Genomic DNA, 48,317 nt, shown 5'->3' on the forward strand with positions numbered 1-48,317 from the left:
GTCCCACAGTGTGACCGACCAGTTCTACACGGCACAGGCCCGTGGGCAGATCGTTCCGCTCAGTCAGCGCCAGCGCGGCGACATCATCTTCTGGTACGACGGCGGCTTCTACCATGACGCGATCTACCTGGGGAACAACCAGATCATCGCGGCGCGCGACTATGGTGAGCCTCTCGCCGTGCAGGGCCTGTGGGGCTCGCCGTACCCGTACGTGGCGCGCCCGTCGGCGTAGGCATCCTCAGCGCAGAGCGGCGACGACGTCCTTCGTGACTGTCGCGATGAGGTCGTCGTTCGAGGTGGCATCCGCGGTGCTGCGCGTGGTGTAAACGGCGAGCACGATCGGCTCGCCCTGCGGCGGATAGAGCACGGCGATGTCGTTGCGCGACCCGTAACCACCGTTGCCGGTCTTGTCGGCGACGCGCCACGACACCGGGACGCCGGCACGGATGTACGTGCCGCCCGTCGTGTTGCCCAGCATCGTCTGTACCAAGAAATCGCGACGCTTCGCCGGCAGCGTGCTTCCGAGCAGGATGCTCTTCAGGTCGGTCGCGACCTGCTCGGGCGTCGAGGTGTCCCGCGGATCGCCCGGCACCGCCGAGTTGAGATCGGGCTCCGTGCGGTCGAGGTTCGTCACGGCGTCACCCCACGAGCGAACGCGCTCCTGCGCGGATGCCGGCCCGCCCAGCTGCTCGTACAGCAGGTTCGCGGCGGTGTTGTCGCTGTACTGCAGCGCGGCAGCGATCACATCCGAGAGCGGCATGCCGTCATCCACGTGCTGCGACGTGATGGGCGAATACGACTGCAGGTCGGAGGCGTCATAGTGGATGATCGCGGCGAGCTGGGCGTCCGTCGCGTGCTGCAGCACAGCGGCAGACGTGAACAGCTTGCTCGTCGAGTCGAGAGCGAAGCGCTCGGAGTCTCGGTAGCCGTACGACTGGCCGGTGCCCGTGTCGAGCATCCGGATGCCGACTCGTGCGCCGTACTGCTGCTCGAGCGCCGCGAGTTCGTCGTTCAGTGCGCCCGTGTCGAGCGCGGACCGCGACGGCGATGGCGTCGAGGTCGCCGTCGGCGGGGGTGATGCGGCGTCGTGCTCCGCGGCGCATCCGCTCAGCAGGAGCGCAACGGCTACCGCTGCCACAATCCCGGCCGGTCGACGTGGAGAAGCGCGGCGATCCGTTCGAGGCGGATCGGCCGCCCCTGCAGCGCGACCCGGGATCAGTGCCCCTGCTCGGCGAGCCGCGCGATGGCCTCCTGCACGAGCCGGTCGGCGTCGGCGGAGGAGCCCCAGGCATCCACCTTGACCCACTTGCCCGGCTCGAGGTCCTTGTAGTGCTCGAAGAAGTGCTGGATCTCCTTCTTCGTGTACTCGGGGATGTCGTCGACGTCCTGGATGTGCGTCCACCGCGGATCCTTGTACTGCACGGCGATGATCTTGTCGTCGCCGCCTGCCTCGTCGCTCATGTGCAGAACGCCGACGGGTCGCACCTTGACTCCGACGCCCGGGAACAGCGGGTAGTCCAGCAGCACGAGCACATCGAGCGGGTCGCCGTCTTCGCCGAGCGTGTTCTCGAAGAACCCGTAGTCGGTCGGGTAGCTGAAGTTCGTGAAGAGAACGCGGTCCAGGTACACGCGACCGGTCTCGTGGTCGACCTCGTACTTGTTGCGGCTGCCGCGCGGAATCTCGATGACGGCGTCGTAGTCGGCCATGGTGCTCCATTCGTGGGGTGCCAGGATGCCCGCGGCCGGCGATCTTTGACGCCACGCCCGCAGACACGCGCGTACCAATCTACCGGGCTAGCGCGAGCCGTCCCGTTTCCCCCCGGTTCATAACTCCTGCAGGAAGGAACCCGTCGCTGCCCAACGCTTCGAGGAGTCGCGGGCCGGGCGGGCGGTCGCGTGCGGCGAGCAGGAGTTACGGACGGCGGGCACGCCGCATAGCGTGGAGGCGTGACCGAAACCCGCCGCCCGCGCCTCACCCCGCCCATCGCCGACGTGCGCCGCGCGGTGCGGGAGGCCCTGGCATCCACGGTGCAGCCCGGCGGGCTCGTGCTCGTAGGTCTTTCCGGCGGCGCCGACTCGCTCGCGCTGGCGGCGGGAGCGGCGTTCGAGGGGCCGCGTGCGGGCATCCGGGTGGGCGCCGTCGTCGTGGATCACGGGCTGCAGGATGCCTCGGCCGAGACCGCCGACCGCGCACGCGAGCAGGCGCTGGCCCTCGGGCTCGACCCTGTGCTCGTGAAGCGCGTGGAGGTGGGAACGACGGGCGGACCGGAAGCCGCAGCACGCGAGGCGCGACACGAAGCGTTCGCCGAGGCGCTGGGGGAGACGGATGCCTCGCACGTGCTGCTCGCGCACACGCTCGACGATCAGGCGGAGACCGTGCTGCTCGGGCTGGCACGCGGTTCGGGGGCAGCGAGCCTGCAAGGGATGGCGCCGGCATCCGGAACCGTGCTTCGCCCGTTGCTAGGAATCCGCCGCGAGGCGACGCGGCAGGCGTGCCTCGATGCGGGGCTCACGCCGTGGGACGACCCGCACAACCTCGACCCCTCTTATACGCGCGTGCGCGTGAGGCGCGACGTGCTGCCGGTGCTCGAACGCGAACTGGGTCCCGGTGTCGCGGAGGCGCTCGCACGCACGGCCGAGCAACTGCGGGAAGACGCCGAAGCGTTCGACGAGATGATCGAGGAGGTCATCGAAGACATCTGCGAGCCGGCCGAAGCCGGCATCGCGGTGTCGGTGCGGGCACTCGAGGCGAACCCGACGGCTGTGCGCAACCGCATCCTCCGGTTCGTCGTGCACAGCGAGTTCGGCGTCGCACTGGAGCGTGTGCACGTTCTCGCCGTCGCGCGACTGGTGACCGACTGGCGCGGTCAGAAGCCGCTGGATCTTCCGGGGGGCATCCGTGCCGCTCGCTCCGGCGGCCACATCGTGTTCTCCACGACGGGGTCGACGGAGGTGCTGCCGCACGACCACTGACCCTCCGCCATGATGCGAGGATGGTCTGCATGCTGCCAGAAGACATCGAGGGCGACCTCACGACCGTGCTCGTGACCGAGGAGCAGATCCACGAGCGCCTGAACGAGCTGGCGGCGCAGATCGACACGGACTACGCGGGCAAGGATGTGCTCCTGGTCGGCGTGCTGAAGGGCGCCGTGATGGTGATGGCCGACCTGGCTCGGGCGCTCAGCATCCCGATCAACATGGACTGGATGGCCGTGAGCTCGTACGGCGCGAGCACGAAGTCGAGCGGTGTCGTGCGCATCCTGAAAGACCTCGACTCGGAGCTCGCCGATCGGCACGTGCTCATCGTCGAGGACATCATCGACTCCGGCGTGACCCTCTCCTGGCTGCGCGAGAACCTGATGTCGCGTGGGCCGGCATCCGTCGAGATCTGCGCGCTGCTGCGCAAGCCGGATGCCGCCAAGGTCGCGGTAGACGTCAAGTACGTGGGATTCGACATCCCGAACGACTTCGTGGTGGGGTACGGGCTCGACTTCGCGGAGCGCTACCGCAACCTGCGCTCGGTCGGCATCCTCGCCCCGCACGTCTACGAGTAAGGCGGATTCGGTCGGCCGCAACGCAAGACGCTCCACGTTTCGGCGGCTTCGCCGGCGAAACAAACGCAACCACGCGAAAGGCCAACTGCGGTGCGCCGGGCGGGGACCGGCGCACAAATGAAACACTGCGAACGCCGTCGGCGAACACGCAGACGGCCCTCAGCGCGGTGGCGGTACCCTGACAGCACCATGAACCTCAAGAAGATCTTCCGTGGCCCCATTCTGTGGATCGTGCTCGCGGTCATCATCGTGTGGATCGGTTCGAGCCTGATCACGATGAACGGTTACAAGTCCGTCAGCACCGAGCACGGCCTCGAGTTGCTCAAGGACGGCAAGGTCAGCGAGGCGACGATCGTGGACACCGATCAGCGCGTGGACATGACGTTGAAGAAGGCGGACGGCAACAACGGCACCGCCGTGCAGTTCTACTACGTGGCTCCGCGTGGTGCAGCGGTGGTGAACGCGGTGGACAACGCCGATCTGCCGAAGGGCTACAACGACCAGGTCCCGCAGCCCAGCTGGTGGCTGTCGGCATTGAGCATCCTGCTGCCGGTCGTGCTCATCGGAGCGTTCTTCTGGCTCATGCTCTCCGGCATGCAAGGCGGCGGCAACAAGGTCATGCAGTTCGGCAAGTCGCGCGCGAAACTGGTCTCGAAGGAGAGCCCGAAGGTCACGTTCGACGACGTCGCCGGCAGCGACGAGGCGATCGAAGAGCTGCAGGAGATCAAGGACTTCCTCAAGGAGCCGGCCAAGTTCCAGGCGGTGGGCGCACGCATCCCCAAGGGCGTGCTGCTGTACGGCCCTCCCGGAACGGGCAAGACGCTGCTCGCACGCGCCGTCGCCGGCGAGGCGGGCGTGCCGTTCTACTCCATCTCGGGTTCCGACTTCGTCGAGATGTTCGTCGGCGTCGGCGCAAGCCGTGTGCGCGACCTGTTCGACCAGGCCAAGCAGAACGCGCCGGCCATCATCTTCGTCGATGAGATCGACGCAGTCGGCCGCCACCGTGGTGCCGGTCTCGGCGGCGGGCACGACGAGCGCGAGCAGACGCTGAATCAGCTGCTTGTGGAGATGGACGGCTTCGACGTCAAGACCAACGTCATCCTGATCGCGGCGACGAACCGGCCAGACATTCTCGACCCGGCACTGCTGCGTCCCGGCCGCTTCGACCGTCAGATCGGCGTGGATGCGCCCGACCTTCTGGGCCGCAAGAAGATCCTCGAGGTGCACGGACGAGGCAAGCCGCTGGCATCCGGAGTCGACCTCGAGGTCGTCGCCCGCAAGACACCGGGCTTCACAGGTGCCGACCTGGCCAACGTGCTCAACGAGGCTGCACTGCTCACCGCGCGGTCGAACGCGCAGTTGATCGACAACCGCGCGCTTGATGAGGCAATCGATCGCGTGATCGCCGGTCCGCAGCGCCGCACCCGGATCATGAAGGACCAGGAGAAGCTGATCACCGCGTACCACGAGGGCGGCCACGCGCTCGCGGCGGCCGCGATGCGGCACACCGACCCGGTGACGAAGATCACGATCCTGCCGCGCGGTCGCGCCCTCGGTTACACGATGGTTCTCCCGCTCGAAGACAAATACTCGGTGACCCGCAACGAGCTGCTCGACCAGCTCGCGTACGCCATGGGCGGCCGTGTCGCTGAGGAAACCGTGTTCAAGGACCCGACCACGGGTGCATCCAACGACATCGAGAAGGCGACCGGGATCGCCCGCAAGATGGTCACCGAGTACGGCATGAGTGCCGACATCGGTTCCGTGAAGCTCGGCCAGTCGTCAGGTGAGATGTTCCTCGGTCGCGACATGGGCCACCAGCGCGACTACTCGGAGCGCATCGCCGAGCGGGTGGATGCCGAGGTGCGCGCGCTGATCGAGAAGGCGCACGACGAGGCGTGGCAGGTCATCAACGACAACCGCGACATCCTCGACCACCTGGCGCGCGAGCTGCTCGAGAAGGAGACGCTCGACCACCACCAGATCGCCGAGATCTTCAAGAACGTGAAGAAGCTGCCGGAGCGTCCGGAGTGGGTGTCGGCCGACAACCGCGTCTCCCCGAACATCCCGCCGATCGCGTTCCCCGAGCCCGAGACCGCTCCGATCGACCCGGGCGTGGTGGACGGCGACGTCGACTCCACCCCGGGCAAGCCGAAGCGTTCGCGTCAGATCAAGCCGCGCCCGGCGACGGCGTAGCGTGCAGGGCCCTCACGTCAGTGGGGGCCCGCGCACGCTCGACCACGACGTTCTTCCACCACGACCCGTTCCGAGAGAGGCGCGATGGGCATCGACCGTGAACGGATCGAAGCGGCCGTGGTCGAACTACTCGCCGCCATCGGTGAGGATGTCACCCGCCCGGGTCTGAAGCAGACGCCGTCACGGGTCGCGGACTCCTACCAGGAGTACTTCGGCGGTCTTGCGCTCGACCCGATCGAGCCTCTCCGCGAGACGGTACCGCTCGGGGACAGCGACGCGGAGACCGTGCTGCTGCGGGACATCCGCTTCCGTTCGATGTGCGAGCACCACCTGCTGCCGTTCATGGGCGTCGCCCACCTCGCCTACCTGCCGAGGGATCGTGTTGTCGGCCTCGGACGGCTGCCGAAGGTGGTCGAGATCCTCGCTGCACGCCCTCAACTGCAGGAGCGACTGACCGAGGAGATCGCCGACACGTTCGTGGAGGGCCTCGACCCGCGCGGCGTGCTCGTCGTGCTGGATGCGACCCACGCCTGCGTCACGACACGGGGCGCCAGGCAGGTGAACGCCTCCACCGTGACCATCGCGAGCCGTGGCGAGCTGAGCGATCCCGTCGTGCGTGCCGAACTCATCGCGTTGATCGGCCGGGGAGTCGCGTGACGCGCATCATGGGCGTGCTCAATGTCACGCCGGATTCCTTCAGCGATGGCGGCCGCTGGGCGTCGACGGATGCCGCCATCGCGCATGGTGTGGAGCTCGCCGAGCAGGGCGCCGACATCGTCGACGTTGGCGGGGAGTCCACGCGTCCCGGCGCCGAACGGGTGCCCGTTCCGGCCGAGCTGGGGCGGGTGCTGCCGGTGGTGCGCGAGCTGGCCGGGCGGGGCATCCGCGTCAGCATCGACACCATGAACAGCGAGACGGCCACGGCGGCGGTGGATGCCGGAGCGCAGATCGTGAACGACGTCTCCGGCGGCCTGGCCGACCCGGCGATGGGCCCGTTCGTGGCCGAACGCGGAGTCGACTATGTGGTGATGCACTGGCGCGGTCACAGCCGCAGCATGAACGACCTCGCCACCTACACGCATGCCGCGCGCGAGATCCGCGAGGAGCTGTTCCGTCGCGTGGACGTTCTGGAGGCACAGGGCGTTGCGGCACAGCGCATCATCGTCGATCCGGGCCTGGGATTCGCCAAGAACTCGGAGCACAACTGGGATGTGCTGCGTCACCTTCGGGAGTTCGAGTCCGCCGGACTGCCCGTGCTGCTCGGGGCATCCCGCAAGCGCTTCCTGGCCGACCTGATGTGGGAGGGCGCGACTCCACAGGACCGCGACCTGCCCAGCGCCGTCATCGCCGCACTGGCCGCGCGCGACGGCGTGTGGGGCGTGCGGGTGCACGACGTGGTCTCCACCCGCATCGCGCTCGACGTGGTGCGCTCCTGGGCGGGTGACGAGCCCGGCGACGAGGCCGCACCGTCTTCGGATGGCGGGAGGATGGGGTCATGAGCGACCGCATCACACTGACCGGCATCCGGGTGCGCGCCCATCACGGCGTCTTCGACTTCGAGCGCGCCGAGGGCCAGGAGTTCGTGATCGACGTGATCGCCTGGCTCGATCTCGGACCTGCTGCGCGCGGCGATGAACTCGCCGCCACCGTGCACTACGGCGAGCTGGCGGAGGCCGTGGCAGCGTCGGTGGCATCGGATCCGGTGGACCTCATCGAGACCGTCGCGGAGCGCGTCGCACGGGTCGTGCTGTCGTTCCCGGTGCAGCGCACCGAGGTCACCGTGCACAAGCCGAACGCGCCGATCGCGGTGCCGTTCGCAGATGTCGCCGTCACGGTGGTGCGCGACCGCGCATGGGCGGATGCTGCTGGCCCGGCGGATGCGGTCCGTTCGGCCGGCTCTGCCGGCACGGCAGAGGGAGCGTTGTCGTGATCGCGAAGCCGCAGCGGATGCGCCCGCTGGAGCCCGCGGTGATCGCATTCGGCAGCAACCTGGGCGACCGGGAGGCGACCATCCGGGCCGCGCTCGATGACCTCGCACAGACGCCGGGCGTGCGGCTGGATGCCGTCTCTCCCTTCCTCGAGACCGCCGCGGTTCGCCTGGACGGCGTCGATGCGCACGCGCAGCGCTACCTCAACGGTGTGGCGCTCGTCTCGACGGCGCTCGACCCGCACGCGCTGCTCGACGAACTGCACCGGGTCGAGGATGCCCACGGCCGCGTACGCGTGGAGCGCTGGGGCGACCGCACGCTCGACCTCGACCTCATCGCGATGGGCGGAAGACAGGTGAACGACGAGCGGCTGACGCTGCCGCACCCGCGGGCATCCGAGCGGGAGTTCGTGCTCGCGCCCTGGCTCGACGTCGACCCCGATGCCGAGCTGCCTGGACTCGGACGGGTGGATGTTCTGCTCGCCGAGCTGCGGGCATCCGCGAGTCCCGCGGGTGGCGTCGCGGACGGAGGCGCATCGTGAGGCGCACCGGACCCGCCGCGCTGATCGCGCTCGGCCTGATCGGCGTCGGCATCGGCTACCTTCTCGAGATCGCGCTCGTCGCGGCGGGAGCGGCCATGCTCATTCCGCCGATCTCGTTGTCGATCACCCTCGTCGCGATCGGCGTGATCGTGGTGCTGCTGGCGATCCCGATCCGCAGGGCGGTGCGCAGCAAGGTGAAGGTGCACGTCGACCCGTTCCGGGCGATGCGCATCGCCGTGCTCGCCAAGGCGTGCAGCCTCGTCGGTGGCCTGCTCACCGGCACCGGGATCGGCGTCGTCGTCTACGTGCTGACGCGGCCGGTGCCGCCCACGTCGGACTCCGTCTGGCTCAGCGTCGTGGCCGCGGTGAGCGCGATCATCCTGCTGGTCGGCGGACTCATCGCCGAGTACTTCTGCACGCTTCCGCCGCCCAAGGACGAGAAGGCGGAGCACGCCGAGCACGCCCCCGTTTAGAGGCGCGGTCTACTGCGGCACACTGGAGTCGTGGGAATCGACCTGGACGAGCTGCGGCGGCTGCGCAAGGCGCGCGACCGCATGGACCGCGAATTCGCGCAGCCGCTCGACGTGCCGGCACTCGCGGCGACGGCCCTCATGTCGCCCGCGCACTTCAGCCGGCGGTTCCGCGACGAGTACTCCGAGACGCCGTACTCCTACCTCATGACGCGTCGCATCGAGCGTGCGAAGGCACTGCTGCGTCGCGGCGATCTCAGCGTGACGGATGTCTGCTTCGCTGTCGGATGTACGAGCCTCGGCTCCTTCTCGTCGCGCTTCACCGAGCTGGTCGGGGAGACGCCGTCCGCGTACCGCGTACGCAGCCACGACGAGCTGGACGCGTTCGCCTCGTGCCAGACCATGGTGCTGACCAGGCCGCGGCGGGCCGACGGACGCGCGCACCTCGAGGAGAGCAGTTTCGGAGAAGCCTCGGCGCAGGCATCCGCCTAGCGTTGAGGCCATGACAGTAGCCATCAGCGGCGTGCACGTGCTGGTCGATGACCCGCAGGCAGCCCTTCCCTTCTACCGTGACATTCTCGGAATGACCGTCAAGAACACCGTCGAGAACGGCGGGTTCACGTGGATCACCCTCACCACTGCGAGCCAGCCGGAGATCGAGATCGTGCTCGAACAGCCGCACGCCGGCCGTTCGCAAGAGAACGGCGACGCGGTCGCCGCCCTTCTCGCCAAGGGCGAGCTGCAGATGCTGCAGCTGCGCACCGATGATCTTGCAGCCACCTTCGACAAGCTCGCCGGAGCGCCGGGCGTCGAGGTGCTGCAGGAACCGACCGACCAGTTCTGGGGCGTTCGGGATGCCGCGGTGCGCGACCCCAGCGGCAACATGATCCGCATCGCGCAGGCCTGAATCGCACGCCCTCCCCGACACGAGGGTCCGCGCTCTCCGGCTGAAACCATGCCGAACCAGCATGGTTTCAGCCGGATGTCATGTCGAGGCGGGGATGAGCGTCAGTTGCGGCGGTCGATGCGGCGCACCAGCATCCACGCGAACGGCAGCAGCGCCGCGGCGATCGCCCACTTGACGATGCCGCCCACGATGAACGGTGTGAACCCGGCGGCCATGACAGCGGCGAAGCTGTGCGGAAGTCCGAGGTTCGCGAGCACCACCGCGAGGTAGGGCAGGCCGAACAGGAACGGCACGAGGCTCGCCGCGAAGAAGCCGGCGGCGGCGAGCACCGGGCGACGATCCCAGGCGCGTTCGGACAGCCATCCGATCAGCGCGGCAGCGGGGATGAACCCGATGATGAAGCCGAAACTCGGCAGAAGCACCGATGCCGGCCCGCCCGTGAAGTCGGCGAAGATGGGCAGGCCCGCCATGCCCAGCAGCATGTAGAGGCCCAGGGATGCAGCGCCCCGCCACGCGCCCAGGCTCGCGCCCACGAGCAGAACGGCCAGGGTCTGACCCGTGACCGGGACGGGCCACAGCGGCACGGAGATCTGCGCCGAGATCGCCACGATCGCGGTGCCGGCGACGATCAGGAGCGCGTTCGCGACGGCGCCGCGTGGCACCACACGATCGGCGAGCGTGGGGACGAGGCGTGGGGCCGAGGTTGCTGAGGACACGTGGGTCTCCTTGCATCGAACGAGGGGGTTGCTCCCCGCGAAGGCGGGGAGCGCTTCCCGCTGAGGATCAGGGGAACGCTCCCCACCCTAAGCGGGCAGTTGCCGTCGGACGAGCCGAGGGTTTGAACATCCGTTCCGGGCATTCTTTGGGCAATGTTGACAAGAGACTGCTGGCGCCCCCGCGAAGGCGTGTGGTCGTTAGCATGGACTGCACGATCGCCGACGGCGATCGGAGCCGCGTGGGGTCGACAACCCGACCGCCGGAACGAGGAGCCACTGTGTCGCAACGACTGGACGCCGCTGCGCTCGACAAGGCGCAGTGGCGGCGGGTCTCGTCGAAGTACGTCGTGGTCGTGATCGTCGGGTCGCTGATCGGCGGAATCGTCGCGGCGGCCATCGCGGTGTTCGCCTGGCTCGTGCTGCACTGGTGGTGGGCGTGGATCGCGTTGGTGATCATCGCCGTCATCACCATCGTGCAGCTCATCATCGCGCCTCGTCGGGCGCGTGCGATCCGCTACTTCCTGCGCGACGACGACCTGCTGATCAGGCGCGGCATCATGTTCCAGCGGTTCGTCGCGGTGCCGTACGGACGCATGCAGCTGCTCGACATCGAGCGCGGCCCGATCGATCGGATGCTCGGGCTCGCCGAACTCCGGTTCGTGACGGCTGCGGCATCCAGCCGGGTGTCGATCCCAGGCCTGGTCGACTCGGATGCCGCCTGGCTGCGCGACCGGCTCGTCGAGCTCGCCGAGTCGCGCAGGTCCGGTCTGTGACTCGCACCGTGAGCCAGGCGTACACGGAGGCGACGGGTCTCGCCGACGGCGAATGGCACCGGATGCACAAGGCGACGCCGCTGCTGCGCGGCGGGATCGCCATCGTCTTCGTCGCAGGCATCATCATCGCCAACCTGCGCGAGCGCATCATCAACCTCTTCCTCGGAACACCGGACTACCCCTCCGGAGACCCGATCGACGCGATCGTTCGGCACAACTTCGTGTGGCCCGCGATCGGCATCGCGGTCGTGGTCATCGCCGCGTGCGTCGGTGTCTTCGCGCTGTCGTGGCGGGTGCAGACCTTCCGGGTGACGCACCAGGCGGTGGAGCTGCGCAGCGGCATCCTTCGCAGGCAGGAGCGCAAGGCGCGGCTCGACCGCATCCAGGGCATCAACGTGCAGCGTCCGGTGTTCGCGCGCATCTTCGGTGCTGCGAAGCTCGAGATCGTCGTCGCGGGCCACGACGCGAACCTGTATCTGAGCTACCTGCCGTCGAAGGTGACCGAGACGCTACGGCGCGAGATCCTGCGGCTCGCGTCGGGAGTGCGGGCATCCGATCAAGCGGAAGTCGGGCAAGCCGCCGTGCCGGGCGGGGCGCCCGCCCAGCGGCAGTCGTCGACACTGGGCATCCTTTCCGACCGGGTCGACGAATTCGTCTCGCCCGCCGACCTCGACCCGGATGCCGCGCCACAGGCATCCATCGTGCGAATGCACCCGGGCAGGCTCGCCGGTTCGCTGCTGCTGAGCGTGCCCACTCTGGTCATGTTCGCCGTGCTGATCGCAATGATCGCCGGTGCATCGACGGGACGCCTCTGGCTGATCATCGTCATCTTCCCCATGGTGCTGAGCCTCGGTGGCCTGTTCATCCGCCGGTTCAGCAAGGCGCTGCGCTACAACATCGCCGGCAGTGACCAGGGCGTGCGCATCGGCTTCGGCCTGCTCACCACGAGCAGCGAGACCATTCCGCCGCGTCGCATCCACGCCGTCGAGCTGGTGCAGCCGCTGGCCTGGCGTCCGTTCGGCTGGTGGCAGATGCGCATGAACACCGCCGGTCACACCCGCGGCAAGAACTCGGCGGGGGAGGCGCGCACCACGACCCTGCCGGTGGGGAGCATCCGCGATGTGCAGCGCGTGCTGCCGCTCCTGCTGCCCGGAATGAACGACACGCTGAGGGATGCCATCGCGCACGCCGGCATGGACGCCCACGCCGACCAGTCCGTGTTCTCGTCGGCACCGCGCCGAGGTGCTTGGCTGCGCCCGTTCTCGTGGCGCAAGACCGGCTACACGATCGCGGACGGCGTCATCGTGCTGCGGCACGGAGCCGTATGGAGGCGCATCGTGTTCGTTCCGCTGGCGCGCATGCAGAGCGTTGAGGTGGAGCAGGGACCCGCGCGGCGCATCCTTGACCTATCCTCCGCCGACGTCCACCTCATCGACGGACCCGTGCACGCGAAGGTTCCGGTGATGGATACCCGTGCCGCCGAGGAACTCTTCGCCCTGGTCAGCGCCGGGGCGATCGCCTGGGCGGACGCCGAGACGCCTCATCGCCCCGACGAGCGAGGAGAGTCCTGATGCCCGCACGATCGGGGCGCCTGGGCGTCGGAATCGTGGGTGCCGGCCACGTGGGTCCGGTGCTCGGTGCGGCGCTGGCCGGTGCCGGCCACGCCGTCGTGGGCATTGCGACGGCGAGCGATCGCAACCGGGAGCGGGCGGAGGCGCTGCTTCCCGGGGTGCCCGTGTTGAGCATCCCGGATCTCATCGAAAGGTCCGAGCTCGTACTGCTGGCCGTGCCGGGCGCGGAGCTGCCGGAGCTGGTCAACGGGCTCGCGCTCGCCGGCACCTGGCAGGCCGGGCAACTCGTCGTGCACACCTCGCCGGAGCACGGCACGGGCGTGCTGACGCCGGCGTTGCAGCGCGGCGCGATCCCGCTCGCCATCCATCCCGCGATGGTGTTCAGCGGAACGAGCCTCGATCTTGCCCGGCTCGCCGAGAGCTACTTCGCGGTCACCGCGCCCGGCCCTGTGCAGCCCATCGGGCAGGCACTCGTCGTCGAGATGGGCGGCGAACCGGTGATCGTCGAAGAGGAGAACCGCCCCGCCTACGCGGAGGCGATCGCCACCGCCACCACGTTCTCGCGCTCGATCGTGGAGCAGGCATCCGGAATCCTGACCAAGGCCGGCATCGAGAACGCCGGCGCGTTCCTGTCGTCGCTGGTGCGCTCATCCGTCGACGAGGCGCTGCGCCGCGCCGGTGCTCCCACCGAACTCGATGCGCTCGACATGCCCGGGCTGCTGGAGGCCTCGTCTCCGTTTCCCGAGCCGCCCGACCCGTACGATCCCGACCATCCCACGAACTGACGGAGACCTATGTCTGATCAGTCCATGCCCGACCTGCGTGCTCGTTCGCACGAAAGCTCCCGGAGCTCCGGTGACCTTCGTCAGAACCGGCCCCCGGTCGCGACGACGATCGCGGGCATCCGCAGCATTGTGAAGGATGCCCGAGCCCACGGCGCCCGCGTCGCCCTCGCGCCCACGATGGGAGCCCTGCACGACGGCCACCTCGCTCTGGTGCGCCGTGCGTGCGAGCTCGCCGACCTCGTCGTCGTCTCGATCTTCGTGAACCCGCTGCAGTTCGGTCCGAACGAGGACTTCGACCGCTATCCGCGCACCTGGGACGCCGACCTCGACGCACTTGCTGCGGTGGCCGCGGGCATCCCTGACGACGGGTTCTCTGCGGAGGGCGCGCCGCGTCGCCTCGTCGTGTTCGCCCCAGGGGTCGACGAGATGTATCCGGACGGCCCGACGCAGACGCGGATCACGGGCGGCGAGGTGGCCACGCTGTTCGAGGGGGCGTCCCGGCCGGGCCACTTCGACGGCATGCTCACGGTCGTGGCGAAGCTGCTGAACTCGGTGCAACCGGATGCCGCGATGTTCGGACAGAAGGACGCGCAGCAGGCATTCCTCGTGCGCCGCATGGTCACCGACCTGAACCTCCCGGTCACCATCGAGGCCGTCCCTACTGTGCGCGAGCCGGACGGCCTCGCCCTCTCCAGCCGCAACCGCTACCTGAGCGAGACGGCGAGACGCGAAGCGGTCACGCTCTCCGCGGCGCTCGGCGAGGTCGCCGCCGCCGCGTCGCAGGGTGCCGCCGTGGCGCTCGAGGCGGGACGCGCGCGCGCCCAGGCATCCGCGGCGGTTAAGCTGGACTACCTGGCCATCGTCGACCCGCAGACGTTCCGTTCCGTCGACGAACGATACCGCGGCCCAGCCCTCGCGCTGATCGCAGCGCAAGTGGATGGAACGCGGCTGATCGACAACGCAGGCATCGTGCTCGCGCCGGCGAGCCCGTCCGTCGAAACCGCACCAAGGCCTTCGGTCCCGTAGCGGCCGAGGGCCAGAGCCCCACCACCGATTGAGTCAGGCCCGTCCTGAGCTTGCCGCAGGATCGAAACCGCACCCGCACACACGAAGAGGACCCATGGCGACCGACCAGCCCGGTGCTGAACTGACAGCCGACTTGACCGCTGACGAGATCAGCGAGCAGAAGGCCGTGCGGCTCGCCAAGCGGGAGCGGCTGATCGCCGAGGCGGATGCCGCGGGCGGCGCCTATCCGGTCGGCGTGCCGATCACGGCCACCATCCCTGAGCTTCGCGAGAAGTACGGCGAACTGCCGGCGGATGCCACCACCGGCGAGTTCGTCGGCATCGCAGGCCGGGTGGTGCACCTGCGCAACACCGGCAAGCTCTGTTTCGCCGTGCTGCAGTCGGGCGATGGATCGCGCATCCAGGCGATGGTGTCACTGGCATCCGTCGGCGAGGAGTCGCTCGCCCGCTGGAAGGAGCTCGTCGACCTCGGCGACCACGTGTTCGTGCACGGCGAGGTCATCTCGTCGCGGCGCGGCGAGCTCTCCGTCATGGTCGACGAGTGGGCGATCGCGGCCAAGGCGATCCTGCCCCTGCCGAATCTGCACAACGAGCTCTCCGAGGAGACCCGCATGCGCAGCAGGTACCTCGACCTCATCGCCCGTGAGCAGGCTCGCACGAACGTCGTGAACCGGGCGAAGGCTGTCGCGTCGCTGCGGGCCACGTTCGCCTCGCGCGGCTTCACCGAGGTGGAGACGCCGATGCTGCAGACGATGCACGGCGGGGCATCCGCTCGTCCGTTCGTCACGCACTCGAACGCGTTCGACACGGAGTTGTTTCTGCGCATCGCGCCCGAGCTGTTCCTGAAGCGGGCCGTGGTGGGTGGCATCGACCGGGTCTTCGAGATCAACCGCAACTTCCGCAACGAGGGCGCCGATTCCACGCACTCGCCCGAGTTCGCGATGCTCGAGGCGTACCAGGCGTATGGCGACTACAACACGATGGCCGAGCTGACGCAGACGCTGATCCAGGATGCCGCGTGGGCGACCAGCGGCGGCCACGTCGTCACATGGGCCGATGGCACCGAGTACGACCTGGGCGGCGAGTGGGACTCGGTCTCTATGTACGAGAGCCTCACGGATGCCCTCACCGAGGCCGTCGCATCCGGTCGCGTGCCGTGGACCGGCGGCACCGACATCACTCCCGAAACGCCCCTGAACGAGCTGGCGGCTCTCGCGGAGCTGCTCGAGCTCGAGGTGAAGCATCCGATCCACGGCAAGTACATCGAGGAGTTGTGGGAGCACTTCGTGAAGGGGGGCCTGGAGCGGCCGACCTTCGTGCGCGACTTCCCGGTCGACACCTCGCCGCTCGTGCGCGCGCACCGCTCCAAGCCGGGCGTCGTGGAGAAGTGGGATCTCTACATCCGAGGCTTCGAGCTCGCCACCGGATACTCCGAGCTCGTCGACCCCGTCGTGCAGCGCGAACGATTCGTCGAGCAGGCCAGGCTCGCGGCGCAGGGCGACGACGAGGCGATGCGGCTGGACGAGGAGTTCCTGCGCGCCCTCGAGTTCGGCATGCCCCCCACCGGCGGCATGGGCATGGGCATCGACCGCCTGCTGATGGCGCTGACCGGCCTGGGCATCCGCGAGACCATCCTCTTCCCCCTGGTGAAGTAGCCCCGCCCGGCTGGCCCGACCGGCTGGCCCGCCCGCCCCGGCAAGCATCCGGCCCCGCCCCCGCATCCCCGCGTCCGCGCGAAAACAGGCAGGAAAGCGCCTACCTCGCGGGAACAGGCAAGAGTTGCCTGTTCCGGCGAGAGCTGCCTGTTGACGGTCGCCGTCCACAACCGCTTCTCTGGCCCGGTTTTCCCCAGTCAGCCGCTCACGCCTGGGCTGACCGAAGAGTGGTTGACACGCTGAACACATGGATGCCCGAGTCGCCAAAGCTCTCGCTCGATTCGACGGGCTCGCCACGCGTGCCCAACTGATGCGGTACGGCTGCACCGATCACGAGATCCGGGTGTTCATCGAATCTGGCGCGGCGAGGATAGTTCGGCGTTCCTGGCTCGCCACGGAGGAGGCGCCTTCGGACGCGGTCCGTGCCGTCGAGCTTGGTGGAATTCTCGGCGGCGAGAGTGCGCTGCGCAGCATGGGAGTGTGGGTCTCGCACGAGACCGGACTCTGCATCGCTGCGCCACGGACGGCCAGTCGGTTGCCGGAGCTTCGTGAGGGCGAGTACCGCGTGCATCCAAGCACCTTCGTGTGGCCCGAGGGAATCCGATGGCGGATGGGCGTGGTCGACGCGCTCGTTGTTCTGGCAACCCGGGTGACCGCTGTGCACTTGATCGCTTCAATTGACAGCGCGTTGCACATCGGCGTGCTGTCCGCGCGTGAGCTGGATGCGCTCTGCGCCCGGCTGCCAGGTCGGCTCCGATTCGTACGCGCGCTCGTCGATCGCCGCAGCGAGTCCGGCATCGAGTCGATCTTCCGAGTTGGCGCGACCGGCCAGGGATGGCACGTGCAAATCCAGGTGGCGATCCCCGGTATGGGCCGGGTGGACCATGTCGTCAATGGATGGCTGATCGTCGAGACGGACGGCGATGCATTTCATTCGACCAGAGCGCAGCGCGCGAAAGATCGAGCTCGGGACGCCGCGGCCGTACGTATGGGCATGCGGTCGCACAGGTTCGGCCACGACCAGATCATGGACGACCTCGATGGATGCATCGCGGTGGTTGCAGACATCCTGGCGGCAGGACGCCCTTTCGTACCTGACGCTCGGCGGGAGGCTCGAGCGCGAGGGCGTTCATGACAGGCAGATCACGTAGGAACAGGCAATTCATGCCTGTTCCGGCGAGGAAGGCGCATTCCTGCCTGTTTTCGGGAGACGGCCAGGCGGGGCGGGCTGTGGCCCGGCGGGGCCGGGGTGGGCTGTGGCCTGGCGGGGTCGGGGTGGGCTGTGGCCTGGCGCCGGGGCGGGCTGTGGCTAGGCGGGCCGGAGCGGGCTGTGGCCCGGCGGGGCCGGGGCGAGCTGTGGGGCCAGGCGGGCTCGGGCCGCCGGCCTACCGCTGTTGGAAGCGCTTCAGGTGCTCCTGCGTGAGCTGTTCCATCTGCTCGTCGGTGAGCTCGTCCATCTGCTTGGCCTCGCGCTTGTCGGTGTGCATCCACCGCACGAACAGCACGATGAGCACCGGGATGTCCGCGATCTCGGCGATGAACCACAGGAAGTCCCCCGACAGATGCTGATCGTGCAGCGGATTGGGGAACCACCCAGGCAGCGCGCCCGTGATCGCGGGGGCATGGTCGAGCACGGTCTCATTGAGGCGCAGCAGGATGCCCGGGATGGCATCCATCACCAGCTCCACGAAGGCGAGCAGGAACTCTGCGGTGATGAACAGGCTTGTGCGCAAGAGGCCGCTGTCGGTCACGGGCAGAACCATGAGCAGCCCGACCAGCGGAACGCCGATCGTGATCGCGGCCTCCCAGCCCGGATCGAGGCGGAGCGACGCCGCGAAGGGAGTGAGGAACAGGCAGAAGCCGATCAGCGCGACGACCGGTGCGAAGATCGCGTTGCCCATGAGCCGGATCGGCCACGAGCTCAGGACGCGCTCCAGCGCCCGTGCCGAGAGCCCCGACATGGCGGCGCGGGCCAGCGAGACCGGACGGCCGAGTGCCAGCAGCCCCGGCACCACGAACAGCAGGAACGCCACCCGTGTCGTGAACGCCCAGCGCAGGTCGACGCTCCAAGTGCCGAGGAACCCGAACTCCAGCCAGGCGTACGAGCCCAGCCCGAGCACATAGAACGCGAGCGTCGGCCACGCCGGCCACTTCACGCCGTTGCGATGCGCGTAGAGGATGCCGAGCCCGTAGAGCACGCCGGTGACGACGATCACCCCGAGCGCGTACGGGTTGAACGAGAACGTGGTGAGGAACGTCAGTACGTCAGGCGTGGGTGGCTCCGTGGGGGCGAACGAAACGTTGGATGCCCGGCCATTATCCGTCTTGAGCCTTGGAGGCGGATGCTCACCCCGAGACCGCGGACAACCCCATGGTGCGCGGTGCGAGCTCCGTCTGCAGCACGAGCGCGGCGCCTCCCACGGCGGCGGCGTCCGAGACATCCGTCGAAAGCCGCACTCGGATGCCGTGCTGAGTGCGCACGAAGAAGTCGCGTTCGAGTCGTCGCGAGATCGCCCGCACATAGGTCGGCCCGGCGACAGCGAACGCCGGACCGGCCAGTGATACGGAGTCGAGGTCGAACAGGTTCGCCAGAGTGAGAACGCCGGACGCGAGGAGCTCCGCGGAATCCTCGATGAGTGCGGTGGCGCCGATGTCGCCCCTGGCGGCCGCGGTGGCGATGGCTCGGAACCCGGCGAAGTCGTCGTCGTCGGGCAGCCCGAGCCGGGCGGCCTCACCGGTGGCATGCGCACGCCGCACGACGGCGCCGGGGTCTGCGATCTCCTCGAGGTAGGCGGACTGCCCGTCGACGCCCGTGACCACCACCTGTCCCAGTTCACCGGCGTTGGAGCTCGAGCCACGGAACACAATGCCGTCGATGAGTACCCCCGCTCCGATCCCTGTGCCCATGTATACCGTCGCGTGCGCGACGGCGTCGTCGAGCTTGCCGCTCCAGAAGTCTCCGATCGCCGCGGCGGTGGCGTCGTTGTCAAGGATCACCGGCAGCCCGACGGCGTCCGACAGCATCGAGCGAATGGGCACGTCGAGCCATGCCGACAGGTGCGGAGAGTGCAGGATCATGCCCCTGCCGACATCCAGAGGTCCCGGCGCCACCACGCCGACGCCGACGACGGAGGCCTTCTCGATGCCGAGCCCGTCGAGCGTGCGGTCCACCTCTGCTGCCAGCCGCTGCACCATCTCCGACGGCTCGGTCGATCCGATGCCCGCGGTACGCGTGCGGCCGACGATGGCGCCGGAGAGGTTGATCACGACGTAGGTGATCGACTCCCGGCCAAGCTGCACGCCCACGGCGAAGCGGGCATCCGGATTCACGTCGAGCATCACGGGGGGCTTGCCGCCTGTGGACTCGCCGCGACCGGTCTCGATGACGAGTCCTTCGCCGAGCAGCTGACGCACCACGGTCGACATCGTCGCCTGCGTGAGCCCTGTCGTCTCGGCTAGTTCGACGCGACTGATGGGCCCGAGCGTGCGGATGAGATCGAGAACGAGCCCCCTGCTGGTTCCGCCCGCGAGCGAGACACGCTGTCTGACCACCTACGCCTCCTCGCGCTCGTTCCGTGCCGATCTTCACTCTGGTCGATCTCGCAGCGGAATTCTAACTTGACACGCTTTATAAAGTGACCTAAGAAAGACACTATCGCAACGAAGCGCACCTTCGAGGCGACAGCGGTGAACACCTTGCACCGCAGACCGGTCAACGAAAGGACAAGGATGTCTCCACGCAGCACACGGCGTCGCTTCGGCGTCGCGCTCGTCGCGGTCGCGGCAGCGGCCACGCTGGCACTCTCCGGATGCTCGGCGAATGCCTCATCGAACGGTTCCTCCGGAACCAGCACGGTGACTCTGTTCAGCGGTCAGGTGGGCAACTTCACCGAGAACTTCAACCCGCTCAACAACACGGGCGCTTACCTGCAGCCCACGAACGGCGTGATCTACGAGCCGCTCTTCTACTACAACAAGGCACGCGCCGGTAAGCCGGTGCCCTTGCTCGGAACGTCGTACAGCTGGAACAGCGACGGCACCCAGCTCACCGTGAAGGTGCGCCAGGGCGTCAAGTGGTCGAACGGCAAGCCGGAGTCCGCCGATGACGTCGTCTACTCTCTCAACCTCATCTCCAACAATCCGGGGTTGAACACGTCTGGCGTCAAGTGGGTCGCCAAGAAGACCGCGGACGACACCGTCGTCATCACCTTCCCGTCCACGGCGTTCACGCTCGAGCCACAGATTCTCGGCAACGAGCCGATCGTGCCGCAGAGCATCTGGTCGAAGATCTCCGACCCGACCAAGGTGACGAACACGAGCCCGGTCGGCACAGGCCCGTACATGCTCAAGAGCTTCACCCCGCAGAGCTTCGTGCTCGAGAAGAACCCGAACTACTGGGGCAAGGGCGCCGAGGCACCGAAGGTCGACCAGGTGCGCTACATCTCGCTGGCGAACGCGGATGCCGCCACCTCCGCCCTCGAGGCCGGCCAGACCGACTACATGGGCGCCTTCCTGCCGACGCTGAAGAGCATCATGGCCAAGCACAAGGACCTCAGCTACTCCAACTCGCCGCAGGCGACCACCGCGCTGTTCACCTGCGAGAACGCCTCACTCGGCTGCACCGGACCGCAGACCGACGTCGCCGTTCGACAGGCCATGTACTACGCAATGGACCGCACGCAGCTCGACAAGCAGGCCGCGGCGGGCTTCAGCGCGCCGGCATCCCCGTCGCTGCTGCTGAACACGGTGAACAAGTCGCAGATCACCAGCCCCGACTACATGGAGGTGCCGCAGACCGCGAACGTCTCGAAGGCGAAGAGCATCCTCGAGGCGGCGGGCTGGAAGCTCGGGTCGAACGGCTACTACGCCAAGGACGGCCAGGAGCTCGACCTGTCGATCAACGTGGTCTCAGGCTGGACCGACTACGACACCATCTGCCAGTTGCTGCAGGGTCAGTTCAAGGCCGCCGGCATCAAGCTCTCCGTCAACCAGATGGCGCAGAACGCGTGGACTCAGGCTGAGTCGACCGGCAAGTTCCAGATGTCGATGAACTCGGTCAACATGGGTGTCTCGTCCGACCCGTACTACCAGTACAGCGCCTACCTCGCGACATCGGCGACGGCGAAGGTCGGAGACCCGGCACCTTCCACGAACACCTCGCGCTACTCCAACCCATCCGTCGATGCTGCGATCAAGCAGCTGGCGACGACCAACCAGGAGTCCGTGAAGCAGGCCGCGTACAAGACGATCCAGGATCAGATCGTCAAGGACATGCCGTACGTGCCCGTCTATGTGAACTCGGCGCTCGCCGAGTACAACAACTCGCGCGCGACGGGCTGGCCGTCGCAGAACGACCAGTACGCGTTCCCGCTTCCGTGGGGCGGCAACTGGGGTGTCGGCATCGTGCTCAAGACGATCCGCCCGGTGAAGTAGTCACGACGCGATAACGGATCGTGGGGCGGGCGGATGCCTGCGAGCACCCGGCCGCCCCACGGTCACGCAGAAAGCAGAAAGAGATGCGGTTCTACCTGCAGAAGGTCGCGTTCTACGTCGTCGCCCTCTGGGCGGCGGTGACGCTCAACTTCCTCATTCCTCGCATGATGCCCGGTAACCCGGTCGACATCATGATCGCCAAGATGGGCGCGGCCGGTCAGCCGGTCACGGCCGGCACACGGCACGCTCTCGAGGTCGAGCTCGGCGGAGGCGGCGGCAGCCTGCTGCAGCAGTACGGCGACTACATCGTCAACCTGTTGCACGGCGACCTCGGAGTATCGCTCACCAACTACCCCGAAAAGGTCACGACGGTCATCGGTCAGGCACTTCCCTGGACGATCGCGCTCGTCGGCCTTGCCACGGTGATCTCCTTCATCCTCGGGGTCGGCCTCGGCATGCTCGCCGGCTGGAAGCGTGGATCGTGGCTCGACAACCTCATCCCGGTCACCACGATGTTCCAGGCCGTGCCCTACTTCTGGCTCGCGCTCATCCTGGTACTGGTGCTGACCAGGGTTGTCCCGCTGTTCCCGTACGCGGGCGGATACAACGTGGCCACCACAACGCCCGGGCTCAGCCTCGACTTCATCGGCAGCGCCATCTACTACGGATTCCTCCCGGCGCTCACCATCGTCGTCTCGTCGATCGGCGGCTGGATGCTCGGCATGCGCAACATGATGGTCTCCACGCTCTCCGAGGACTACATAGTCACGGCCGAGGCGAAGGGCCTCAACCCCCGGCGGGTGCGCATGACGTACGCGGCACGCAACGCGGTGCTGCCCTCGCTCTCCGGCTTCGCCATCTCGCTCGGATTCGTCGTCTCCGGGTCGATCGTGACCGAGCAGGTCTTCAGTTACCCCGGCATCGGCCAACTGCTCTTCACGGCCGTGGCGAACGACGATTACGCGCTCATGCAGGGCGTGTTCCTCGTGATCTCACTCTCGGTACTCGCCGCGAACCTCGTGGTCGACGTGCTGTACGGACTCATCGACCCGCGCACCCGCGCGCGGTCCTAGGAGGCGACTCATGGCATCCACCCTCGCGGCGACCGACGTCGCGCCGGCAGCCGTCGGCGTCAAGCGCAGCATCGCGCAGCTGCTGCCCTCTCGCTCACCGAAGCTCGTCGTCGGGCTGATCATCGCCGGTGTCCTCATTCTCTGGGGCATCTTCGGGCCGCTCTTCGTCGGCGATCCCAATGCGATCAGTACCAACGCGTTCGCCCCGCCCGGACTGCAGCACTGGCTCGGCACGACACAGACCGGCCAGGATGTCTGGACGCAGATCGCGTACGGCACCCGCGGCTCGCTCGTGATCGGCTTCACCGTCGGCGTGCTCGCAACCGTTCTGTCCGCGTTCTTCGGCATCCTCGGCGCCTACATCGGCGGCGCGGTCGACGAGGGATTCGCGCTGTTCACCAACGTGATCCTCGTCATCCCCGGCCTCCCGCTGGTCATTGTGATCGGCAACTACGTTCCGCAGAACCAGCGCGGTCTCTTCCTCATCGCCATCGTTCTGGCGATCACAAGCTGGGCAGGATCTGCCCGCGTCCTCAGGGCCGTCACGCTCTCGCTCCGCAACCGGGACTACGTCGCCGCATCGCGAGTCTCGGGGGAGAAGACGTGGCGCGTCCTGGTCGTGGAGATCCTGCCCAACCTCATCCCGGTCATGGCGTCGCAGTTCGTGTTCGCCATCATCTTCGCCATCCTCGGCGAGGCCGGACTGTCGTTCCTGGGCCTGGGCGCGAACAACACGTTCACGCTCGGGACCATCCTCTACCGGGCGTACAACGACCTGGCCCTCACCCAGGGCGCCTGGTGGTGGTTCGTTCCGCCCGGCCTCGTGATCGCCCTCTTCGGCTGCGCGCTCTCGCTGATCAACTTCTCGATCGACGAGATCATCAACCCGAAGCTGCGCAACCAGACCAGGGCCGCCCGCAAGGCGTGGGGCCTGACCGCAGCGCAGATCAAGCGCCTCGAGAAGGAGGACAACAAGTGAGCGCGGCCACGAGCATCCGTCCGCCACGCAACGTGGCCGACCCGGTGCTGACGATCGACGACTTCAGCGTCGACTACCTGGGCGCGCGCACCACGCACGCGGTGAAGAACGTGTCGCTCACGCTCGGGCGAGGCGAGGTGCTGGGGCTGGCCGGCGAGTCCGGATGCGGCAAGTCGACGCTCGCCTACGGGGTGACGCGCCTGCTGAAGCCTCCTGCGCTCATCACCTCGGGATCCGCGACGTTCCACTCCCGCGAGGGGTACTCGGTCGATCTCGCGTCGCTGGGCGGCGCGGATCTGAGGGCGTTCCGGTGGGACAAGATCTCCATGGTGTTCCAGGGGGCGATGAACTCGCTCAACCCGGTCATCAGCATCCAGGATCAGCTCGAGGACATCTTCACGGCGCACCGTCCGGAGATGAAGAAGAAGGAGCGCGTGCAGCTCTGCGGCGACCTGCTCGAGCGGGTCGGCGTCGGCCGCGATCGGTTGCGGTCGTACGCGCACGAGCTCTCCGGCGGCATGCGGCAGCGCGTGATGATCGCCATGGCGATGGCGCTCGACCCGCAGGTGATGATCATGGACGAGCCGACCACAGCGCTCGACGTGGTGGTGCAGCGGGAGATCCTGAACGAGATCACCAGGCTGCGGTCCGAGCTCGGATTCGCTGTCATCTTCATCACGCACGACCTGCCGCTCCTGTTGGAGATCAGCGACCGCATCGCCGTCATGAAGGCCGGCGAGATCGTCGAGCTGGACGACGCCTACGATCTCTACACGAAACCGCAGCACCCGTACACGAGGCAGCTGCTGGCATCCTTTCCGAGCCTCACCGGCGAGCGAGGCGACTTCATCCGCACCGGGGTGCGCGACGAGCGGCTGGAAGCGGATGCCGGAGCCGCGGAGCATGCCGTGGCCGAGACCGAAGGAGCCGATCGATGAGCACTCTCGAGTTCCGCAACGTGTTCAAGCGATACAAGGTGCGCGGCGGATGGCGCTCGAAGGAGCTCATCGCCGTGAACGATGTGAGCTTCACGCTCGAGTCGGGCAAGACGGTCGCGCTCGTCGGCCAGTCGGGAAGCGGCAAGTCGACGATCGCGAAGCTGCTTCTGCAGCTGGAGCATCCGAGCTCGGGCGAGATCCTGCTCGACGGCAAGCCGGTCAGTCACCGCGGCCGCGGGCTGCGCGCCTACCGGAACCAGGTGCAGATGGTGTTCCAGGACCCGTTCGCGTCGCTCAACCCGTACCACTCGGTCGCCCATCATCTGGCGCGTCCGTTGCGGCTGCACGGCCGTGCGAGAACGCGGGCCGAGGTGGATGCCGGCGTGGCGCGGTTGCTGGAGCGGGTGCGGCTGACGCCGACGGACGAGTTCGCGGCGAAGCATCCGCACGAGCTCTCCGGTGGGCAGCGGCAAAGGGTCGCGATCGCTCGGGCCCTCGCACCGGAGCCGAGCATGCTCATCGCCGACGAGCCGGTCTCGATGCTCGACGTCTCGATCCGGCTCGGCGTGCTCAACCTGCTCGCCGGGCTGCAGCGCGAAGAGAACCTCGGCGTGCTCTACATCACGCACGACCTGGCGACGGCACGGCACTTCTCTGACGAGATCCTCGTGATGTACCGCGGCGAGATCGTCGAGAGGGGACCGGCGGACGACGTCATCCTGAATCCGCAGCACGAGTACACGAAGCTGCTGGCCGCGGCGGCACCGAACCCGGAGCTCCGCCTCAAGGAGCTCGCCGGCGCCACGCCCTAGCAGATTCGGCCCGCTTCATCCGCACCGTCCCCTCGGGCGGGCCGTCCGCCGGCGCCGGACGGCCCGCGATGGACGCGACCGCGCCTCCGGCGCGCACGAACCACGAACACAGAAAGAACCTCATGCCCTTCACGCCCAGCACCTTCACTCCGATCCACGACGGCTGGACTGTCACCGCGGTGGAGGGGCCGACTCCCGACGATGTCGACCTGCGGAATGTGCCCGCGACCGTGCCGGGCGTCGTGCACACCGACCTGGTTCGGGCCGGGCTCATCGCCGACCCGTTCGACGGAGACAACGAAGCCGCACAGCAGTGGATCGGCAGCACCGTCTGGCGGTACGCGACGAGCTTCGACTACACGGATGACGGCTCGGCACGTCACGACCTCGTCGCGTTCGGTCTCGACACGGTGGCCACGATCGAGTTGAACGGCCGGCTGGTCGGCCGTACCGAGAACCAGCACCGCAGCTACCGCTTCGACGTGCGCGAGCTTCTGCGCGACGGTACCAACGAGCTCGTGATCACGTTCGCCGCCCCGGTCACGGAGGTGGAGCGACGGGACGCCGAGCACGGCGCTTGGCCGAAGGTCATGCACCACTCGTTCAATCAGCTGCGCAAGTCCGCCTCGAACTTCGGGTGGGACTGGGGTATCGACGTCGCGACCAGCGGCATCTGGCAGCCCATCGGCATCGACTCCTGGAGCGGGGCGCGCGTCGCATCCGTGCGTCCCCTTGTAGACGTCGACGGCACGGACGGCGTCGCCACGGTGCACGTCGAGGTGGAACGCGACGGGGTGACGCAGGATGCGCCGATCGACCTCGATGTGCGGGTCGGTTCGGTGCGGGCGGAGGCGAGCGTCGCGGCGGGGGAGGCGCAGGCATCCGTCGTCGTCCGCGTTCCCGACGCAGAACTGTGGTGGCCGATCGGGCACGGCGCACAGCCGCTGTACGACGTGACGGTGTCGGTGCGGGGGATGCCCGCAGCGACCTGGCAGGGCCGCGTCGGCTTCCGCACGGTCGAGGTCGACACCTCGCCCGACGAGCACGGCAACCGGTTCGTCGTGCGCGTGAACGGCGAGGACGTGCTCGTGCGCGGCGTCAACTGGATCCCGGACCACGCATTCCTCACGGAGATGACGCGCGACCGCTACGCTCGCCGCCTGGCCGACGCAGCCGAGGCCAATGTCAACCTGATCCGCATCTGGGGCGGCGGCATCTACGAGTCCGACGACTTCTACGAACTGGCCGACGAACTCGGCCTGCTGGTGTGGCAGGACTTCCTGTTCGCCTGCGCCGCGTACTCGGAGGAGGAGTGGCTGGCGAAGGAGGTGGAGGCCGAGGCGCGCGAGCAGATCGTGCGCTTGTCGCAGCATCCGTCGCTCGCCATCTGGAACGGCAACAACGAGAACATCTGGGGCTACGTGGAGTGGGGCTGGCGGAAGGAGCTGGCAGGACGCGCCTGGGGCGACGGCTACTACCGCGAGCTGTTCCCCCGGCTCCTGGCCGAGCTCGACCCGACCCGGCCGTACTCGCCGGCGAGCCCGTTCTCGTTCGTCGACTATGCGCATCCGAACGATCCCCGTAACGGCACGATGCACATCTGGGATGTCTGGAACCAGCGCGACTACGCCGCTTACCGCGAGCATCGCCCCCGTTTCGTCAGCGAATTCGGGTTCCAGGGCCCGCCGGCGTGGAGCACCCTCGCCCGCGTCGTGCACGATGAGCCGCTGGAGCCGTACGGGCACGAGATGCTCGTGCACCAGAAGGCGGAGTACGGCAACCTCAAGCTGGAGCGCGGCATGGCGGCGCACCTGCCGCAGCCGGCCACGATCGAGGACTGGCACTGGGCTACGCAGCTCAACCAGGCGCACGCGATCCGGTTCGGAGTCGAGCACTTCCGCTCGCTGACGCCGTACAACACCGGCACGATCCTGTGGCAGCTGAACGACGACTGGCCGGTGGTCTCGTGGGCCGCCGTCGACTTCGACGAGCACCGCAAGCCGCTCTGGTACGCGATGCGCGACGCCTACGCGCCGCGGCTGGCGACCATCCAGCCGCGATCGATCGACCCTCGCGAGACCGACCCGACCGCACTGGGCGACCCGGAGGAGTACCTCGCGCTCGTGCTGGTCAACGACACGGCGGAAGCCGTCGACACCACGGCCCGCGTCGCCCGTCTCGCCTTCAATGGCACGGTGCTCGCCGAACAGTCGTTGCCGGTCCGGGTGGGATCGCGCGGCACAGTCACGTACCGGCTGCCGTCTGAGGTGGCCGCGGTCGGCGACCCGCAAGCGGAGATCGTGGTCGCCGTCGTCGACGGGTTCCCGCGGGCCGTATGGAACGCGGCCGAGGTGGTGCATCAGCGCCTCGACCCGGGAGCGGCGCAGGCATCCGCGGTGCGCACCGAGAACGGATACCGCGTTGCCGTGACCGCCCGCTCGTACCTGCGCGACGCGTTCCTCGCCGTCGACCGCGTGGATGCCGTCGCCACCGTCGACCAGGGGCTCGTGACCCTGCTCCCCGGCGAGACGACCACGTTCCATGTCACCAGCAGCGCCGACGTCGATCCGGCAGCGTTCACCGATCCGCTCGTGCTCCGCAGCGCCAACGACCTGCTCGCCGGCGAACGATCGCGTCCGTGAACGCGGCGATACTGTACGCATGAGTGCGAAACGGAACGAGCCTGCGGCGATCGGCATGGCGTTCCTGCGCTCGCCGGTCGGCGTCGACCCGTTCTACAGCGAGGTCATAGCGGGAATGGAAGACGTGCTGCACCCGCGCGGCATGCGCGTGCTGATGCAGACCGTGCCCACGGTCGCCGACGAGCTCACCGCGTACCGCAGGTGGGCGGCATCCGGAACCGTCGCCGGCGTGGTGGTCAGTGACCTCACCGTCGACGATCCGCGGGGTGCTGTGCTCGCCGAGCTCGGGCTGCCGCACGTCACGCTCGGTGAGCCCGTGGATGCCGCCGGCGGCGCCGTCGTGCGCGTCGACAACTACACGACCACGGTGCACGCCGTCGAGCAGCTCGTGCGGCTCGGGCACCGCGCGATCGGTCGTGTCTCCGGCCCCGAACGCCTCGTGCACACCCAGGCTCGAACCGTGGCCTTCGCGGATGCCATGGCTGCCGCCGGTGCGGCGTCCAGCACCGCGATCGGCGACTACTCCGGCCCGAGCGGAGCGGCCGCCATCCTGCAACTGCTGGAGTCGCCGCAACCGCCGACCGCCGTGATCTTCGACAACGATGTGATGGCGGTTGCCGGACTCGAGGCGGTGAAGGCACGCGGCATGTCCGTGCCCGGCGACCTGTCGATCGTGGCCTGGGACGACTCCACGCTCTGCCGGCTCGCCACGCCACCACTGTCGGCGATGAGTCACGACGTGAGGGATCTCGGCGGCCTCGCGGCGACCACGCTGCTGGCCGTGATCGACGGCGGAGAACCGCAAGACGTCACGGCGCCGCTCTCTGTGTTCATTCAGCGCGGTTCGACGGCCGCTCCCCGAGTGGATGCGGCGGTGTCCCCAAGTTCCAGCGCGTATCCTTGACCACATCATGGACGGCGTATGGGCAGGCATCATCTGGGCGCTCGCGCCGACGGTTCTCGTCGGGCTGGTGTTCTGGGTGGTGATGCGTTCGCTCGTGCATGCCGATCGCAGTGAGCGCAAGGCGTACGCGAAGATCGAGGCGCAGGAGCGCGCCCGCCGCGGCCTCCAGCACTAGCCGTAGGAGGCCGGGACTTCAGGCGGCCGGGCCGGCGGTGTGGCGCAGGGTTCGGTCGAAGACGGAGATGCCGAGGAGGACGAGGCTTGCGCCGACCATGATCCAGGCGATGGTGGTCACGCCCGTGTCGGTGACGTTGGTGCGGTAGACGATGCCGGTGATCGCGGAAGAGGCGATGGAGCCGAGGTAGCCGAAGGAGCGCATCAGGCCGGATGCGGTGCCGAGCTGCTCGGCCGTCGCCTGGCTGTAAAGAGCGAGCTGGTTGCTACTCGCCGCGCCCTGCGCGAAGCCGAGCAGGGTCGTGACCGCGAGGGTGACGGCAAGCCACGCCGGGGTGGGCAGGAAGAGGGCGCAGACCGCTGCGGCGATGCACGCGACGGCGGCGCCGATGATCGGGCCCCGCACCAGGTTGCGGCGCGAGAACGGCACGATCACAAGGCCGGAAACGAGAGTCATCGGGATGAGCAGGAGGCCAGAGCCGAGCTCCGACATGTCCTGGGATGCTTCCAGCCACTGGGTGATGCCGTAGAGGACGACGTACCCGCACAGCATGACGAGCCCGAACCGGATCAGAGTGCCGGTAAGGGCGATGTTGCGGCCGAGGAGCCGCACGTCGAAGAACGGTGACTTCGCGCGCAACTCCCACCAGACCTCGAGTGCCCAGAGCACGGCCGTGACCGCCAGCAGCGTCCAATCCGGGTTCGGGAAGCTCGAGAGGAAGAGCAGCAGGCTCGTCATCGCCAGCGCGAAGCCGAGGATTCCCGTCAGATCCAGGTCCGATGCGATCCGGCGCGCCGTGCGCCGCTCCGTGGGCTCGTCACGGGGCACCCACATCAACGTCGCGATCAGCCCGATCAGCGCAACCGGGACGTTGATGAGGAACACGGAGCGCCAGCCGAGGAACTGCACGAGCACCCCGCCGATGGGCAGGCCGAGCGATGCGGTCGCGACGCCGGCGATCATGAGGCCGCCAAGGACGGCTCCGGGCGGTTTCGCGAGCCCCGCCGTGCGGGCGCGCCTGCGGATCAGGACCATCGCCGTCGGATAGGCGCAGGAGGTGCCCAGGCCGATCAGCACCCGGCTGATGATCAACGCCAGAAGCCCCGGCGCAAGCCCGCCGACGATCCCGCCGGCGAGAACCAGCAGGATGCCGGTGAGGAACACGCGCCGCGGCCCGAACACCTCCGCCGCCTTGCCCGCAGTGGGCTGCGCGATCGCGCTGGCGAGGTAGAGGGCCGAGACGAGCACCGCGGTCTGCCCGATCGAGACGTGCACGCCGGCCGCGATCGGCACCAGTGCCGTCGCGATCAGCGAGCTGTTGATCGGGTTGAGGGCCGAGCCGATGTACAGCGGCGTGGTGAACCGCCAGTTGAACGGGCCGCTCGGCGGCGAGGCGGACGTCGTAGCTGAATCAGACATCGAGATGCTCCAGGGCGCCAGCGGGCGCAGTCGGCAGCGGGCCGGTGCGTGCCGCCCGCTGATGAAAGAAGGGAACCGAGTTAGAGAAACTGGGCGACGCGCTCGATCAGCGGCGCCGCATCATGGATCAGCCGGATCTCCTCCGGGCTGAGATGCTCGCGGAGGGCGACGGCGATGCTGTGGGTCGCAGCGTCGCGGATGTCGTGCAGCTGGCGTGCGCCGGCCGCGGTCAGCGACAGGACGAAACGGCGCCCATCGTCAGGGTCCGGCTGTCGCTGGATGAACCCACGCGCCTCGAGCGCGGCGACCGTCGAACCCATCGTCTGCGGCGTCACCTGATCCCACCGGGCGAGCCCGGCGATGTTGTCCGAGCCGTTGCGATCCAAACGGGACAGCACCGAGGACTCCGGCGCGCTGAGCTCGGAGGAACGGGTGCTGCGCATCCGCCGCTTGACCTGGCTCACCGCACGACGCAGCTCACCGGCAGTCGCCTCCACGTCGATCTCATCCGCCATATTCAGAAGGTTACTCTTGCAAGATTAATCTTGCAAGGTTGCTCTTCCTAAGCGAGCCCGAAAGACATTGCCGCTAAGACGACAGCGAGCGTCGACAACGTCGGTGCCGGCAACAACTAGTCGTTCCCCCACTTCGCCCCTTGTCGGTGACGCAGACTGTCGTCGGCCGGTGCTAGCGTCAGCCCCAGCCGGCTGCACGAGGGGATGACATGGACAGCGGCACCCTGACCTGGATCATCATCGTGATCGGGCTCGTCGTCGACTTCGGGCTGCGTATCGTCGCGATCATCGTCATCCCCCGCAACCGCCGGCCCACCTCGGCGACGGCCTGGCTGCTGGCCGTCTACTTCATCCCATACATCGGATGGCTGTTCTTCCTGCTCATCGGTAGCTACAAGCTGCCCAAACAGCGACGTCTGCGGCAACAGCAGATCAACCAGTTCATCCTCGAATCCACGGAGGGCATCGAGAGGGTGCGTCGCGATCATCCGTGGCCCCCGTGGCTCGAGCCGGTCGTGCGCATGAACCGCAGTCTCGGGGCCATGCCACTCGTCGGCGGTAACGCGGCTTCGCTGATCGGTGCCTACGAGGCGTCGCTGGATGCGATGACTCAGGCCGTCGACGCGGCCACCCGTTACGTGCACGTCGAGTTCTACATCCTCAGCTGGGACGACACGACGGCGCCGTTCTTCGACGCACTCGAGGCCGCAGTGAAGCGCGGCGTCACGGTACGCGTGCTTCTGGACCACATCGCGTCGCTCCGCATCAGGGACTACAAGCGCACCATCAAACGTCTCACCGCCATGGGCGCGCAGTGGCGGCTCATGCTGCCGGTGCAGCCGCTGAAGGGCAAGTATCAGCGGCCGGATCTGCGCAACCACCGCAAGCTGCTGGTCGCCGACGGCAGGGTCGGGTTCATGGGATCGCAGAACGTGATCGACCGCACCTACAACAAGCGCAGCAACATCAAGCGCGGGCTGAAATGGAAGGAACTCGTCACCCGGCTCGAGGGCCCCATCGTGGCCGGGCTCAACGCGATCTTCATCACCGACTGGTATTCGGAGACCGGCGACCTGCTCGCGCGCGAGCGCGACCCGATCGTCACGGTGAACGTCGAGGAGGAACTGGACTGCCAGCTCGTGCCGAGCGGGCCCGGTTTCGACAACGAGAACAACCTCAAGCTGTTCCTTGCGCTGCTCTACTACGCCACGGAACGGATCATCATCACGTCGCCGTACTTCGTGCCAGACGAGGCGATGCTGACCGCGCTGACCACGGCGGTGCAGCGGGGCATCCATGTCGAGCTCTTCGTCTCCGAGATCGGCGACCAGGCCCTCGTCTACCACGCGCAGCGCTCCTACTACGAACAACTGCTGCGCGCTGGCGTGACGATCTGGATGTACAAAGCGCCGTACATCCTGCACGCCAAGCACTTCACGATCGACGATGAGGTCGCTGTCATCGGCTCCAGCAACATGGACATGCGCTCGTTCATGCTGAACGCGGAGATCTCGCTGATGGTGCGCGGCAAGTCATTCGTCGCCGAGATGCGCGAGGTGGAGCAGGGGTACCGGGATGCCAGCAAGCAGCTCACCCTGGACGAATGGCTGAAGCAGCCGCTGCCGTCCACCATGCTCGACAACCTCGCGAGGCTGACCTCCGCCCTGCAGTGAGCCGCCGGCCGGCTGCCGGTGTCGGGTCTTCCGTATTCGAGTCGCGCCGATTGCCCTTATGACGCAGCCCTAAGGACCATCTGAGCGAGTGGAATGGATTGGGAGCCAGGCTGTGGAAAGCGGTCGCCCGGAACGCCGGCCTTCGATACGCTGGCGGCGCGATCACGAGGAGGCCTTCATGAGCCAAGAGAGCCCGAACCAGCAGACCGGTGCGCCGCAGGGCGCGGCCCCGCCGTCCGCCGCGTTCCCGCAGTCAGCTGCGGGCGAGATCCCGTCGCCGCCCGCAGGCGAGATGCCTCCTCCGCCTCCGGGCCAGACGCCGCCTCCGGCACCCGCAGCCGCCGCTCCTGCGGCGCCTCTGGCTGGGCCGTTCGCGCCGACCGGCAAGCGTGCCAGCGTGCTCGGCGCCTGGGGCGCTCGCATCGTGCTCATCGTCGTGGCGGCGTGCGCGCTCGTCTCAGTGCTGTTCATTCTGTTCGGCGCGGGCAGCGACACCCTCGGACGCGTCGTCACAACAGACATCGCGCTGATCGTCTTCGCGCTCCTGGTGTGGCTCGACACCGTCATCGGCGCGTACCGTCCCGAGTGGTTCGAGTTCGCATCGCTGGCGACGGATGCCTACCTGCTACTGCTGTGGATCGTCACGATCTGGACGGAGAACGGCTCCGGCCCGTTCGCGCTCTGGATCGACATTTGGCGAAGCATCCTCTGCCTCATCTTCGTGCGCGGGATGCTCGCGCTCGTCGACCTCGTGCGGTTCCTGTATTCGAGGTGGGTCACGACCGTGACCCGCGCACTCGCGTACATCTCCGGGTGCGCGTTCGGCGTCATCGGCATCATGGTGACGATTCCTGCCCCCACGCCGTTCAACCACCTGTGGGATCTGGACTTCTATGGTCGTGTCGTCGCCTCCATCGCGGTGATCGCCGGCGTCGCACTCGTGCTGATCCCGCTCTGGGGACTGCTCACGGGCCGCAGCCATCGAGTGCAGCGCACGGGGTCGTCGTTCGCCTTCGTGAGCGGTGCTTACGGCCCCGGCGGCTACGGCTCCGGTGCCTTCCGCCCTGGCGTGCCGCCCGTGCCCCAGGCTCCCGGGTTCCGGCAGGGCTCAGCCCCTGTGCCTCCCGTCCCACCTGTGCCGGTTGCACCGACCGTCGCGCAGCCGCAGGCCGGCGGCCCGCGGCCTGCCGGGGCCGCGCACCCGCCACTCGCATGGCCTCGCCTGGCGAACGGCGCCCCGGTTCCGGCGGGAGCCGCCGGCGCACCGGACTTCGCTGCCGTCGCGGGTGCGCCCCTGGCCTGGCCGACGTTCACGGACGGCACTCCTGTCCCGGCCGCGCCCGACGGGAGCCCGCTCTACCGCTGAACCGCGCCCGACGGTTCACCATGCTCAACGGCATGATGGCCGCCGCGCTCTGGAGCGGCGACCATCGTCGCGTCTACTGCCGCGGCTTCAGCCGCACGGTCGGCATGGTGGGTGCCGCGAGCGGATGCCCCGGGTAGTCCGCGACCGTGCCGAACCGGCCAGCGGCATCCGCTCCGTCGATCACCTCGCGCTGCCACTGCTCCCGCGACGCGACGACCTCGTCGTGGCTGCGGCCGATGAAGTTCCACCACATCACGATCTGTTCGCCGAGCGGCTCGCCGCCCAGCAGCAGGATGCGCGCGCCGCCGACCGACGACAGCCGCAGTCGCGAGCGTCCGGGCGGCACGTATGCGAGGTGCCGGTGCGGCACGTCGACGCTCTCGACGGCGATGTCGCCAAGATCGAGCAGGATGCCGTGCTCGAAGTCCGGCGCTACGGCAAGATCGACGGACGCACCGGCATCCAGGTCGAGCTGAGCCCCGACGAGCGGGCTGAACACCGTCGCCCGAGCGGATGCGCCTGCGAGCTCCCCGATGAACACACGCGCCACCACGCCGTCGCCGATCGTGGCGGGGGAGGGAACTGTTCGCTCGAAGAACGGCGCCTGCTCGCGCCAGGCGTCCGGAAGCGCGAGCCACAATTGCGCGCCGTGCAGCACGGTCGTCTCGGGAGTCGAGTCCTCCGAGTGGCTGATGCCATGCCCTGCCGTCATGAGGTTCAGCTCGCCCGGTCGCACCATGGCGTGCGAGCCGACGCTGTCGCGATGCTCTATCTCGCCCTGGAACAGCCAGCTCACGGTCTGCAGGCCGGTGTGCGGATGCGGGGGCACGCGCATCCCGCCCGTCACGGAGACGTCGTCAGGGCCATAGTGATCGAGGAAGCACCAGCCCCCGATCGTCGACTTCGTCCGCTGCGGCAGAGTGCGGTGCACCGGCATCGCGCGCGGCCCGCCCAACGGCACATCCCGCGGTTCCAGCAGCACGATTCCGGCGCCATCGGCGGCCTCGCACTCCGCCACGAGTTCCGCCGGACGGCGCTCCAGGTTGCTCATGTGCGGCATCCTACGTGCGGCGTGCGAGGTGGATGCAGAGGCGGCCGTCTCGTCGGGGCCGGCAGCGCCCTCTCGCACCTACCATGGAGGCATGCCGCGCCCCCTCGCCCGCTCGCGCTGGTCCTCGCGCGTCGCCATCGCCTCCGTCGCCGGTCTCACCGTGCTCGCGCTCGCCGGATGCTCGCAGAACTCCACGAAGCCCATCACCGACTACAAGGGTGAGCCGAAGGGAGTCGAGGCTCCTCCCAGCAGCGCGGGGGGCGCACCGTTTTCCGTGTGGCTGAAGGGCGGTGACCAGTTCACCGTCACGCTGTACGGGAGCTCGACCTGCCCGCCGGTACCGTCGCGCTTCAACCTCACGGGGCACAACAAGGTGGAACTCACGATCCCCAAGCTCGCGAAGAACAAGGTCTGCACGATGGACTACGTGCCGCACACCACCGTGTTCGCCACCCCGAACACGATCGACCGCCACAGCGACGTCTCGGTCACGGGTCAGGGCCTCACCTGGACGCTGCAGGGCATGTCGTTGAAGTAGGCGAGCGAACCAGCGCGCGACGCACAGTATGCGCTCGCGCCCACGCCTCGCGACGCCTTAACGCCGACGGCGAACAGCCGCCACACGAGCCGAGCCGCTTATTACCCTGATTCATAACGGGGCCGACGTGCAGGCATCCGGATGCTCGTGAGCAACACCGCGCGCATCCCGCCAGCGCTCCGCCAGCGGCCCTGCGAGGAGTGACCACATGTTTGAGAGATTCACCGACCGAGCTCGCCGCGTCGTCGTCTTGGCCCAAGAAGAGGCCAAGATGCTCAACCACAACTACATCGGAACCGAGCACATCCTGCTCGGTCTGATCCACGAGGGTGAGGGTGTCGCGGCGAAGGCCCTGGAGTCGCTGGGGATCTCGCTGGATGCCGTGCGCGAGCAGGTGCAAGACATCATCGGCCAGGGCCAGCAGCAGCCCACCGGGCACATCCCGTTCACTCCGCGTGCGAAGAAGGTGCTCGAGCTGTCGCTCCGTGAGGCGCTGCAACTCGGACACAACTACATCGGAACCGAGCACATCCTGCTCGGACTCATCCGCGAGGGCGAAGGCGTGGCCGCACAGGTGCTCGTCAAGCTCGGCGCGGACCTCAACCGGGTGCGCCAGCAGGTCATCCAGTTGCTCTCCGGCTATCAGGGCAAGGAGCAGGTACAGGTGGGGGCGAACGAGCAGCAGAGCGCTCAGGGTGGAAGCCAGATCCTCGACCAGTTCGGCCGCAACCTCACGCAGGCTGCGCGCGAGAACAAACTCGATCCGGTGATCGGCCGTGAGAAGGAGATCGAGCGCGTCATGCAGATCCTGTCGCGCCGGTCCAAGAACAACCCGGTGCTCATCGGGGAGCCCGGCGTGGGTAAGACCGCCGTCGTGGAGGGGCTTGCCCAGGCGATCGTGCGCGGCGACGTGCCCGAGACGCTGAAAGACAAGCAGCTGTACACGCTCGACCTCGGCTCGCTGATCGCCGGCTCGCGCTACCGCGGTGACTTCGAGGAACGCCTCAAGAAGGTGACCAAGGAGATCCGCACCCGCGGTGACATCATCACGTTCATCGACGAGATCCACACCCTGGTGGGTGCGGGTGCCGCGGAGGGCGCGATCGATGCCGCGAGCATCCTGAAGCCGCTGCTGGCGCGCGGCGAGCTGCAGACCATCGGTGCGACCACGCTCGACGAGTATCGCAAGCACTTCGAGAAGGATGCCGCGCTCGAGCGCCGCTTCCAGCCCATCCAGGTGGCGGAGCCGTCGCTGCCGCACGCGATCAACATCCTGAAGGGGCTGCGCGACCGCTACGAGGCGCACCACAAGGTGTCGATCACGGATGGCGCGATCGTCGCCGCGGCGAACCTCTCCGACCGCTACATCAGCGACCGCTTCCTGCCCGACAAGGCCATCGACCTGATCGACGAGGCCGGCGCGCGGCTGCGCCTGTCGATCCTGTCCGCCCCGCCGGAGCTCCGCGAGTTCGACGACAAGATCGCGAAGGTGCGCGAGCGCAAGGAGTCGGCGATCGAGGAGCAGGACTTCGAGAAGGCCGCCGCGCTGCGCGACGAGGAGAAGAACCTGCTCGGCGAGCGGTTGCGGCTCGAGAAGCAGTGGCGCTCGGGCGACGTGAAGACGACGGCCGAGGTCGACGAGGGGCTCATCGCCGAAGTGCTGGCGCAGGCCACGGGCATCCCGGTGTTCAAGCTCACCGAGGAGGAGTCCAGCCGCCTCGTCTTCATGGAGAAGGCGCTGCACCAGCGAGTCATCGGCCAGGAGGAGGCCATCTCGGCGCTCTCCCGCACGATCCGCCGTCAGCGTGCCGGTCTGAAGGACCCGCACCGCCCGTCCGGCTCGTTCATCTTCGCCGGCCCGACCGGTGTCGGAAAGACCGAGCTGGCGAAGGCGCTCGCCGAGTTCCTGTTCGACGACGAGTCGGCGATGATCTCGCTCGACATGTCCGAGTACGGCGAGAAGCACACGGTCTCGCGCCTGTTCGGCGCCCCTCCCGGCTTCGTCGGCTTCGAAGAGGGCGGTCAGCTCACCGAGAAGGTGCGCCGCAAGCCGTTCAGCGTCGTCCTGTTCGACGAGATCGAGAAGGCGCACCCCGACATCTTCAACTCGCTCCTGCAGATTCTCGAGGAGGGGCGTCTGACGGATGGCCAGGGTCGCGTCGTCGACTTCAAGAACACGGTCATCATCATGACGACCAACCTCGGAACGGCAGCGATCTCCGGCGGACCCGTCGGTTTCCAGGCCGAGGGCGACGCGGGCAGCCAGTCCGGCTACGACCGTATGCGCGGGAAGGTGAACGAGGAGCTGAAGAAGAACTTCAAGCCCGAGTTCTTGAACCGCGTCGACGAGATCATCGTGTTCCCGCAGCTCGACAAGAGCGAGCTGCTGCAGATCGTCGACCTGTTCACGAAGCGCCTCGGCGAGCGGATGCTCGACCGCGACATGACGATCGAGCTCACGCAGCCCGCCAAGGAGCGGCTCATCGAGGTCGGATTCGATCCGGCACTGGGCGCCCGCCCGCTGCGTCGCGCCGTACAGCACGAGGTGGAGGACCGGCTCAGTGAGAAGATCCTGCACGGCGAGCTGAACGCCGGGGATCACGTGACGGTGGACTTCCAGAACGGCGAGTTCGTGTTCACGACCGCCGCCCGCAAGGACCCGGTGGGCGCGATCGCGGCCGGCCCGGTCGGCACGGGCGCAGCCACCCCCGACCTGGCAGCAGGGCTGTAAACGCACAACGAGACGCGGGATCGACCAGCAGGTCGGTCCCGCGTCTCGTTGCGTGCGAGGCGCGCTCCCCCTTCCCCGAGGGTGCGGGTTCTTCCGCTCAAGGGTCCGTGTTCTTCTCTGCGGGAGTGCGTGTTCTTCCGTCCGCGGGTGCGGGTTCCTCCGCCTTAGAGCGCGGCGCTTCCTTCCCGCAGTGCTATCAGCCGGCAGCGTCGTCGAGCTTCTTCTCGACCGAGCCGAGGGCATCCGAGATCTTGTCGCCGGCGAGGTTCGCCGCCGAGCCGACCACATCGCCGACGCTGTTCGCGACGTTCTGCACGGCAGGGGAGTTGGCGATCCTCCGCGCGTTCTCGCGCAGCCGTTCGTATCCTTTGCGGCCCGCTCGCGCGCCGAGGATGTAGCCGACGACCACGCCGGTGGCGAAGATGATGATCTTCATCGCTGTCCCTTCGAGTTCTTGCGCGCTTGGGGCGCGTGCGTTCTCTCAGCATCCTGCTGCCGGCCGTCGCTGTCATCCCCCTTGCGCTCCTCCCCGATGCGGCGGCGGATGACTGCGCCAGGTTCCGCTCGGCAACACCGCCTATTCTGAAAAGCGTGGCAGACCTCCTCACCGAGCCGATCTCGACGACCGAGTTGCGCGGGTTCCGCGTGCGCCGCGCCCGCACAGGGGATGTGCCACGCATGCAGCAGCTCGTGCAGCCGCTGGTCGAGCGACGCATCCTGCTCGGCAAGGAGCGTGTCGCGCTGTACGAGGCGCTGCAGGAGTTCCGGGTCGCCGAAGATCTCGACGGTGAGTTGATCGGGTGCGGTGCCCTGCACGTGCTGTGGGAAGACCTGGGCGAAGTGCGCACCCTCGCGGTCGCCGACGAATGGCGCGGCCGGGGCGTCGGACACGCGATGCTGGAGCGTCTCGAGTACGACGCGACCGGGCTGGGTCTGAGCAGGCTGTTCTGCCTGACGTTCGAGGTGCGGTTCTTCTCGCGTCACGGGTTCGAAGACATGGGTCACGAGACCGTCGATCCGGATGTCTACAACGAGCTCCTGCGCAGCCGGGACGAGGGCGTCGCCGAGTTCCTGGATCTGGCGCGAGTGAAGCCGAACACGCTCGGCAACACCCGCATGATCAAACATCTCTAGTTGGGCGTGGTGCGCTGAGCCACCTGACCCTCAACGAAAGTGGCGCCCGATACCACGCTGGCGTCCGCGAATTGCCCGTTTCACCCGGCGAGTTGCCTCAGGTGCCGCATGGGTGCCGCTTAGCCTGATGGCATGTCGAGCCTGAAGCATCCGGTCGGCCCGCAGTCGAGCAGGGTGTACTGGCGACGCCGGCTGGTGGTGGGGCTGGCGTTGCTGGCGATCGTGGTGGTGATCCTGCTGATCGTGTTCGCGCCTCGTGGCAAGTCGGATGCCACGGCTCCCGTGGCGACCCACACGGCGACGACCTCGACGCCGAAGGCCACCACGACGCCGAAGGCCACTACGAATCCGAAGGCCACCTCGAATCCGAAGGCCACCACGAATCCGGCGACCGTCCCGACGACGAAGGCGACGGCGAGCGGCAAGGCGTGCGCGGCATCCGCGATCGACGTCGAAGCGATCACTGATGCCAACAGCTACGGGCCGGGGGTTCAGCCGCAGCTCTCGTTCTCGATCACGAACACCGGCACGAAGGCGTGCACGTTCGACGCCGGAACGGCGAAGCAGGTGTTCACGATCACGAGCGGCAACGAGGTGTATTGGAAGTCGACCGACTGCCAGACGAACCCGGTCGACACGGTCATCCTGCTGGAGCCCGGGAAGACTCTCACCTCGAACCCAGTCGCGTGGGATCGCACGCGTTCCGATCCGTCGACGTGCAGCGAGAAGCAGCGACAGGCGGTGCCGGCCGCTGGTGCGTCGTATCACCTGAAGGTGCAGGTGGACGGTGTTACCTCGAAGACGACGAAGCAGTTCCTGCTTAGCTGACCTGCGGGCGTCCAACCGAGCTGAGGTGGGCCAAGCACTGTGACCGTTAGAACGCGGCGTCGAGCTCCCGGTCGAAGTCGCTGAGGCCGGTCGCGAACGCGATGCGAAGCGCCGCGCCAATGCTGCCCACGTCGCCGTCGATGCGCTCCTTGAAGCCCATGCGATTGGCCTCGCCCACTCGCTGGCGTGAGCCGGAGACCGCACGGACCTCGCCTGCGAGGCTGATCTCGCCGAACGCGACCGTCGAGTGCGCGATCGCCTTGTTCCGCACCGCGGATGCCACCGCGATGGCGATCGCGAGGTCGGCCGCCGGCTCCGTGAGCCGGACGCCGCCCACCGTCGACACGTAGACATCCTTGTCGGAGACGCGGACGCCGGCCCGCTTCTCGAGCACCGCGAGCAGCATTGCCAGGCGTGCGGCATCCACTCCGCTCGTGACCCGGCGCGGGTTCGGGGCGGAGGTGTCGATCACGAGGGCCTGCACCTCCACGGGGATGGCGCGCTTGCCCTCCATCGCAACCGTCACGCAGGTGCCGGATATCGGTGTGGTCGAACGGCTGAGGAACAGACCGCTCGGGTCGGGAACCTCGACGATTCCGTCGCCGGACATCTCGAAGCATCCGACCTCGTCCGTCGGCCCGAACCGGTTCTTGAGCGCACGCACGAACCGCAGCGCCGTCTGCCGGTCGCCCTCGAACTGACACACCACGTCGACGAGGTGCTCGAGTACGCGCGGCCCAGCGACCTGACCGTCTTTGGTGACGTGGCCGACGAGCAGAATCGGCAGGTTGCGCTCCTTCGCCACGCGGATGAGCGTGCTCGCCACCTCGCGCACCTGGCTCGGCCCGCCCGCGATGCCGTCGAGCGACGGGCTCGCGACGGTCTGCACCGAGTCGACGATGACCAGCTGCGGATCGATCGCGTCGATCTGCCCGATCACGGCGGCGAGATCGGTCTCGGCCGCGAGGTAGAGGCTGGGCTGCAGCGCTCCGGTGCGCTCCGCGCGCAGCCGCACCTGACCTGCTGACTCCTCTGCCGAGACGTACAGCACGCGCGACTTCGCCGCCGCCGTGCGGGAGGCGACCTCGAGCAGCAGGGTGGACTTGCCGACGCCCGGCTCGCCCGACAGCAGGATCGCCGCGCCCGGCACGATGCCGCCCCCGAGCACGCGATCGAACTCGCCGACTCCGCTCGTCCAGTGGAAGACGGCATCCGTTCCGATGTCGGTGATCGGGACCGCAGCCCGGTCATCCGTAATGTGCGTGGGCGTGACGCGAGTGGATGCCTGCACCGCCTCCGACATGGTGTCCCACGCCTGACAATCGCCACATCGGCCCACCCACTTGGCCGTCGTCCAACCGCACACGGTGCAGCGGTACCCGCCCTGCGTTTTCGCCATGAACCCTCCGACCGTGCTGTGGGATGCCTGTTCGACCCAGATTCAGGCTAGGCGGCACCACCGACGTCGCCTGTCCCGAAGGGCGGAGTTGTGCAAGGCCAACCGCTGTGGAGAACCGCAAGGCCTGACGTATGTCGGTGGTCCTCTGCATCATGTGGGCATGACTGATCAGCTCTTCACGCTCGAAGACGGACGCCGCCTCGGCGTCAACACGCACGGCAATCCCGTCGCCGACAGAATCGTGGTGTTCTGCCACCCGGCGCCGGGGAGCGGTGTGTTCGATCCCGACCCGACGGTTTCGCAGCAGTCCGACGCACACATTGTGGCGCTCGACCGGCCGGGTTACGGCTCGTCCGACCCGTTGCCCTCCGGTGTGTGGCCGTCCGTCGCCCGTGCTGCGGACGACATCGCCCAGTTCCTCCGCGCGAGGTCCGAGATGGGCATGTCGCTCGGTGAAGGAGCGGACAAGGGCATCTCGGTCGTCGGATGGTCTGCGGGAGGCAGGGTGGCGCTCGCGCTGGCAGCGAGGCATCCGCAGCTCATCTCCCGCGTTGCAGTGATCGGCACGCCCGCTCCGAACGACGCGGTGGAGTGGATCCCCAAGCCGTTGGCCGAACAGAGCGAGGCGCTGTCGCATCTGCCCGCGGAGGAGGCGTTCGAGACGCTGACGGATGCCTTCGCACACGAGGCAGCGGCGCGTGGCTTCCAGCCCTCCGACCCGCCGCCGCTCTCGGTGCTGGGCGTGCGTGACGTCGATGACGCGGTGCTCGATCGACCGGGCGTGCGCGACCGGCTGGAGATGATGCTTCAGGATGCCGTACGACAGGGTTCGATCGGCCAGGTGACGGACCTGCTCGCGTATACGGCGCATCCGTGGGGCTTCGATCTGGCCGACGTGAAGGCGCAGACGCTGCTCGTGTACGGCAGTGAGGATGCCATCAGCCCAGAGCACGGCGACTGGTACGCGTCGCAGTTGGCGAACGTGACGCGCGACGACGTCGACGGGGTCGGACACCTCGCGATCGTGCCCGCCTGGAAGCGCGTGCTCGACTTCCTCACCGATGGGCGGCATCCGCTCGGGCGCTGAGCACTCGATCGATGCGCTCATCGACGAAAGGCGCGAATGCGGATGCCCACAACTCGTATCCGCGATCGTTCGGATGGAAGCGGTCGCCGGCGAACAGCGTCAGCGCGCCGAGGATGCCCGCCCGCTTCGTCGTCCCGTGCAGCGGCGCGACGGTGAGGTCGCGCTCGCGGCAGAGACGGTGGACGATCTCGTTCGCCGCGGCCACCCTGCGTTCGTTGCCCGGCAGATAGAAGTAGGGGAGCTCAGCGACGATGGCGTGCGGCGGCAGCGCGTCGAGCACGGTGGTCAGTGTGGCTTCGAAATTGACGGCATCCCATGAGGCGATGTCGTTAGCGCCGATCGACACCGTCGCGATGTCCGGCCGCTGCTTGGCCAGCCGAGGGAGCTGGTAGTCGACCGCCTGCGCGACCGTCGCGCCGGAGACGCTGAGGTTGCTCGTGCGCACGCTGAGACCACTGCGATGCGCGATGCGTTCGGCAAGGATGCCCACGTAGCCGCGACCCGGCTCGCTCGCCCCGATCCCTTGTGCGGCGCTGTCCCCAAGCGCGACGTACAGCAGTTCGCCCTCGGCTTTCGCGCGAGCGCGCCACCACGCGGAGTTGACGGGAAGCGTCTCGTTCAGTGCCGCGGCCGCGAGCCTGCGGCGTTTGGACAGCGACCGCACGAGCGCCGTTCCCCCGACGACTAGCGCTGCCATCCAGGATGACGCGACCAGCGCGACCTTGACGGGTGCGGGCATCCGCCGTTCGCTGCGCATCGATCCAGCGTATGCCGCTACCGCTGGGCCGAGACTACGGATGCTGCGCCGACGCTACGGTGAACGGCCATAGTGTCGCCGCCCAGATCGTAGTCCGGCCCCTTTCCTGCGAGGCTCCTACTTCGCTCACGTCAATTGGATGCCCGCGCCGCCGTCGCGTACAGTAGACGGCGGTACCGTGTCCGAGCGGCCGAAGGAGCATGTCTCGAAAACATGTGATGGTGCAAGCCATCCGTGGGTTCAAATCCCACCGGTACCGCCATCTGCGAAAGCCCCGAACTCCCAGAAAACACTGGGATGTCGGGGCTTTTGCTTTGCCGTCCACTACCGTTTCACGACAGATTTGACGACAATTGACGCGGCTCGAGCCTGACTCAAGGCCACTGCGACAGCGTCAAGCTCATCATCGAACAGGTCGGCGTATACATCGAGGGTCATCGCAGCGGACGCGTGTCCGAGCATTCGTTGCACAGCCTTTACGTTCGCTCCGGCACCGATCGCCAAGCTCGCCGCAGTGTGCCGTAGATCGTAAGGTGTGACCCTCCGCAACGTCGGATTGGCCGCCTGCGCGCGACGCACCCATACCGTCGAACCGTCCACCGCTCGATTGCGGTAGCTTCAGGTAATCGCCGTCGTCGTCGAAGACTAGAGCATCACGCGACTTTCCTTCGCACAGCTGCGGGATCGGGATGGCCAAGAAGTCGGGAAACGGCACCGATCGTGACTCGTCATCCTTCGGAGTGCCGACGATCACCGTATTGCTTACGAGCACGGCATTCTCAGCGACGGTCACGCGACGCCGCAGTGTGTCCTGGAAAACATCGACCCCTCAACCCGTCAACGCCGCGCGAACCACGACTACATGCTCAACTTCGAAGAGCCACGAAAGTGCAGATCAAGGTCGACGACCCGCTCGCGTTGTCGGTGCACGATCTCTCCTGTGCCACTTGCCGGGCCACCACGACCTGCTATCAGAGGACCGCTAGGCTGGCGATCGGGCGCTGTTGAACTGACCGTCCCGCTCCGTGACGACACGGTGCCTTCCCCAAACGAGAGTGGACCTGAGATGACGCGCAGCGCTGTCGTCCCCGAGGCCTGGACCCCCGGACGGGTTCGGTGGCTCGGTATGCTCACCGGCGTTGCGGTCGCTGCCGTCGCGCTGGTGGTGGTCGGCCCGGTCTCGGCCGCCCACGCCGACACCGCGGTCGACTCGATCACCGAACTCGCCGATGCGTTCGCGACCGAGCCCTCCGGGGCGACGATCGTCCTCGGCGCCGACGTCACGGGCGATGCGGCCAGTGAGGTCGTGAAGGTGCCCGCGGGCCACGAGCTGACCCTCGATCTTAACGGTCACCGGCTCATCCTGGTCGGCGACGATGAGAACCCCAATGGACCGGCCGGGCTCGGAGTCCCGGCGGGAACCACCCTCACGATCGTCGACTCCGCTCCCGGCGGAGCCGTCGGCACCCTCAACGCGACCGGCAGCTACGGAGACGCATCCGGTGGCGGCGGAGCCGGAATCGGCGGAGCCTACGGCGAAGCCGCGGGCACGATCGTTATCGACGGCGGTTCCATCACCGCCCTCGGTGGTTTCGACGGAGCCGGGATCGGGGGCGGGCACGAGGGCGCGGGCGGCTCTACCACGATCAACGGCGGCACCGTCACCACGACCGGCGGCGAATTCGCCGCGGGGATCGGCGGCGGCCGCGACCACGACGGCGGCACGATCATGATCAACGGCGGCACCGTGACCGCGGGAACCAGCAACGGGCAGTCCGCCGGGATCGGTGGCGGTTACTCCGGGTCCGGCGCATCGCTCTCGATCGGCGCGGCTGCAGTGGTCACCGTCGGCTCGGGACTGGAGAAGAACGCGATCGGCCCCGGCGACATCGCTTCGGACAGCACGAACTTCGGGTCGCTTTCCAATGCGGGCACCCTCGTCCTGCCGCCTTTCAACAGCATCGACATCCCGGCGGGCGTTGTGGTGACCAACTCCGGCACGATCCGCAACGGGGGCACGCTCACGGTCGCCGGCACCCTCGCGAACAACGGCATCATCCTGAACTCCCGGGTCATCCATAACCCCGAAAACGTGACAGGACACAACGTCACTGTGCTGCTCGACGGCAACGGCGGCACAGCCCCGGTCAACCCCGGGACCGTCTTTGCGGGTACCTTCCAGGACGCCCAGATCGACTTCCCGGCGGACGCGACTCGTGCGGGCTTCACCTTCGACGGATGGTTCACGCAGGCCGTGGGCGGCACCCGGGTGACCGGCACCACCGACTTGGGCCTCGGCGGTCCGAAGTCGCTCACCCTCTATGCGCAATGGAGCGGCCTTGCGCCCGCAGCTGGCCAAGGCGACGACCCGGCGCCCGTAGCTGGCCAAGGTGACGGCCCGGCGCCCGCGGTCGGCGACGTTGACGGCCCGGCGGCCCTCGCCAACACGGGATCGGACACGTTCCCGATCGGGTTCACCGGCCTGGCGCTGATCCTCATCGGGCTCGCCCTATATCTGTTCAGACGCCGCATCGCGCACTGAACGGCGGTGCGCCGACCGGGCTTGCCGGCCTGAACAAAGGTGACGCACGCCTGGCGCGTCGTGGAATTCCTCGAAACAGTGCGGCATCGCCTACTCGGGACTGTGCCCGGCCCGGTCTGGGACGGTCGCCTCGGTGCCAGGTCGGTGACGCCGCGCTTCCCTCCATCGGTGAACCGTCCTGCGCTACCGCGCGCTGTGAGAGCTGTAATTCCTGCGTCGCGAGGAACAGGACGAAACAGAATCCGGGGCACAGCTCGATGAGCTCACATCCGCCGAACGCGTCCGAGCGCTCCCACTCACGATCTGGATGGTCGACGAAGGCTGGACAGTCATGACAACGACTGATTTACCACTCGCGCCGGTGGTGCAAAAGGGTGCGGAAGCAATGAGTGGCACCCACCGTGTGATCGATGACGCGAGCGTTTCCCGGCTCGAGCGGTCGCATCACCAGCTCCCGACAACATTTGCGGGAGGGTCGACCGGGCGCTGAAATGCAACTGACGCCACTACTGGGGCCAGCATCGAGATCAACTGGCCCCGTAGGCTCCGTCCGTGACGAACGCCGTCCCTGCAGCGCCTCCCGGATGGTATGACGACGGAGGCGGGGCATCCGGTGGTGGGACGGCACTCAATGGGGACCAGAAGATCCATCTCCTGCGCCCAGTCGCGCACAAGCCCCAATCGGCGACATTCCCGCCTTGTCTGTCATGGCCGAGTGCCTACGCCTCCACGCCCAATCACCGCGACGCAGCGCCATGGCCCGACTCTTCGGGCGCAGCCCGGTCAGTGTCGCGACCCGATCTTGGTATGTCGGTGCACTAGGCGAGTTGACGGTGGCCGACCATCTCCGATCGCTCGGGCCCGAATGGGCTGTTCTCCATTCCCTGCCCGTCGGTACTAGGGGGAGCGATATCGACCACCTACTCATTGGTCCCGGCGGCGTGTTCACCCTGAACACGAAATATCACGAGGGAGCCTCGATCTGGGTCGGCGGACGACGGATTCTTGTCAATGGAAGAGGCACCGACCATCTCCGAAACTCACGTTACGAAAGCGACCGCGTCGCGCGCCTCCTTTCCGCCGGCCTGAGACGGCGCACGTCAGTGACACCCGTCCTTGTATTCGTCCACCCCAAACGGATCACGATCCGTGAACGACCGGCGGGCGTGGAGATCTGTCGCGCGTCGCACCTCGTCGCCTGGCTTCGACACCTCCCGCACGTCAACACTCGTCAAGAGGTCATCGAGATTGCAAGTGTCGCCAGAACTCCCTCGACATGGGGCCCCCAGCCCGCGCAGGATCCTTCCGTCCCACCAATGTTCGCGGCGCTGCAACGTGAGGTACGGAAGGCGAGACGGATACGCACAGCATGGGTCCTCGTCGTCGTCGCGGGAGTCATGACAATCGGACCGGCGATGATTGCGTTGCACCTCATAGATGCGACGCACTAACTAGCGGTGATCGTGGACCGGAACCCCGCGAAACATGGCTGATTCTTACACTTCCAGGCAAGAGATCTGCAGATTGCGTCACAGCCAGACGCCGCGCTTCGACGCCGAAGCCATCCGCATCGATGCCTTATAAGGTTGCTCGCGGGTCACGCCGCGAGCGGCTCCCAAAACCTTCATTGAAGGGCGAGGATGGCACCGACATTGTTCAGTGATTCGTGAGTCGAGATGCGTTGCTCTCCGACCGCTCAGCAGCTACTAACCTCGATCTTTCGTCGGTCGGGTGAACGGTCGTGGTCTGTGTCGTTGCCGGGGTTGTGTGGCTGATTCTGGCCTGAGGGTACGACAACGGCCGCATGGCGCTGCGGTGGCGGGTCTCAGGGCTCCGGTCGTGGTGGTCGGGATGGGACCGCTCAGCCGGAGGATGCGAGTAGTGTCCGGGTTCTGCTGATTCCGGCAAGGGTGATGCGAACCTCTCGCGACGGTCTCCATCCTGTCAACGAGCAACGTGCCATCCACAGGCTCAGCTGTGATGCCCGTATAAGTCCGGACAGTCTTCACCGTCAGGTGAGATGCCGTCACCGCACGCCGCGCCGGCTCATTGCTTGACCCAAGTTGCAGAAACACGACACGCAGTTGCTCGGCTTTCTGATGTATCGAAGCCACCCAATCGGTGTAGTCGGGGGACTGCTGCACGGATGGGTGACAGTTTCGGTTAGGCCGCGAGGGCCAGGGCTTGGTTCATGATGGTC

The 48,317-nt window shown here is 67.7% G+C and carries 46 protein-coding genes and 1 tRNA gene (1 of these 47 running past the window's edge); 35 read left to right on the forward strand and 12 right to left on the reverse strand.

All coding sequences use genetic code 11. From position 1 onward, the window contains the following. Window positions 1-232: the final stretch of a C40 family peptidase gene (locus ACYVI5_RS07720; RefSeq protein ID WP_460579699.1), read on the forward strand. The gene continues 1,286 nt to the left of window position 1, outside the view; the window shows 232 of its 1,518 coding nt (coding positions 1,287-1,518); its start codon lies off the left edge, out of view; the stop codon is at window positions 230-232. Between the two features lie 6 nt (window positions 233-238). Here the strand turns inward: ACYVI5_RS07720 and bla are convergent, their stop codons facing one another. Together bla and ppa are read right to left on the reverse strand one after the other, a co-directional pair. Next, window positions 239-1,138, reverse strand: a complete 900-nt coding sequence (gene bla / locus ACYVI5_RS07725) for a serine hydrolase (RefSeq protein ID WP_460579700.1) — start codon at window positions 1,136-1,138, stop codon at window positions 239-241. A 77-nt stretch (window positions 1,139-1,215) separates the two neighbouring features. Beyond that, window positions 1,216-1,707: an inorganic diphosphatase gene (gene ppa, locus ACYVI5_RS07730; RefSeq protein WP_460579701.1), complete on the reverse strand. Its 492-nt coding sequence runs from the start codon at window positions 1,705-1,707 to the stop codon at window positions 1,216-1,218. Window positions 1,708-1,947: 240 nt separating this feature from the next. Here ppa and tilS point away from each other — a divergent pair, with 240 nt between their 5' ends. The 10 genes from tilS to ACYVI5_RS07780 all read left to right on the forward strand — a co-directional run bounded on the left by tilS (window position 1,948) and on the right by ACYVI5_RS07780 (window position 9,596). Continuing rightward, on the forward strand, window positions 1,948-2,973 hold the full coding sequence (gene tilS, locus ACYVI5_RS07735) for a tRNA lysidine(34) synthetase (protein ID WP_460579702.1): 1,026 nt from the start codon (window positions 1,948-1,950) through the stop codon (window positions 2,971-2,973). A gap of 29 nt (window positions 2,974-3,002) precedes the next feature. Further along, complete coding sequence (gene hpt, locus ACYVI5_RS07740; RefSeq protein WP_460579703.1) at window positions 3,003-3,554, forward strand: phosphoribosyltransferase; 552 nt, start codon at window positions 3,003-3,005, stop codon at window positions 3,552-3,554. 189 nt (window positions 3,555-3,743) lie between these two features. Next, on the forward strand, window positions 3,744-5,750 hold the full coding sequence (gene ftsH, locus ACYVI5_RS07745) for an ATP-dependent metallopeptidase FtsH/Yme1/Tma family protein (protein ID WP_460533389.1): 2,007 nt from the start codon (window positions 3,744-3,746) through the stop codon (window positions 5,748-5,750). Window positions 5,751-5,834: 84 nt separating this feature from the next. Next, window positions 5,835-6,407 carry a GTP cyclohydrolase I gene (folE, locus tag ACYVI5_RS07750; RefSeq protein WP_460533386.1) on the forward strand — a complete coding sequence of 191 codons (573 nt, stop codon included), beginning with the start codon at window positions 5,835-5,837 and terminating at the stop codon, window positions 6,405-6,407. Then, the gene (folP, locus tag ACYVI5_RS07755) at window positions 6,404-7,249 is read left to right on the forward strand and encodes a dihydropteroate synthase (RefSeq protein WP_460579704.1); all 846 of its coding nucleotides are present in this window, start codon (window positions 6,404-6,406) and stop codon (window positions 7,247-7,249) included. Before folE ends, folP begins: the two co-directional genes overlap by 4 nt. Next, window positions 7,246-7,680, forward strand: coding sequence for a dihydroneopterin aldolase (gene folB, locus ACYVI5_RS07760; protein WP_460533380.1), 435 nt, complete (start codon window positions 7,246-7,248; stop codon window positions 7,678-7,680). The genes folP and folB overlap by 4 nt, the downstream gene beginning before the upstream one ends. Further along, window positions 7,677-8,219 carry a 2-amino-4-hydroxy-6-hydroxymethyldihydropteridine diphosphokinase gene (gene folK / locus ACYVI5_RS07765; protein WP_460579705.1) on the forward strand — a complete coding sequence of 181 codons (543 nt, stop codon included), beginning with the start codon at window positions 7,677-7,679 and terminating at the stop codon, window positions 8,217-8,219. The genes folB and folK overlap by 4 nt, the downstream gene beginning before the upstream one ends. Then, a complete protein-coding gene (locus ACYVI5_RS07770; RefSeq protein WP_460533377.1) occupies window positions 8,216-8,692 on the forward strand; it encodes a DUF3180 domain-containing protein in 477 nt (158 codons plus the stop codon). The genes folK and ACYVI5_RS07770 overlap by 4 nt, the downstream gene beginning before the upstream one ends. An 81-nt stretch (window positions 8,693-8,773) precedes the next feature. Further along, window positions 8,774-9,181 carry a helix-turn-helix transcriptional regulator gene (locus ACYVI5_RS07775; protein ID WP_460579740.1) on the forward strand — a complete coding sequence of 136 codons (408 nt, stop codon included), beginning with the start codon at window positions 8,774-8,776 and terminating at the stop codon, window positions 9,179-9,181. A 10-nt stretch (window positions 9,182-9,191) separates the two neighbouring features. Then, complete coding sequence (locus ACYVI5_RS07780; protein ID WP_460579706.1) at window positions 9,192-9,596, forward strand: VOC family protein; 405 nt, start codon at window positions 9,192-9,194, stop codon at window positions 9,594-9,596. A gap of 101 nt (window positions 9,597-9,697) precedes the next feature. On the opposite strand, the gene ACYVI5_RS07785 is transcribed toward ACYVI5_RS07780, so the two are convergent. Then, a complete protein-coding gene (locus ACYVI5_RS07785; protein ID WP_460579707.1) occupies window positions 9,698-10,312 on the reverse strand; it encodes a biotin transporter BioY in 615 nt (204 codons plus the stop codon). Window positions 10,313-10,590: 278 nt separating this feature from the next. Here ACYVI5_RS07785 and ACYVI5_RS07790 point away from each other — a divergent pair, with 278 nt between their 5' ends. From ACYVI5_RS07790 to ACYVI5_RS07815, 6 genes are all read left to right on the forward strand, one after another. Beyond that, window positions 10,591-11,085 (forward strand): PH domain-containing protein, encoded by a 495-nt coding sequence (locus tag ACYVI5_RS07790; RefSeq protein ID WP_460579708.1) that lies wholly within the window; start codon window positions 10,591-10,593, stop codon window positions 11,083-11,085. Beyond that, the gene (locus ACYVI5_RS07795; protein ID WP_460579709.1) at window positions 11,082-12,656 is read left to right on the forward strand and encodes a PH domain-containing protein; all 1,575 of its coding nucleotides are present in this window, start codon (window positions 11,082-11,084) and stop codon (window positions 12,654-12,656) included. The genes ACYVI5_RS07790 and ACYVI5_RS07795 overlap by 4 nt, the downstream gene beginning before the upstream one ends. Then, window positions 12,656-13,441, forward strand: coding sequence for a Rossmann-like and DUF2520 domain-containing protein (locus ACYVI5_RS07800; RefSeq protein WP_460579710.1), 786 nt, complete (start codon window positions 12,656-12,658; stop codon window positions 13,439-13,441). The genes ACYVI5_RS07795 and ACYVI5_RS07800 overlap by 1 nt, the downstream gene beginning before the upstream one ends. 9 nt (window positions 13,442-13,450) lie before the next feature. Beyond that, window positions 13,451-14,467: a 4-phosphopantoate--beta-alanine ligase gene (panC, locus tag ACYVI5_RS07805; RefSeq protein ID WP_460579711.1), complete on the forward strand. Its 1,017-nt coding sequence runs from the start codon at window positions 13,451-13,453 to the stop codon at window positions 14,465-14,467. Between the two features lie 94 nt (window positions 14,468-14,561). Further along, window positions 14,562-16,121, forward strand: a complete 1,560-nt coding sequence (lysS, locus tag ACYVI5_RS07810; protein ID WP_460533356.1) for a lysine--tRNA ligase — start codon at window positions 14,562-14,564, stop codon at window positions 16,119-16,121. A 247-nt stretch (window positions 16,122-16,368) separates the two neighbouring features. Further along, on the forward strand, window positions 16,369-17,256 hold the full coding sequence (locus ACYVI5_RS07815; RefSeq protein WP_460579712.1) for a hypothetical protein: 888 nt from the start codon (window positions 16,369-16,371) through the stop codon (window positions 17,254-17,256). A 250-nt stretch (window positions 17,257-17,506) separates the two neighbouring features. On the opposite strand, the gene ACYVI5_RS07820 is transcribed toward ACYVI5_RS07815, so the two are convergent. Together ACYVI5_RS07820 and ACYVI5_RS07825 are read right to left on the reverse strand one after the other, a co-directional pair. Continuing rightward, window positions 17,507-18,337, reverse strand: coding sequence for a cytochrome c oxidase assembly protein (locus ACYVI5_RS07820; protein WP_460579713.1), 831 nt, complete (start codon window positions 18,335-18,337; stop codon window positions 17,507-17,509). 130 nt (window positions 18,338-18,467) lie between these two features. Continuing rightward, window positions 18,468-19,673, reverse strand: a complete 1,206-nt coding sequence (locus tag ACYVI5_RS07825; protein ID WP_460579714.1) for an ROK family transcriptional regulator — start codon at window positions 19,671-19,673, stop codon at window positions 18,468-18,470. A 177-nt stretch (window positions 19,674-19,850) separates the two neighbouring features. Between ACYVI5_RS07825 and ACYVI5_RS07830 the strand changes: the two genes are divergently transcribed. The 8 genes from ACYVI5_RS07830 to ACYVI5_RS07865 all read left to right on the forward strand — a co-directional run bounded on the left by ACYVI5_RS07830 (window position 19,851) and on the right by ACYVI5_RS07865 (window position 29,077). Further along, window positions 19,851-21,554: an ABC transporter substrate-binding protein gene (locus ACYVI5_RS07830; protein ID WP_460579715.1), complete on the forward strand. Its 1,704-nt coding sequence runs from the start codon at window positions 19,851-19,853 to the stop codon at window positions 21,552-21,554. An 83-nt stretch (window positions 21,555-21,637) separates the two neighbouring features. Next, entirely contained in the window at window positions 21,638-22,627 is a 990-nt protein-coding gene (locus ACYVI5_RS07835; protein ID WP_460579716.1) for an ABC transporter permease, read from the forward strand. A gap of 10 nt (window positions 22,628-22,637) precedes the next feature. Then, on the forward strand, window positions 22,638-23,606 hold the full coding sequence (locus ACYVI5_RS07840; protein WP_460579717.1) for an ABC transporter permease: 969 nt from the start codon (window positions 22,638-22,640) through the stop codon (window positions 23,604-23,606). A gap of 32 nt (window positions 23,607-23,638) precedes the next feature. Then, window positions 23,639-24,544, forward strand: coding sequence for an ABC transporter ATP-binding protein (locus ACYVI5_RS07845; protein WP_460579741.1), 906 nt, complete (start codon window positions 23,639-23,641; stop codon window positions 24,542-24,544). After that, a complete protein-coding gene (locus ACYVI5_RS07850) occupies window positions 24,541-25,356 on the forward strand; it encodes an ABC transporter ATP-binding protein (protein ID WP_460579718.1) in 816 nt (271 codons plus the stop codon). The genes ACYVI5_RS07845 and ACYVI5_RS07850 overlap by 4 nt, the downstream gene beginning before the upstream one ends. Before the next feature lie 122 nt (window positions 25,357-25,478). Next, window positions 25,479-27,998 carry a glycoside hydrolase family 2 protein gene (locus ACYVI5_RS07855; RefSeq protein WP_460579719.1) on the forward strand — a complete coding sequence of 840 codons (2,520 nt, stop codon included), beginning with the start codon at window positions 25,479-25,481 and terminating at the stop codon, window positions 27,996-27,998. Between the two features lie 19 nt (window positions 27,999-28,017). Then, window positions 28,018-28,902: a LacI family DNA-binding transcriptional regulator gene (locus tag ACYVI5_RS07860; protein ID WP_460579720.1), complete on the forward strand. Its 885-nt coding sequence runs from the start codon at window positions 28,018-28,020 to the stop codon at window positions 28,900-28,902. Window positions 28,903-28,909: 7 nt separating this feature from the next. Continuing rightward, window positions 28,910-29,077 (forward strand): hypothetical protein, encoded by a 168-nt coding sequence (locus ACYVI5_RS07865; protein WP_460533326.1) that lies wholly within the window; start codon window positions 28,910-28,912, stop codon window positions 29,075-29,077. A gap of 18 nt (window positions 29,078-29,095) precedes the next feature. Here ACYVI5_RS07865 and ACYVI5_RS07870 read toward each other — a convergent pair whose 3' ends face one another. Both ACYVI5_RS07870 and ACYVI5_RS07875 read right to left on the reverse strand, forming a co-directional pair. Then, window positions 29,096-30,496, reverse strand: coding sequence for an MFS transporter (locus ACYVI5_RS07870; RefSeq protein ID WP_460579721.1), 1,401 nt, complete (start codon window positions 30,494-30,496; stop codon window positions 29,096-29,098). A gap of 80 nt (window positions 30,497-30,576) precedes the next feature. Then, entirely contained in the window at window positions 30,577-30,993 is a 417-nt protein-coding gene (locus ACYVI5_RS07875; RefSeq protein WP_460579722.1) for a MarR family winged helix-turn-helix transcriptional regulator, read from the reverse strand. Between the two features lie 227 nt (window positions 30,994-31,220). On the opposite strand from ACYVI5_RS07875, the gene cls reads away from it, so the two are divergent. Both cls and ACYVI5_RS07885 read left to right on the forward strand, forming a co-directional pair. After that, window positions 31,221-32,684 carry a cardiolipin synthase gene (cls, locus tag ACYVI5_RS07880; protein WP_460579723.1) on the forward strand — a complete coding sequence of 488 codons (1,464 nt, stop codon included), beginning with the start codon at window positions 31,221-31,223 and terminating at the stop codon, window positions 32,682-32,684. 178 nt (window positions 32,685-32,862) lie between these two features. After that, window positions 32,863-34,050 carry a hypothetical protein gene (locus ACYVI5_RS07885; RefSeq protein WP_460579724.1) on the forward strand — a complete coding sequence of 396 codons (1,188 nt, stop codon included), beginning with the start codon at window positions 32,863-32,865 and terminating at the stop codon, window positions 34,048-34,050. A 73-nt stretch (window positions 34,051-34,123) separates the two neighbouring features. Here the strand turns inward: ACYVI5_RS07885 and ACYVI5_RS07890 are convergent, their stop codons facing one another. After that, complete coding sequence (locus ACYVI5_RS07890) at window positions 34,124-35,101, reverse strand: pirin family protein (protein ID WP_460579725.1); 978 nt, start codon at window positions 35,099-35,101, stop codon at window positions 34,124-34,126. Between the two features lie 91 nt (window positions 35,102-35,192). Between ACYVI5_RS07890 and ACYVI5_RS07895 the strand changes: the two genes are divergently transcribed. Then, a complete protein-coding gene (locus tag ACYVI5_RS07895; protein ID WP_460579726.1) occupies window positions 35,193-35,639 on the forward strand; it encodes a hypothetical protein in 447 nt (148 codons plus the stop codon). Window positions 35,640-35,847: 208 nt separating this feature from the next. Continuing rightward, window positions 35,848-38,370 (forward strand): ATP-dependent Clp protease ATP-binding subunit, encoded by a 2,523-nt coding sequence (locus ACYVI5_RS07900; RefSeq protein ID WP_460533303.1) that lies wholly within the window; start codon window positions 35,848-35,850, stop codon window positions 38,368-38,370. A 196-nt stretch (window positions 38,371-38,566) separates the two neighbouring features. Here the strand turns inward: ACYVI5_RS07900 and ACYVI5_RS07905 are convergent, their stop codons facing one another. Continuing rightward, complete coding sequence (locus ACYVI5_RS07905) at window positions 38,567-38,806, reverse strand: hypothetical protein (RefSeq protein WP_460533300.1); 240 nt, start codon at window positions 38,804-38,806, stop codon at window positions 38,567-38,569. Between the two features lie 155 nt (window positions 38,807-38,961). Here ACYVI5_RS07905 and ACYVI5_RS07910 point away from each other — a divergent pair, with 155 nt between their 5' ends. Both ACYVI5_RS07910 and ACYVI5_RS07915 read left to right on the forward strand, forming a co-directional pair. Then, a complete protein-coding gene (locus tag ACYVI5_RS07910) occupies window positions 38,962-39,504 on the forward strand; it encodes an amino-acid N-acetyltransferase (RefSeq protein ID WP_460533297.1) in 543 nt (180 codons plus the stop codon). A gap of 132 nt (window positions 39,505-39,636) precedes the next feature. After that, window positions 39,637-40,332, forward strand: a complete 696-nt coding sequence (locus tag ACYVI5_RS07915) for a hypothetical protein (RefSeq protein WP_460579727.1) — start codon at window positions 39,637-39,639, stop codon at window positions 40,330-40,332. Between the two features lie 46 nt (window positions 40,333-40,378). On the opposite strand, the gene radA is transcribed toward ACYVI5_RS07915, so the two are convergent. Beyond that, window positions 40,379-41,731, reverse strand: a complete 1,353-nt coding sequence (radA, locus tag ACYVI5_RS07920) for a DNA repair protein RadA (protein WP_460579728.1) — start codon at window positions 41,729-41,731, stop codon at window positions 40,379-40,381. A gap of 160 nt (window positions 41,732-41,891) precedes the next feature. On the opposite strand from radA, the gene ACYVI5_RS07925 reads away from it, so the two are divergent. Beyond that, window positions 41,892-42,818 carry an alpha/beta fold hydrolase gene (locus ACYVI5_RS07925; RefSeq protein ID WP_460579729.1) on the forward strand — a complete coding sequence of 309 codons (927 nt, stop codon included), beginning with the start codon at window positions 41,892-41,894 and terminating at the stop codon, window positions 42,816-42,818. Here ACYVI5_RS07925 and ACYVI5_RS07930 read toward each other — a convergent pair. Next, entirely contained in the window at window positions 42,787-43,575 is a 789-nt protein-coding gene (locus tag ACYVI5_RS07930; RefSeq protein ID WP_460579730.1) for an SGNH/GDSL hydrolase family protein, read from the reverse strand. The two genes, ACYVI5_RS07925 and ACYVI5_RS07930, sit on opposite strands and share 32 nt — an antisense overlap. A gap of 172 nt (window positions 43,576-43,747) precedes the next feature. Between ACYVI5_RS07930 and ACYVI5_RS07935 the strand changes: the two genes are divergently transcribed. Beyond that, window positions 43,748-43,837, forward strand: a tRNA-Ser gene (locus ACYVI5_RS07935). 62 nt (window positions 43,838-43,899) lie between these two features. Here ACYVI5_RS07935 and ACYVI5_RS07940 read toward each other — a convergent pair. Further along, window positions 43,900-44,175 (reverse strand): site-specific integrase, encoded by a 276-nt coding sequence (locus tag ACYVI5_RS07940; RefSeq protein ID WP_460579731.1) that lies wholly within the window; start codon window positions 44,173-44,175, stop codon window positions 43,900-43,902. A gap of 466 nt (window positions 44,176-44,641) precedes the next feature. Here ACYVI5_RS07940 and ACYVI5_RS07945 point away from each other — a divergent pair, with 466 nt between their 5' ends. Continuing rightward, window positions 44,642-46,117, forward strand: a complete 1,476-nt coding sequence (locus ACYVI5_RS07945; protein ID WP_460579732.1) for an InlB B-repeat-containing protein — start codon at window positions 44,642-44,644, stop codon at window positions 46,115-46,117. Between the two features lie 755 nt (window positions 46,118-46,872). Next, on the forward strand, window positions 46,873-47,568 hold the full coding sequence (locus ACYVI5_RS07950; protein ID WP_460579733.1) for a nuclease-related domain-containing protein: 696 nt from the start codon (window positions 46,873-46,875) through the stop codon (window positions 47,566-47,568). The last annotated feature ends 749 nt before the right edge of the window (window positions 47,569-48,317 follow it).

The organism is Humibacter ginsengisoli (genome assembly GCF_054780095.1).

Bases quoted from the DNA above. Each gene is read 5' to 3' on its own strand.
- ftsH (WP_460533389.1), top strand. From the start codon at position 3,744: ATGAACCTCAAGAAGATCTTCCGTGGCCCCATTCTGTGGATCGTGCTC.
- lysS (WP_460533356.1), top strand. From the start codon at position 14,562: ATGGCGACCGACCAGCCCGGTGCTGAACTGACAGCCGACTTGACCGCT.
- radA (WP_460579728.1), bottom strand. From the start codon at position 41,731: ATGGCGAAAACGCAGGGCGGGTACCGCTGCACCGTGTGCGGTTGGACG.
- ACYVI5_RS07915 (WP_460579727.1), top strand. From the start codon at position 39,637: ATGTCGAGCCTGAAGCATCCGGTCGGCCCGCAGTCGAGCAGGGTGTAC.
- ACYVI5_RS07850 (WP_460579718.1), top strand. From the start codon at position 24,541: ATGAGCACTCTCGAGTTCCGCAACGTGTTCAAGCGATACAAGGTGCGC.
- hpt (WP_460579703.1), top strand. From the start codon at position 3,003: ATGCTGCCAGAAGACATCGAGGGCGACCTCACGACCGTGCTCGTGACC.
- ACYVI5_RS07835 (WP_460579716.1), top strand. From the start codon at position 21,638: ATGCGGTTCTACCTGCAGAAGGTCGCGTTCTACGTCGTCGCCCTCTGG.
- folB (WP_460533380.1), top strand. From the start codon at position 7,246: ATGAGCGACCGCATCACACTGACCGGCATCCGGGTGCGCGCCCATCAC.
- ACYVI5_RS07780 (WP_460579706.1), top strand. From the start codon at position 9,192: ATGACAGTAGCCATCAGCGGCGTGCACGTGCTGGTCGATGACCCGCAG.
- folE (WP_460533386.1), top strand. From the start codon at position 5,835: ATGGGCATCGACCGTGAACGGATCGAAGCGGCCGTGGTCGAACTACTC.
- ACYVI5_RS07840 (WP_460579717.1), top strand. From the start codon at position 22,638: ATGGCATCCACCCTCGCGGCGACCGACGTCGCGCCGGCAGCCGTCGGC.
- ACYVI5_RS07890 (WP_460579725.1), bottom strand. From the start codon at position 35,101: ATGAGCAACCTGGAGCGCCGTCCGGCGGAACTCGTGGCGGAGTGCGAG.
- ACYVI5_RS07815 (WP_460579712.1), top strand. From the start codon at position 16,369: ATGGATGCCCGAGTCGCCAAAGCTCTCGCTCGATTCGACGGGCTCGCC.
- ACYVI5_RS07775 (WP_460579740.1), top strand. From the start codon at position 8,774: ATGGACCGCGAATTCGCGCAGCCGCTCGACGTGCCGGCACTCGCGGCG.
- panC (WP_460579711.1), top strand. From the start codon at position 13,451: ATGTCTGATCAGTCCATGCCCGACCTGCGTGCTCGTTCGCACGAAAGC.
- ppa (WP_460579701.1), bottom strand. From the start codon at position 1,707: ATGGCCGACTACGACGCCGTCATCGAGATTCCGCGCGGCAGCCGCAAC.
- ACYVI5_RS07865 (WP_460533326.1), top strand. From the start codon at position 28,910: ATGGACGGCGTATGGGCAGGCATCATCTGGGCGCTCGCGCCGACGGTT.
- ACYVI5_RS07800 (WP_460579710.1), top strand. From the start codon at position 12,656: ATGCCCGCACGATCGGGGCGCCTGGGCGTCGGAATCGTGGGTGCCGGC.
- ACYVI5_RS07930 (WP_460579730.1), bottom strand. From the start codon at position 43,575: ATGCGCAGCGAACGGCGGATGCCCGCACCCGTCAAGGTCGCGCTGGTC.
- ACYVI5_RS07895 (WP_460579726.1), top strand. From the start codon at position 35,193: ATGCCGCGCCCCCTCGCCCGCTCGCGCTGGTCCTCGCGCGTCGCCATC.
- ACYVI5_RS07870 (WP_460579721.1), bottom strand. From the start codon at position 30,496: ATGTCTGATTCAGCTACGACGTCCGCCTCGCCGCCGAGCGGCCCGTTC.
- ACYVI5_RS07885 (WP_460579724.1), top strand. From the start codon at position 32,863: ATGAGCCAAGAGAGCCCGAACCAGCAGACCGGTGCGCCGCAGGGCGCG.
- ACYVI5_RS07900 (WP_460533303.1), top strand. From the start codon at position 35,848: ATGTTTGAGAGATTCACCGACCGAGCTCGCCGCGTCGTCGTCTTGGCC.
- cls (WP_460579723.1), top strand. From the start codon at position 31,221: ATGGACAGCGGCACCCTGACCTGGATCATCATCGTGATCGGGCTCGTC.
- ACYVI5_RS07905 (WP_460533300.1), bottom strand. From the start codon at position 38,806: ATGAAGATCATCATCTTCGCCACCGGCGTGGTCGTCGGCTACATCCTC.
- ACYVI5_RS07950 (WP_460579733.1), top strand. From the start codon at position 46,873: ATGGCCCGACTCTTCGGGCGCAGCCCGGTCAGTGTCGCGACCCGATCT.
- ACYVI5_RS07860 (WP_460579720.1), top strand. From the start codon at position 28,018: ATGAGTGCGAAACGGAACGAGCCTGCGGCGATCGGCATGGCGTTCCTG.
- ACYVI5_RS07945 (WP_460579732.1), top strand. From the start codon at position 44,642: ATGACGCGCAGCGCTGTCGTCCCCGAGGCCTGGACCCCCGGACGGGTT.
- ACYVI5_RS07925 (WP_460579729.1), top strand. From the start codon at position 41,892: ATGACTGATCAGCTCTTCACGCTCGAAGACGGACGCCGCCTCGGCGTC.
- ACYVI5_RS07855 (WP_460579719.1), top strand. From the start codon at position 25,479: ATGCCCTTCACGCCCAGCACCTTCACTCCGATCCACGACGGCTGGACT.
- ACYVI5_RS07830 (WP_460579715.1), top strand. From the start codon at position 19,851: ATGTCTCCACGCAGCACACGGCGTCGCTTCGGCGTCGCGCTCGTCGCG.